The sequence below is a fragment of the Mesorhizobium sp. 113-3-9 genome (assembly GCF_016756515.1).
Classification (GTDB): Bacteria; Pseudomonadota; Alphaproteobacteria; order Rhizobiales; family Rhizobiaceae; genus Mesorhizobium.
In genome coordinates, this window is sequence record NZ_AP023246.1 from 1,188,749 (window position 1) to 1,243,363 (window position 54,615).

The window sequence follows — 54,615 nt, forward strand, 5'->3', positions numbered from 1 at the left end:
GTTTCGGGGTCGCCGAACTTCATCCGGGCGAGGAGATTGCCGATCTCATGCGGCGCGCGGATGAAGCGCTCTATCAGGCGAAGAATGCCGGTCGCGACTGCGTACGCATTTCCGCCGGGCCGGCGGATGCACGGGTGTCAGCCGCGTCGGAAGCCAACGCTAGCGGCAGGGGCTGAGTTCGGGCATTTCGCCGTCGGACAGCCCGTACATGTAGCTGCGGCCTTTGACGAAGACCGGCGGCCGGTAGCAATCGCTGTAGCCTGATATCTCGTCGGATTCGTTCTGGTAGATCACCTTGGGCTGGCCGGCACTGGTGTAGTCGGACAGCTGCTTGGCCAGCCTGCCTTCACCGACGAGGATGCGCTTGTAGCCGGCGGCGCTGTCGATGACGAGATTACCGAAGGAATCGGCGTAGACGCGGTCCTGATGACGGGTCCCGGCGAGCGCCGGTACAGCCAGGCCGGCAACCGAAGCCGCCATGATGATCGCCGCAAGGCGCGATCTGCCAGAGTTCGAACGCATGGCGTCCTCCGTGTTCGAGGTTGATAGGACGCATGTCGTTGCCCAAAACCGCCGACGCACTTTGGATCGACATGCACAGCCTCCTCGAATCAGAAATTAACCTTTTCTTAACCTTTGTTAAGAGGCCGGCGCGTTTGGCGGCGATGTCTCGATAAACATGGTTAATATCCGTCTGGGCAAAAACCCGGCGGCCATCATTCGGCCATGCTTGGCCGCACCATCGCGGCCGGCATCGAATGGATCTGAGGGTAACGCCGGGGCAACCTTGATCTTGGCGCGGCATCGTGGCTAGTCTGCCGCGCGGGAGGACAGCATATGGCGTTACGCCGAACGGTTTGGGTGTCCGTTTTCCCGTTGCTCGGTATCGTTGCCGCCTGCGTGCCGCAGGATGGCGCGCCGAAGGCGGCCAATACCGTCCCGCCCCCGCCGGCTCAGCAGTCCGTCGCGGCCGCGGCGCCCCCGGCGCCCGCGACCAAGATCACCACCGATCTGACCGCGCCGCGATCCGGCATCGGCACGGCCACCTACAGATGCGGCAATAACGGCATGATCACCATCCAGAACCTCGGCTCGTCGTTGCATGTGGTCGGGCCCGACGGCGCGACCGAGGAGTTTGCGGCGTCGCCCGCCAACCAGTCCAGCCGCTACCAGGAGGCCGCGACGCATGACGCAATCGTGATCGACGGGCGTGAGGCGCTGGTGATGAAAAGGGGCTCCACGCCACAGACCTGCAAGCGATGAGGCCCGCGTAAACCGCGGCGGCCTATCGCACTGCAGCGAACGCTGTGCCGGCTTCTAATCGATTGAGGCGAAAGGCCGCCGGTTTGTCAGACTAAATGACGTTTCCAAAACGATTTTCTGGCTTTGACGCGGTGCAAAAAGAGCATTAGAAACCGGCTGTCCGAAGTCGCAACCGAAAGCGGTAATGCCGCATTTCCACCTGGGGCTCCAGAGACGCCGAACTGGGGGAGCCATGAGCAAATCACCAGCCACCCGCGAATTCGCCCGGCGTGAACGGCCACTTTCGCCGCACCTGAGCGTGTACCGGCCGCCGATCACCATGACGATGTCGATCATCCATCGCATCACCGGTGGCGCGCTTTATTTCGGCACGCTGCTGGTCGCGGCCTGGCTTATGGCGGCGGCAAGCTCGCAACCGGTTTTCGACTGGGTCAACTGGGCTTTCGGCACCTGGCTCGGCCGGCTCATCCTATTCGGCTACACCTGGGCGCTGATGCATCACATGCTGGGCGGCGTGCGCCACCTGGTCTGGGATACCGGCGCCGGCCTCGAAAAGCACACGGCCTCCAGGATCGCCTGGGCAACGCTTGCGGGTTCGATCCTGCTCACATTGCTGATCTGGGTCGCCGGCTATATGGCGCGAGGAGCCTGACCATGAGTAGTGGCAAGACCGACATGCGCACGCCGCTGGCGAAAGTCCGCGGCCTCGGCTCCGCCCGTGAGGGCACTGGCCATTTCTGGCGCCAGCGCCTCACGGCCATCGCCAACATTCCGCTGACACTGTTCTTCGTCGGGTTCCTCATCGCGCTCAACGGCGCCGGCTATGCGGAGGTGCGCGCGGCGCTTGCCAATCCGTTCGTCGCCCTGGTGCTGGCCCTGGTGCTGGTCTCCGGCCTTATCCATATGCGGCTCGGCATGCAGGTGATCATCGAGGACTACGTGCATGGCGAAGGCATGAAGCTGGCGCTCATCGCGCTCAATACATTTTTCACTGTAGCGGTTGGCGTCGCCTCGATCTTCGCCCTGCTCAAGCTGGCATTCGGAGGCTGAGTTGGCCAAGGACGCGAAATCAGCCAACACGGCAGGCTATACCTTTGTCGACCACAAGTTCGACGTGGTGGTGGTCGGGGCCGGCGGTGCCGGCCTGCGCGCCACGCTCGGCATGGCCGAGCAGGGCCTGCGCACCGCTTGCATCACCAAGGTGTTCCCAACCCGCTCGCACACGGTGGCGGCGCAAGGCGGCATTGCCGCCTCGCTGTCCAATATGGGGCCTGATTCCTGGCAGTGGCACATGTACGACACCGTCAAGGGGTCGGACTGGCTCGGCGATGTCGATGCCATGGAATATCTGGTGCGCGAAGCACCGGCGGCGGTCTACGAACTCGAGCACTATGGCGTGCCGTTCTCGCGCACCGAAGAGGGCAAGATCTACCAGCGGCCGTTCGGCGGCCACATGATGAACTACGGCGAAGGCCCGCCGGTGCAGCGCACCTGCGCCGCCGCCGACCGCACCGGCCACGCCATCCTGCACACGCTTTACGGCCAGTCGCTGAAGAACAACGCGCAGTTCTTCATCGAGTATTTCGCGCTCGACCTGATCATGGAGCCGGACGGTACCTGCACCGGCGTCGTCGCCTGGAATCTCGATGACGGCACCATCCACCGCTTCTCGGCCAAGATGGTGGTGCTGGCGACCGGCGGCTACGGCCGCGCCTATTTCTCGGCCACCTCGGCCCACACCTGCACCGGGGACGGCGGCGGCATGGCATCGCGGGCCGGCTTCCCGCTGCAGGACATGGAATTCGTGCAGTTCCATCCGACCGGCATCTATGGCGCCGGCTGCCTGATCACCGAAGGCGCGCGCGGCGAGGGCGGCTATCTCGTCAATTCCGAAGGCGAGCGCTTCATGGAGCGCTACGCGCCGTCGGCCAAGGACCTTGCCTCGCGCGACGTCGTCTCGCGCTGCATGACGCTGGAGATACGCGAGGGTCGTGGCGTCGGCAAGAAGAAGGATCACATCTTCCTGCATCTCGACCATCTCGATCCGGCCGTGCTGCATGAGCGGCTGCCCGGCATCTCGGAATCGGCCAAGATCTTCGCCGGCGTCGACCTGACCAAGGAGCCGATCCCGGTGCTGCCGACGGTGCACTACAATATGGGCGGCGTGCCGACCAATTACTGGGGCGAGGTGCTGAACCCGACAACGCGCAGCCCCGACAAGGTGTCGCCCGGGCTGATGGCGGTCGGCGAAGCTGGTTGCGCCTCGGTGCACGGTGCCAACCGGCTGGGCTCCAACTCGCTGATCGACCTGGTGGTGTTCGGCCGCGCCGCGGCGATCCGCGCCGGCCAGGTCATCGACCGCAAGGCGGCGATCCCTTCGCCCAACGCAGCCTCGGTCGAGAAGATCATGGATCGCTTCGACGGGCTGCGCCATGCCAATGGCTCGACGCCGACGGCGGTGCTGCGCGAGAAGATGCAGAAGGCGATGCAGGAAGACGCTGCCGTGTTCCGCACGCAGGAATCGCTGGAGAACGGCTGCAAGCGCATTTCGGAAATCTGGGGCGAGCTCAAGGACGTCAAGGTCTTCGACCGCTCGATGATCTGGAATTCCGACCTGGTCGAGACACTGGAACTGGAGAACCTGATGGCCAATGCCATCACCACGGTCTACAGCGCCGAGGCGCGCAAGGAGAGCCGCGGCGCGCATGCGCGGGAAGACTTTTCCGCGCGCGACGATGCCACCTGGCGCAAGCACACGCTGGCCAAGCTGAGCGAAGACGGCAAGGTGACGCTCAGCTACCGGCCGGTGCACACCGAGCCGCTGCTGGCCGAAAAGGACGGCGGCATCAACCTCGCCAAGATCGCGCCCAAGGCCAGGGTGTACTGACGATGGCGCTGGCGGCGACGGGATATTCCGGCACGCCTCTTCCGGCCAAGCTCGGCCTGAAGGACGGCATGACCGCGGCCTTTATCGCGCTGCCGCCGGAACTCGACGGCCTGACGGACGCCGTCGCCTTTGCCGGAGTCGATCGGCTGGCCGATTGGTCCGGCATTTCCGGCGTTGCTCTCAAATACGACGCTGTCCACGCCTTCACCAGGCAGCGCGCCGAGATCGAGAATCGCTTGGGCGATGTCGAGGCGGCGATCAAGCGTGACGGCATGGTCTGGGTGTCCTGGCCGAAAAAGGCATCAAAAGTGCCGACCGATGTCACCGAAGGTGTCGTGCGCACTGAAGCGCTGAAGCGCGACCTTGTCGACGTCAAGGTCGCCGCAGTGAATGAAATCTGGTCCGGGCTGAAGCTCGTCATCCGAAAGGACCTGAGGTAATGGTCGAACTCACGCTCCCCAAGAACTCGAAGATCCAGCAGGGCAAGACCTGGCCGAAGCCGGAGGGCGCCACCAACCTGCGGGAATACCGCATCTACCGCTGGTCGCCGGACGATGACGAGAACCCGCGCATCGACACCTATTTCGTCGACATGGACGATTGCGGGCCGATGGTGCTCGACGCGCTGCTCTGGATCAAGAACAAGATCGATCCGACGCTGACATTGCGCCGCTCCTGCCGCGAAGGCATTTGCGGCTCCTGCGCCATGAACATCGACGGCTCCAATACGCTCGCCTGCACCAAGGGCTGCGACGACATTTCCGGCGCCGTAAAAGTCTACCCGCTGCCGCATATGCAGGTGGTCAAGGACTTGGTGCCCGACCTCACCAATTTCTACGCCCAGCACGCCTCGATCGAGCCGTGGCTGAAGACGGTGTCGCCGCAGCCGGCCAAGGAGTGGCTGCAGAGCCACGAGGACCGCGAGAAACTCGACGGGCTCTACGAATGCATCCTGTGCGCCTGCTGCTCGACCTCGTGCCCGAGCTACTGGTGGAACGGCGACCGCTATCTCGGCCCGGCGACGCTGCTGCAGGCCTATCGCTGGCTGATCGACAGCCGCGACGAGGCCAAGGGCGAGCGGCTCGACAATCTCGAAGACCCGTTCCGGCTCTATCGCTGCCACACCATCATGAACTGCGCGCAGACCTGCCCCAAGGGCCTCAACCCGGCCAAGGCGATCGCCGAGATCAAGAAGATGATGGTCGAGCGGCGCGTCTGACACCGACTATCTTGCCGTCCTAGGGGCGGGCTGCCGTGTCGGCAAGGTCGGATCGTCCGGTCGCCGGCAGTGTTCCCGTTGCCAGCCAATTGTCGGGGCCTTGCATTCGTCCATCGTGACATACAATATCCATACATCTGGATCACGAGGCGAAGACAATGGACGACAATCAGGCTTCATGGATGCCGGCCATCCGCAAGGGCGATGGGCCGGTCTATCTCGCCATTGCCGATGCCCTGTCGGCCGATATCGCCTCGGGCCGGCTGGCCGGCGGTTTCAGACTGCCGCCGCAACGCGCGCTGGCGGATGCGCTGGGCATCGATTTCACCACAGTCAGCCGCGCCTATGCCGAGGCGCGCAAGCGCGGTCTGATCGACGGGCGGGTCGGGCAGGGCACCTATGTCCGGGCTCGGCGACCGGCCGAGGGGCGAGGTGCCTCGACCGGCCTTGTCGACATGAGCATGAACCTGCCCCCCCGGTTCGAGGATGCCGGGCTGGTCGCACGGATGTGGGATGGAATTGCCGATCTGCGGGCGGGTGACGGGCTGGGCCTGCTTCTGCGCTACCAGGAGGCCGGGGGAACCGCGCGTGACCGCGCCGCTGGCGCGCGCTGGCTTTCACCGAGGCTCGGCGCCATTCCGGCGGAGCGGCTTCTGGTCTGCCCGGGAGCACAGGGCGCGCTGCTGGCGCTGGCCGGCGTTCTCGCCGGACCCGGCGAGACGATCTGCGTCGAGGCCCTGACCTATCCCGGCTTCCGGTCGCTGGCCGCGCATCTCAGGATCAATCTCGTCGGCGTGCCGATCGACGAGCATGGGCTCATTCCCGAAGCATTCGAGGCGGTGTGCGCGGAACATCGGCCAAAAGCCCTCTATTGCACGCCGACCCTGCACAATCCGACCACCGCGACCCTGCCTCTCGGCCGTCGCGAGGCCCTCATCGAGATTGCCCGCCGCCATCAGGTGCCCATTATCGAGGACGATGCCTATGGCGCCTTGCCGGCCGACCCCATGCCGCCGCTGGCCGCGCTTGCGCCGGATCTCGTCTATCATGTCGCGGGCCTGGCGAAATGCCTGTCCCCAGCCTTGCGGATTGCCTATCTCGTGCTGCCGGACGGCCGCTCTGCCGCTAGGGTGGCGGGCGCCATAAGGGCGACCGCCTCCATGGCCTCCCCCCTGACGGCCGCGATCGCGACGCGCTGGATCGAGGAGGGAACCGCGGACGCGGTGCTTGCCGCGATCCGCGAGGAGTCGCGTCGCCGGCAGGCGATCGCCGCCGCCATCCTGCCGCCCGGCTTCGGACAGGCCGACCCGCAGGGTTTCCACGCATGGCTGCGGCTGACCGGTCCCTGGACGCGGGGCGAATTCACCGCGCGCCTGCGCTCGGCCGGCATCGGCGTGGTGGCGAGCGATGCCTTCGCCATCGCGTCGCCGCCCGAGGCTGTCCGCCTGGGACTTGGCGCGGCCGCGAACGAAGACGATCTGCGTGACAGCCTGCGGGTCGTTGCGGACCTTCTGTCGCAGTCACCGGCCATATCGTCGATGGTGGTTTGATCTTGTAGGGATTGCTCTTGACAATGTATGCATACATACCACATACATTGTGCAATCAATAACGCTGTGGAGACCAGCAAGTTCATGCCGTCACACGCGGGCGAGTGACCGCGAAGGGGCAGGGGTCTCCATGCACGCGCCGCAGACAAGGGCAAAACAAAATGGTTCAGGATCGCGAATGGCCTCCCCTCTCACCGATTGAGACGGGCATAAGAGGACGGTGTCCGCGCTGTGGCGAGGGACATCTGTTCGAGGGCTTCCTGAAGCTGCGCAAGGGCTGCGAGGTCTGCGGGCTCGACTATTCGTTCGCCGACCCCGCCGATGGCCCGGCTTTCTTCGTGATCTGCTTCGCATGCGTGCCGAGCGTGGTGCTGGCGCTCTGGATCGAGGTGCGCTTCGAAGCACCCTACTGGGTGCATCTGTTCACCACCTTGCCATTCATGCTTCTGACCTGCATCCCGCCGCTGCGGCCGCTGAAGGGATGGCTGGTGGCCAGCCAGTATTTCTACAAGGCGGAGGAGGGCCGGATGGTAACGCCGCTGATCCCGCCAGCATCCGCCGTGGGGGCCGGTTCGGCCGCGACCTTGCCTGGCGACGACAGGCGGTGACGACAGCAACCGCGAAAATGACGGTTGAACGGCGCATCCGGTGGCGGCTATAGGCATTGGATGAAATGGCCGCTGCCCGCTGATTTTTCGCCCGAGGCCGCCGCGGCGATCCGCGTGCGGCTCGATCTGGTGCGGACCCAAGGCGTGACGATCCTGTTCGCCATCGAAAGCGGCAGCCGCGCCTGGGGCTTCCCCTCGCCTGACAGCGACTACGACTGCCGCTTCGTCTACATCCGGCCGATAACAGATCACCTCGTGCTGCAACAGCCGCGCGACGTGATCGAGTTTCCGATCGAAGGCGAGATCGATGCCGGTAGCTGGGATCTGCGCAAGGCCTTGCTTCTGGCGCTCGGCGGCAACGCGGTCATCGTCGAATGGGCAAAGTCACCAATCGTCTATGAGGAAGTCGCCGGATTCCGCGCGCGCCTTCTCGGCCTGCTGGGCGAGATCGTCGATCCAGGAAAGGTATCGCATCACTATCTCGGCCTGGCGCGTTCGCATGTCGCCAAGATCGGCAGTTTTTCCGGCGAGGTGAAGCTGAAGAAGCTGTTCTATCTGATCCGCCCGCTGGTTGCCCTGGATTGGATGGAACAGCGCGACTTTGCCAGCCTGCCGCCGATGAATCTCGGCCAATGCCTGGATCAGACGGACGTGCCGGCGCCGGCAGCAGAGGAAATCCGCGGCCTGATCGAGCGGAAAAGCCAGACGCGGGAGATGGGGTCCGGTCTCATCCCGACCGCAATCGCGCACTATCTCGAAGCGCGCTATGGTCACCACGAAATGAACCTTGCGGCGACGGTCAGGGATGAGACCCGCCAGGCGCGCAAATATGCGCTTGCAACCGAATTTTACCGCCGGGAGGCTGAACAACTTTCATGAGCGAAGACCTTCCTATCCTCAATCCCGTCGAAGCGCGCGTGCTCGGTTGCCTGATCGAGAAGAAGGAGCTGACGCCTGATGTCTACCCGCTGACGCTCAACGCAGCACTTGCCGCCGCCAACCAGAAGACGGCGCGCGAGCCAGTGATGGCGCTGGAGCAGACAGAGGTGCACCGGGCATTGAAGCTGCTCGAGCAGAAGGGGCTTGTGCGGCAGATGTTCGGCTCGCGCGTCGAGCGCTATGAACATCAGATGGCACAGCGCTTCTCGCTGACCACGCCGCAGAGCGCGTTGCTCGGCCTGCTCTTGCTGCGCGGACCGCAGACGGCGCACGAGCTTCTGGCCCGAGCCGAGCGCATGGCGCGGTTTTCGTCGATCGAAGACCTGCGCGGTGAACTCGATATGCTGATCGGCCGCCGGCCGCCGCTGATCCAGGAAATACCGCGCGGGCCGGGCCAGCGCGAGGACCGTTACGTGCATCTTCTCGCCGGCCCGGTGGACGTCGCGGTGCTATCGGCGCAGCGCAGCGCGCCGGCCCTGCCTCACTCCGACCTGGAAGCGAGGCTGGAGGCTCTGGAGCAGGAAGTCGCCGCACTTCGCGCCAGGCTTGACGCGCTGGGCGGTTGAAGCCGCGAGGCTGCGTGCCCGCGTCGAGCCGCTGGCCGGCGGAGAAGCGTATTGCGCGCGCTCGTTGCCGGCCTCATGGCCGACGCTCCCCGGTGCGCGGCGGCCGCTTCAGGTCGCGGTGGTCGGCAACGGTTCCGCCGAGAGCGATGGACAGCAGATAGACGCGTGGATTGAAGCCCGCCGAAGCGAGACCCGACAGGGTCTTGAACAGCTGCAAATGATACATCGAACCCCCTTGTGGTTGTTTCGGTTTGCGCCCTCCGGGTCGGAAGCGCGCCGCAAACTAGGTCCGGGGAATGAGGCCAGCTTGGACGCAGCGGCCCTAAAAACGGCCCAGACGGCCCTGTATTGACGTTTTCGGGGTCACGGCGCATATGCGCGCTCTGGCATGGGGGGGCCGATGACGGCGATGATGGGGTCAACCGCCTCGTTTCGACTGATTACCGACATGGTTCCCGAGCGGGACCGTATCGAGGTCATGCGCGAGGTCTATGGCCGCACGGTGCTCAAGGTCGACCTCGATCCGCTCGGTCCCACCCAGGTCGACATGAAGGTGCGCGCCCTGCCGGGTCTCGGCATCGCCACCGGCACCTCCTCGGAATTCCGCGTCCATCACTCGACATCGCTGATCGAAAGCGACGATCTCATCCTGCTGGCGGCTCTCGATGGCGCGAGCGTCATGAAGCATCGCGGCCGCGAGGAGGCGGTCGGCAACGGCCAGGCGCTGATGATGAGCGGTGAAGAGGTCGGCCTCAACGTCATCCAGCCCGGCGGCTTTCGCTTCGTCAATATGAGCTTTTCGCTGAGAGAACTTTCACCGCTGATCGGCGATCCGGCGCGAGCCCTGATGCAGCCCCTGGCGACCGGCGGCGGGGCGATGCGGCTGCTGCTCGACTATGTGCAGTCGCTCCAGGATGCCGGCGACGCGCTGTCGCCGGAGACCTGGCATCTGGCGACCGCGCATATGTTCGATCTCGTGGCGCTGGCCATGGGAGCGACCCGGGAGGCGGCCGAAATCGCGCGCGGGCGAGGCGTGCGCGTGGCGCGGCTGCGCGCCATCAAGGCCGATATTGTGGCCCATGGAGGGCATGGCGGCCTGTCGGCCGAAGACATCGCCCGCCGTCACCGCCTTTCAGCCCGTTATATCCGGAAGCTGTTCGAGGGTGAGGGGACGTCGTTATCGGACTTCATGCTCGGCCAGCGCCTGTTGCGCGCGCATCGCATGCTGTCAGATCCGCGCCACTCAGGCCGCAGCATCACCGCGATCGCCTTCGAGGCCGGCTTCAACGACCTGTCCTATTTCAACCGGGCGTTCCGGCGCCGCTACGATGCAACGCCGTCCGATGTGCGGGCGGCGGCGTTGAAGGGTTGATCCTCAAACGCGAAACGCCAGCCTGACGCAATTCCCAAGGGAAAGCGCTGCGCGCCTTCCCGGGAAAACCGTTTCACACCTTTCCAGGAATTGCCCCTAGCCAAGCCTGGCGTCGAGCGACACTTTTATAGCGCCGAGAGCCTTGGAGACAGGGCATTCGGCCTTGGCCTTCTCGGCCAATTCCTTGAATTTCGCCGCATCGATGCCGGGCACCTTGCCGACGAGCGTGATCGCGCTGCCGGTGATGCCGGTGCCGGGGACCAGGGTCACCACGGCCTTGGCGTCGAGTTCGGCGGCGGGCGTGCCGTTCTCGGCCAGGAAATGCGAAAGCTGCATGGCGTAGCAGCCGGCGTGGGCAGCCGCGATCAGCTCTTCCGGATTGGTGCCGGATTTGCCGCTCTCATCCTCGAAGCGCGCCTTGAACGAATAGGGCGTTCCTTTCAAGGTTCCGCTCTGGCTGTCGAGCGTGCCCTTGCCTTCTTTCAGATTGCCTTTCCAGACGGCGGTTGCGGTGCGGTCCATGAAGTCCTCCTTGGCCTCGATTGCGCCGGCCCGGCGCCGGCGTTCCAGCCAACTATAGCGCGGGCGCGGGGGAAGGCCACCGCGCGATCGCAACGGAAACCGCGACATTGGTGTCGCGCCGAGATTTTTCCTGAAAAAAAGCGCGTGCGAAAATGTCGACTTCCATCCAGCCCGGCCGTCCTGGGGGCGGCCATGGGATTTGTGGCCGGATGGAGGTTCACATGGACAATCTGTTTTTCGCGTTGTGGAAGGGGCCAGGCCATAAGGCTGGGCGACAGGAAGATTTATGGCTCGATCCGCCGGCGGCCGGCTTCGGCAGGCTGCTGGCGGCTGTTGCCGTCATCGGCGTCGCGGCATGCCTTCTCGACCACATCGCCGCGGTCGACGGCACGGCTGACACGCTCGTCGCCGCATCCTATGGTTCCTCGCGGCACGGGAGCGCGCAATGAAATATGTCTGTCTGGTCTATGGTGAGGAAAAAGACCTTCATGCGTTGACCGTGGAGCGCGGAGCCAAGCTCGACGCCGATTCGCTGGCCTATGACAGGTCCTTGGATCAACAGGGCAAGCTGATCATCGCGCAGGCGCTGCAGTCGGTGAAGACCTCGAAGTCGGTGCGACGGCGCAAGGGCAAGCGCCTTGTCACCGACGGCCCTTTCGCCGAAACCAAGGAGCAGTTGCTTGGCTTCGTCATGATCGAGGCGGACACTCTCGAGGAAGCGCTGGACATCGCCGCCGATATTCCGCTGGCCGAACTCGGCACGATCGAGGTCAGGGCGATCTATGACATACCCGGGTCATAGGCGGCGCTTGGCCTTGGCGGTCGGGCCCGCAAATCGGCTTGTCCGGTCGCCCAGGCTACGCCAGCCGCAAATTGTTTTTCTTCGCCAGCGGCAACTCTTGCGTGTTGAAGCAACGCGGCGGTTCTCTTATCGTCCGTCGGATTCCTGGGGGGATTTCGACATGCCGTTCCTGATTGCTGTCATTGGCGTGCTCGGGGCGGCGGCGTTCTGGTGGTACCGGATGAAGGCCATGAACGACGCCGCGCGCGAGGTCGCCGATGTCGTCGGGCGCGTGCAAGGCAACATCAGGCGCAAGAAGCTGCGCAACCAGGCGGCCCTGTCGCCGCTGACGGCAATCGACGATCCGGTGGTGGCCGCCGCGACGCTGATCACATCGATCGTCTCCGAGAGTGGGCCTGTCCTGCCGCGGCGCGAGGCCGTCATCCGAGCGGTCATTTCCGAGATCGCCGACAAGAAGAAGACCGACGAGGCGGTGATCTACGCCAAGTGGGCGGCCTCACAGATCGACGACACCACTGTCGTCATCGACAAGCTGGCGCCGTTCCTGCGCGAGCGCCTCGACGTATCTGAACGAAACGACCTGCTGCAGATGGTGAACCGTGCGGCCCAAGGCGGCGAGAAGCGCCTTGAGATCGCCGACCAGCGCATGCTGAGGCTGCGGCAGAAGCTGGGTTTTGAAGTGAATTGAGATCGCCGGCCCGACGATTGGCGCCAAACATCCGCTGCGTCGTCATCCTATGGCGGAGCAAGGAGCGAAGCGACGCGGCGCAGACCATAGGATCCATGCCGGGACTCGGAAGCGCCGCCACGGTGCAGAATTCTGCTCCGCCGCACCCTACGACCAAGGTCGCGGCATGGATCCTCGGGTCTTCGCGACGGAGCTTCGCTCCTGCTTCGCCCGTGGATGACGAAGTCGGGTGCTGGCGAGAGGCTCAGATCGCCTCGCCCTTCAGCAGCCTCGGCGTACTGGCCGACAGTCCCGAGGCCTGCCGGATGAAAAACTCCTTCAGGCGCGGCATGCGCTCGACGAGGCCGAGGCCGATGTCGCGGACGGTGCGCAGTGGGGTGATGTCGTTGGAAAACAGCCGGTTCAGCACATCCGTGGTGACGCCCATCTGCACCGTGTCGAAACGGCGCCACTGCTGGTAGCGCTCCAGCACGTCGAGCGCGCCGATGTCCTGTCCGAGCCGGTCGGCCTCGACGATCACCTCGGCAAGTGCCGCCACATCCTTGAAGCCGAGATTGAGGCCCTGTCCGGCGATCGGGTGGATGCCGTGGGCGGCGTCGCCGGCAAGGGCTACGCGCGGCGCGACGAAGGCGCGCGCAATGCTGAGGCCGAGCGGCCAGGCGCGCGGCTTGTCGGCGACACGGATCTCGCCGAGCTTCAGGCCAAAGCGCTGTTCGAGCTCATGCTCGAAGACGAGATCGTCGCCTTCCACGAGCGCCTTGGCATCTTCCGTGCGTTCTACCCAGACGATCGACGAACGGTTGGTGCCGTCCTCGTCGGGTTTCAGCGGCAGCGTGGCAAAGGGTCCGGCGGGCAGGAAATGTTCTTCGGCGCGGCCATTGTGAGGCCGCTCATGCGCCACCGTGCAGACGATGCCGGACTGGCCGTATTCCCATTTCACTGTCTTGATGCCGGCCATGTCACGCAGCTTCGAATTGACACCGTCGGCAGCGACAAGCAGCCGCGCCGTCAGCGTCGCACCGTCGGCCAGATGGACCGTGATGCCGGCACCGCTGGTCTCAAAACCCTGCACCGCGACGCCTTCGATAATGTCGATGCCGAGCTTCTCGGCCCTGGCGCGCAAGGCCCCGTTCATCGCCTTGTTGGCGACCATGTGCGCGAAGGGCTCGCCCGGCGCCACTTCGCCGCCGAAGGTCAGGAAGACGGGGCGCACCGGATCGGAACTGCGCGAATCGGTGATGATCATTTCGGTGATGGCCTGCGCCTGCGGGGCGATCTCGGCCCAGACGCCGAGCTGGTCGAGCATGCGGCAGGCTGCGGCGGCGATGGCCGATGCGCGGCCATCGCGTTGCCAGACGCCGGCCGGCGCGGCATCGACCAACGCCACGGCAAGACCCGGCCGCGCCTGCTTCAGCGAGACGGCTGCGGCCAGTCCGACATAGCCGGCGCCGGCAACGAGAACATCGAGCCCGGATCTGATCTTGGCGTCCGCCTTGCGTTCCATTGTCCTGGCTCCTTGCGCACCGACCGGGCTTGCGCCCTTGACGGCTCGTCCTTCCTGTCGGAAACCGCCATAGCAATTTTGCGGCGAGGTCACAAAAATGACGGCGGCCATGGACGAGCTTCTGCGCATTCTCGACCTCGAGAGGTTGGAACACAATCTGTATCGTGGTCGCAGCCCCCAGGTGGAGTGGCAGCGCGTGTTCGGCGGCCAGACCATCGCCCAGGCGCTGGTGGCGGCGCAGCGCACGGTCGAGCCGGACCGTTTCGTGCATTCGCTGCACGGCTATTTCATGCGGCCGGGCGATATCAAGGTGCCGATCGTCTACGAGGTCGACCGCATCCGCGACGGCGGCTCCTTCACCACGCGACGCGTGCTGGCGATCCAGCACGGACAGGCGATCTTTTCGCTGGAAGCCTCGTTCCAGGTCGATGAAAAGGGGCTCGAGCATCAATTCGCGCTGCCCGATGACGTGCCGCCTCCGGAGGGCCTGCAGACCCAGCGGCAGCTGCTCGAAAAGGCCGAACGTGTGCCGGAGGCGGTGCGCCGTTTCTGGGCGCGTGAGCGGCCGCTGGAGCTCAGGCCGGTCAATCTCCAGCACTATGAGAGCCGCGACAAGCTGCCGCCCCGGCAGAATGTCTGGATCCGTCTTGCCGGGCCGGTTCCCGACGACCGCGCGCTGCAATCGGTGCTGCTCGCCTATCTCTCCGACATGACGCTGCTCGACACCTCGACCTTCGCGCATGGGCGCGGCCTGTTCGATCCCGATATCCAGGCGGCGAGCCTCGACCATACCATGTGGTTCCACCGGCCGCATTCGCTCGACGGCTGGCTGCTCTATGCGCAGGACAGCCCTTCGAGTTCGGGATCGCGCGGCTTCAGCCGCGGCACCCTCTATGCCCGCGACGGCACGCTGATCGCCTCGATGGCCCAGGAAGGCCTGATCCGGCTCAAGCGTTGAGCATTGCGAGTCTTGTTTGAGCAGGATGACTGGACAAACGAAAACCGTTTGTCCGAGAAAACCGGGCTCCTCCCTTTCGCGCCATGCTCAAAGCCGGCAAAATAGGCAAAACAGAAAAATTGCACAAATTTTGAGCATGTGGCGCGCCGTAGGGACCGGCGCCCGCTGACCTCGGTCACTCCATTCCCTTTGTTTACAATAGGTTAACACGCTGCTTCGGCACTTGGCACGGAGCTTGAATCCTTGGGGGCACTCTCCGGCTCCTTGGGATCGGTGAAGTCGTGCAAACGCGGGGGACCGCAACAGCAAAGGGTGAAACCTTATGAAAATCGTGATGGCAATCATCAAGCCGTTCAAGCTGGACGAGGTACGCGAAGCGCTTACCGCCGTCGGCATCCAAGGCCTGACCGTCACCGAAGTCAAAGGCTACGGGCGTCAGAAGGGGCATACGGAAATCTATCGCGGAGCGGAATACGCGGTCAGTTTCCTGCCGAAGATCAAGATCGAGGTCGCGGTCAGTGCCGACACGGTCGACAAGGCCGTCGAAGCCATCACCGCCGCGGCCAAGACCGGCCAGATCGGCGACGGCAAGATCTTCGTTTTCGGCATCGACCAGGCGGTGCGTATCCGCACCGGCGAAACAGACACCGACGCGCTCTAAGCGGCGAACACGTATTCCAATGGAGAGTTCAATGAATATTTCTTCCACCTTGAAGACGACGGGACGGGCGGCCCTTCTGGGCTCGCTTGCTCTCGCAGCATTGGGCAGCGTCGCCGCCTTCGCGCAGGAAGCCGCTCCGGCCGCTGCCGCCGCCGCACCGGCCGCCGCCCCCACACCGGTGCTCGATACCGGCAATACCGCCTGGATGCTGACCTCGACGGCGCTGGTGCTGATGATGACCATCCCGGGCCTGGCGCTGTTCTACGGCGGCATGGTGCGCAAGAAGAACGTGCTCGCCACCATCATGCAGAGCTTTGCCATCACCTGCCTGGTGACGATCCTGTGGTTCATGTTCGGCTACTCGCTGGCCTTCTCCGACGGCGGCGGCATGAATGCCTATCTCGGCGGCTTCTCGAAATTCTTCCATCACGGCATCACCACCTCGACGCTGTGGGCGCCGGGAGTCGCGAACATTCCTGAATTCGTCTTCTCGATGTTCCAGATGACCTTCGCCATCATCACGCCCGCCCTCATCGCCGGCGCCTTCGCCGAGCGCATGAAGTTCTCGGCGCTGCTGATCTTCATGGCGCTGTGGCTGCTGGTCGTCTATGCGCCGATCGCGCATTGGGTCTGGGGTGGCGGCTTCCTTGGCGCGGCCGGCGTGCTCGACTTCGCCGGCGGCACGGTCGTCCACATCAATGCCGGTGTCGCCGGTCTCGTCTGCGCGCTGGTTCTGGGCAAGCGCGAAGGCTATGGCACCACCAACATGGCGCCGCATAACCTGGTCTATTCGGTGATCGGCGCTTCGCTGCTGTGGGTCGGCTGGTTCGGCTTCAACGCCGGTTCTGAACTGGCGGCCGACGGTCTTGCCGGTGCCGCCATGCTCAACACCCAGGTCGCCACCGCGGCGGCCGCCCTTGCCTGGATGTTCGCCGAATGGATTGTCGCCAAGAAGCCTTCGGTGCTCGGCATCATCTCGGGTGCCGTCGCCGGCCTGGTCGCGGTGACGCCGGCTTCCGGCTTCGTCAACCCGACCGGCGCCTTCATCGTCGGCATCGCTGCAGGCGTGGTCTGCTACATCTCGGCGGTCAAGGTGAAGCACATGTTCGGCTATGACGACTCGCTCGATGCCTTCGGCGTCCATGGCGTCGGCGGTGTGGTTGGTGCGTTGCTGACCGGCCTGCTCGCCGATCCGGCGATCAACAGCCTGTCGTCGGGTGCGTCCGTCGGCAAGCAGCTCTACGGCATCGTCTTCACCATCCTGTGGACGGCAATCGCCACCTTCGTGATCCTCTACATCGTCAAGGCGCTGGTCGGCCTGCGTCCGACGACCCAGGAAGAGGTCGAAGGCCTCGACATCTCCCAGCATGGCGAAGTGGTGCCGTAAGGCCAGCCTCGCCAAGGGGCCGGCGGATCCTCCTCCCGCCGGCCCCATATTTCACGCAACTTCCACCTGAAGACCACGGTTCGGTTTTCACCGGAGTTGCTCCAGAGATCCCGTCGTGACGTTCTCGAAAGAGGCTCACGCATTGAGGCCCGAAGCAATTCGGGCCTCTTTTTTTGGAAAATCGTACGCTTCGAAAAGATGAAGGAGGAATCGTTTTTCGGAATGATCACGTTCGCGTGATCGACCAAAGGGAAGAAACATAGGGCTTCCCGGCTCCGTACTGGGGTTAGCGAGCGCCGTTCCGACGCTCGCTAACCAACAGGGAAGGAACCAACTGATGAACATTAAGAACATCTTCCTGGGAGCGCTGGCTCTGTCGATGCTCAGCGGTGTTGCACTTGCTGGCGCGCTCGACGAGCCTGACAACATGGCGCCGTTCTTCACCGATTCCGGCATGAAGACCATGAAGTCGGAAGCGGACTTCAAGGCAGCCTGGGCCTCGACGGCCAAGGACAAGCAGGACACGATGATGAAGGAGTGCCAGGACGCGGCGATGAGCAAGCCTCATGCCGAATTCTGCGCCAACCTGATGATGTACGCCGGTCACAAATGATCGCGCGGGATCGGGTCCGGAAGGCCCCGATCGCTTCGATGTTTCAAGACAAGAATGGCGGGCTTCGCGGCCCGCCATTCCTGTCCGCGGGGCGGCATCGGTAAAAAGCCATGGTTAATGCGGCCTTAACCTTCCCACGGCTAGTCTGACCTCCGAATCTGCCGGAGTGCGTCATGCGCTCTGGCCAGGCAATCTGACGGGGAAGAGCATGCGTTCAGGGGCTTCAGCACCGCTCGCGCTGGCCGATACGGGGCACGGCATCCAGGCTTTCGCGCGGCGCCAGGTCGGCCGGCTGGTCGGTGCCGGCATGTTCCTGGCGGTGGCCTTCGGGATTGCCAGCCTCGCCACCTGGAACGTTGCCGATCCAAGCTTCTCGCACGCCACCAACAACACCGTCACCAACGCCATGGGCTATGCCGGCGCGGTGTTCTCCGATCTTGCCATGCAGTTCTTCGGCCTTGCCGCGGTTGCCGCGCTGGTCCCGGCTGTGATCTGGGGGTACCTCCTGTTTTCGGCGCGTGGTGTCGACAGGCTGCCCAAGCGCGGGCTGTTCTGGTTCAGCTTCGCGCTGCTTGCCGCCGCCATCGCCGGCTGCATCGTTCCACCCAAGACCTGGCCGCTGCCCACCGGCCTCGGCGGCGTGTTCGGCGACATGGTGCTCAAGATTCCCGGCATCCTCATCGGCGGCTACCCGACGGGACTGATCGCCAGCGTGCTCGCCGTTCTGCTCGCGGCACCCGCGCTCTGGCTGTTCGCCTATGGCTCGGCGCTGATCGGGCGCAAGAACGGCTTCGCCGTGATGGAAGAACCGGCCGCGGACCCGCGCGAGGACGATCTTCTGTTCGACAATGACGAGGATGAAGGCGACGAGGGCATATTGGCGCTCGGCGCCATCACGCATTGGTGGCTTTCGTTGCGCGCCTGGAAGCATCGCCGCGCGGTACGCCGCAGGCAGGAGCGGGAGGAGTATGAGCCGGAGATGGAGCAGCGCTCCACCGCATGGCGCCGCGCCGCCGAACGGGTCGAATCGGCCGAATTCGCGGAGCAGCGCATGAGCCCGGATGGTCGCGCCCGCGTCGAGCCGGAATTCTTTGCCGCCATGGTCAATGACCGCAGCGTTTCCGTCGATCCGGACGATGACGATGTCTTCGATGCCGGTTTCGACAATGGCGACGAGGATGTCGATCTCGACGACGAGCCGGTCAAGCGTCGCGCCACGCCGAATGCCAAGGTGCAGAACTTCCGCTCCGATGCGGCGACCCGTGTCGCGGCTCCGGCGGCGCGCCCCGTGCCCGGCGCGCGCGTCCAGCGTGAGGCGCAGACCTCGCTGATCGGCTCGGACACGTTCGAGATGCCGTCGCTGCATTTCCTGTCCGAACCGAAGAACGTGGCGAAGGACCCGAGCCTGTCGAAAGACGCGCTGGAGCAGAACGCGCGCCTGCTCGAAGGCGTGCTGGAGGATTTCGGCGTCAAGGGCGAGATCATCGCCGTACGCCCCGGTCCGGTGGTCACCCTCTATGAGCTGGAACCCGCGCCCGGCATCAAATCGTCTCGCGTCATCGGCCTTTCCGACGACATCGCCCGCTCGATGAGCGCGATCGCCTGCCGCGTCGCCGTGGTGCCCGGCCGCAACGCCATCGGCATCGAATTGCCGAATGCCAAGCGCGAGACGGTGTACCTGCGCGAGATCATGGCCAGCCGCGACTTCGAGACGACCAAGGCCAAGCTGGCGCTGGCGCTGGGCAAGACCATCAATGGCGAGGCCGTCATCGTCGACATCGCCAAGATGCCGCACGTGCTGGTCGCCGGCACCACCGGCTCGGGCAAGTCGGTCGCCATCAATACCATGATCCTGTCGCTGCTCTACCGGCTGACGCCGCAGGAATGCCGGCTGATCATGATCGATCCGAAGATGCTCGAACTTTCCGTCTATGACGGCATCCCGCATCTTTTGACGCCCGTCGTCACCGATCCGAAAAAAGCGGTGGTGGCGCTGAAATGGACCGTGCGGGAGATGGAGGACCGCTACCGCAAGATGTCCAAGGTCGGCGTGCGCAACATCGACGGTTTCAACGCCCGCGTTCAGCAGGCCGAGAAAAAAGGCGAAAAGATATCGCGCACGGTGCAGACCGGCTTCGATCGTCAGACCGGCGAGGCGATCTACGAGACCGAGAATCTCGACCTCGAGCCGATGCCCTACATCGTCGTCATCATCGACGAAATGGCGGACCTGATGATGGTCGCCGGCAAGGACATCGAAGGCGCCGTGCAGCGCCTGGCACAGATGGCGCGTGCCGCCGGCATCCATGTCATCATGGCGACGCAACGTCCGTCGGTCGACGTCATCACCGGCACCATCAAGGCCAACTTCCCGACCCGCATCTCCTTCCAGGTGACGTCGAAGATCGACAGCCGCACCATTCTGGGCGAGCAGGGCGCCGAGCAGCTGCTCGGCATGGGCGACATGCTCTACATGGCCGGTGGCGGCCGCATCCAGCGCGTGCACGGTCCTTTCGTCTCCGACGACGAGGTGGAGAAGATCGTCGGGCACCTGAAGCTGCAGGGCGTGCCCGAATATCTCGACGCCATCACCGAGGATGACGACGAGGACGACGACGAGCCGTCAGGCAAGGGTGGTTCCGGCGGTGGTGGCGGCGGCAATTTCGAGGATTCCGACGACCCCTACGACCAGGCGGTGGCCGTGGTGCTGCGCGACGGCAAGGCATCCACCAGCTACATCCAGCGCCGTCTCGGCATCGGCTACAACCGCGCCGCCTCGATCATCGAGAAGATGGAAAAGGAAGGCATTGTCGGCCCGGCCAACCATGCGGGAAAACGCGAAATCCTGGTGCCGACCGAAGAGGACAAGTTCTGACGGGAAGCCGGCCGCAACCTTGAACCTTGCGGCGCGTTGAAGCGAGGATGCGCCGCCAAACTTCAGCCCAACTGGGGGTTCAGGACAGCGACAGACACAGAATCATCAAGCGAGTGACCGACATGAAGAACGATCTTTCCGCACTCAGCGATTTTGCCCCGACCCGTCGTCAGCTGCTCGGTCTCGGCCTTGCCTTTGCGGGTGCCGCCGCCATCAATGTGGTGCCCGGGTTCCAGTTGCTGGCCTCGGCGCAGGCGGCCGTGCCCACGGCCGCGCAGAAAATCGCCGACCATTTTTCCGCGGTCAAATCGATGAGCGGCGAATTCGTCCAGTTCGGCCCCAAGGGCGAGCAGACCGGCGGCAAGTTCTTCCTCGAGCGGCCGGGCAAGATCCGCTTCAACTATGACGGAGCGTCGAATTTCCGGGTGATTTCCGACGGCAAGTCGGTGGTCATCCTCAACAAGAAGCTGAACACGTCGGATCTCTATCCGCTGTCGAAGACGCCGCTGAAGCTGCTGCTCGACGACCGCATCGACCTCTCCGGCGATCGGGTCAAGAGCGTCAAGGAAGAAGACGATCTCACCACCATCAAGCTCGCCGACAAGTCGGTGTTCGGTAATGCGATGATCACCATGATGTTCGATCCGAAGACCTACGATCTGCGCCAGTGGACGATCACCGACGCCCAAGGCAAGGACACCACGGTGATGATCTTCAATACCAAGGAAGGCGTCAGCTTCGCCGCCGACACCTTTGCCATCGACTATACGGCCAACCGCGAGCTGAACACCAAGACTCGCTGATCGCCAACTCGGCAGGCCCCTGCTTTCGTCATCCCAGGGTCTCCGCGACGGCGCTGCGCGCCTGCTTCGCCCAGGGCTGACGAAGTTGGGGCGGCCTTTGACCGATCTCAAAAGGTTCGCAACACGCTTCGGCTTGTCTTTGTGGCGCCCGGCTGGCAGTTTCCGGACTGACTCCCTCAAAAGGCGTCTTCTCCGCCAGGATTCATCGGTCCTGGCTGGAAGTACGCTGTCCCGGATTGCCAATGCCCTTTTCGATCGCCACCTGGAACATCAACTCCGTGCGCCTGCGCATGCCGATCGTCGAACGCCTGCTCGATGAGTACGCCCCCGATGTGCTGTGCCTGCAAGAGACCAAGGTTCCGGACGAACTGTTTCCGGAAAAGGCATTCCGCAAGCTCGGCTACGGGCACATCGCCTTCCATGGCCAGAAGGGCTATCACGGCGTCGCCACCGTGGCGCGGCGCCCGATCGAGGTGGTCGAAAAGCGCCGTTTCTGCGAGATCGAGGACAGCCGGCATTTGTCGGTGACGGTGCGCGCCGGCGGCAAGACGATCCTGCTGCACAATTTCTACGTTCCGGCGGGCGGCGACGAGCCGGATCCCGAAATCAACAAGAAATTCAAGCACAAGCTCGATTTCGTCGCGGAGATGAACGCCATCCGCGCCGAGCACAACGAGGTGTCCGCTTCGGTGCTGGTCGGCGACCTCAACATCGCCCCGCTCGAGCACGACGTCTGGTCGCACAAGCAATTGCTCAATGTGGTCAGCCATACGCCGGTCGAGACCGAAAACTTCGAGGCGATGCGCCTGGCCGGCAACTGGGTCGACCTGATGCGGCTCAACGTGCCATCGGACCAGAAGCTCTACACCTGGTGGAGTTATCGCGCGCAGGACTGGGAAGCGTCGAACCGGGGCCGGCGGCTCGACCATGTCTGGTCGTCGCCCAACCTGGTGCCGGATTTCGCCGGCTACGAAATCCTGAGGGCGGCACGCGGCTGGGACCGCCCCTCGGACCATGTGCCCGTCATTGCGCGGTTCGATCTGGACTAGGTGTGCCGAAGCTCCTGCTTCGTCCCAGGATGACGAAGAGTGGAGGGCGGCTCCAGCTAAATGTCGAAGGATAGTTCCTGGCTGCGACCGATGATTGCCGGCATCTCACCCTGAAAACCGTGACGCCAGTTCCTCGATACGGCGGATCATGGCCTGGAATTCCTCGGAGATGCGCTGGTGCAGTTTCACCGCGACTTCGGGATATTCCTCCAGGATGCGGCGGAACATCTTGCGGCTGAGGCGGATCACCTCCGAGTCGATTTCGGCCGACGCGCTGGTCAGCCGGTTGGTGTCGGCGATCAATGCCAGTTCGCTGAGCATCGTGCCGGGGCCGGCCTCGCCGATCGGGATGCGTTGGCCATTCTGCTCGCGATAGAGCACGATGCGCCCGCTGACCACGATATAGGCCGAATCGGCCTCGTCATCCTCGCGGTAGAGCTTGTGGTCGGCCCGCACTACGGTGGTCTCGGCGCCGAAGGCGAGCAGGCGCAGTTGTTCCTGCGTGAAACCCTCGAAGAGCCTCACGGCGGACAGGATGCGGATGTCGTCATCCAACGCCATCTCTAGCTGCGTCCCCGAACGGTCAGTCCAATCCTCCTTCACGAGCCGATCCCGAATACCCTCCAACAGGATCGCACCCGAAAGCGGTCCCGCCCAGACCGCTCTATTCCTTTAGTTTTTCGCAATTCCGGACGGAAAACCGCCCACACTTTTCCTGGAATTGCTCATTGGATAATGAAATGTTTAAGGAACCAGCTTGTAGCCGCCGCTTTCTGTCACAAGAATTTCCGCATTGGAAGGATCGCGCTCGATCTTCTGGCGCAGACGATAGACATGGGTTTCCAGCGTGTGCGTGGTGACGCCGGAATTGTAGCCCCAGACCTCCTCGAGCAGCACGTCGCGCGTCACCACCTTCTGGTCGGCACGATAGAGATATTTGATGATCGAGGCTTCCTTCTCCGTCAGCCGCACCTTGCCGCCACGGGGATCGATGAGCAGCTTCTGGCTGGGCTTGAAGGTGTAGGGACCGACCGAGAAGGTGGCGTCCTCGCTCTGCTCGTGCTGGCGCAACTGGGCGCGGATGCGCGCCAGCAGCACCGCGAAGCGGAAAGGCTTCGTCACATAGTCGTTGGCGCCGGCCTCGAGACCAAGAATCGTGTCCGAATCGGTGTCGTGGCCGGTCAGCATGATGATGGGCGCCTTGTAGCCGCCCTTGCGCAGGATCTTGACGGCCTCGCGGCCATCCATGTCGGGCAGGCCGACATCCATGATAAGCAGGTCGATGAGGCCGCCGCGTGCCGCCGCGACGCCTTTTGCCGCAGTCGCTTCCTGCAGCACGTCGAATTCCTCGTAGAGGGCGAGTTGCTCGACCAGCGTGCCGCGCAGGTCGTCATCGTCGTCGACGATCAGGATGGTGCGTGAAGTCATGGATCAATCCGTTGTTTTGAAAATGAAATTCAGTTGACCGCTGCGTATTTATGCGGAAGCTGGCCGACACAATAGCCGATCACAGTGATTTGTTCCGTGGCACGATCATACAAGAAAAAACGCGATCGCAATGCAGCCGCCTCAATTTTGGTAAAACGGCTGCGCGTGCTGACCGTGCGGGCAAGGCCCGGCCATCCCAGCCAGGGCCTGCTGCAGGCCGGCAATGCGGTGTTTGCCTGTGCGCTGGGGCATGGCGGCATCTCGGCCGACAAGCGCGAGGGCGACGGCGCCACGCCGCTCGGCTCGATGCGAATCCTGTCGGGTTATTTCCGGGGAGATCAGTTCGCCGGCGGCCGCCGGACGCGTCTGGCGATGACGCCGATCGGGCCCGATCTCGGCTGGTGCGAAGTGCCTGACGACCGCAACTACAACCGTCCGGTCAGAATCCCCTACCGTGCCAGCCACGAACGCATGCGGCGCGACGACGATCTCTATGACGCCTGCCTGGTGCTCGACTGGAACATCGCGCCACGCCGCAGGGGGCGCGGCAGCGCCATCTTCTTCCACCTGGCGCGTCCCGGTTTCACGCCGACGCTAGGCTGCGTCGCGGTGAGCGCACGCACGATGGCGCGGCTGCTGCCGCTGCTGTCGGCCCGGACGGTGGTGAGGGTGGTGAGGTAGGAAAGGGCAGTAGGGCAGTAGGGCAGTAGGGCAGTAGGGCAGTAGGGCAGTAGGGCAGTAGGGCAGTAGGGCAGTAGGGTGTGACTTCCGATGCTGCCTTGGCTTCCCCCTACTGCCGTACTGCCTTACTCTCCCATTCACCTCCGTCTCGGCTGCTGCCAGCCGATGTCGAGCAGACCCAGCCGGCCGATCTCGCGGTCCATGGCGCGGGCGATGTCCGTGCGCCCGGCGCCGATGTCGCGCAACTGGCGATCGGAGAGGTCCTCGACGTTCTGGTGCGGAAGGTTGACCGCGACCCTGGCCTGACGCAGCCAGTCGCGGATCGCCGACAGCCGTGCCGACCGGGCGGTATAAGCGGGGTGAAGAGCGATGTGAGACATGGTGTGATCCGTTCTTCCGGACTTCAAATCCGGTTTGATGGTGTTTCAGTGCCCGCATCATGCCGGATTGAAATCTTGGAAGGAAACGAGTAGTTTTTTCTCAATCATCAAGTTTTATTTGAGGATTGAAGTGCCATGGAACGCTTTCCCCGGGTCGCGCGCTGATGGCAACCCTGCTGCCGGGAACGCGGGCGTTGAGGACGCTGGAGGCGGCTGCGCGTCACCTCAATTTCACCCGCGCCGCCGACGAGCTTGGGCTGACGCCGGCCGCGGTCAGCCACCAGATCAAGGAAATCGAGGATCAGCTCGGCATCGTGCTTTTCACGCGCACCAGCCGCACCATCCGTCTGACGGAGGCGGGCACGGTGCTGTTCGAGGCCGCGACCGACACGCTCGACCTGCTTGGTCGGGCGGTCATGCGGGCGCGCAAGATGGCACGCGGGACGGAGTTCCTGAAGGTCACGCTGGATGCCCAGTTCGCGGCGAAATGGCTGATGCGGCGCGTCGAGGATTTCCGCAAGCAAAGGCCGGGGATCGAGCTCAGGTTCGACATCGCCTACGGGCTGCGTGATTTCGACCTGGATGATGTCGATGTCGGCATCCGCTTCGGCGCCGGCAAGTATCCGGGGCTTTGCGCGCACCGCCTGTTCGACAACATCATCATTCCGGTGTGCAGCCCAGGCCTGCTGGCGTCCGGGCCACCGCTGCGCGAACCGCGCGACCTCTTCCTCCACACGCTCGCCCATATCGAATGGGCGCGGCAGGGCGTGACATGGCCGAACTGGCGCATGTGGATGGCGGCGGCCGGTGTCGACGATTTCGACGACAGCCGCACCGTTGTCTTCGGCACCTCCACGGATGCGGTCCAGGCGGCGCTCGACGGCAACGCCGTCGCACTCGCCGATTTCGCCATGGTGGCGAACGACCTTTCCGAAGGCCGGCTGGTGCAGCCCTTCGCGCTCAGCATCAAGGTCGCGCCCGAATACGCCTACTTCCTGGTCTATCCTCAGGCGATGGTCGACGACCCCCGCATCGTCGCTTTCCGTGAATGGATCCTGGAGGAAGTGGCCAGGACGCGAACGATGGACAAGGCATAGATCATCACGGCCAATTCAGCTCACGACCTGGCGTTGTGGCCGAAGATCATGCGGGTGTATTTCTTCCACTTCCATTTCAGGCTTTTGTACAAACGCGGGTATCTCTTCGCGGAAATGGAGGTTTGAAACGCTCCATTCTCGCTCCCCTGTTCGACAATCGGCCGTTCGAACCACAGCATTTCAATGCCAAGCTTCTCGTCCATCTGTTCGACCTGGTGGTCGATCGACGTGTATATCTTGTTCTGGGCGATCCAGGCGCAACGGGCCTCGGCGACCGGACGGGTGATGAGGTAGGAATCGGTGCATCTGGCATGCAGTGCCGGGTAGAGCCTTTGACCCCTCCGCAGTTCCCAGCTCGGCGTGTAGTAGTTGCTGCCATTGCCGAGATAGATGACGGCCTTGCGCTTGGGGCTGCCGAGCTCAACCAGTCCCTGCCGGAACTTGGCGACGAAGTCGCGGGCGAGGAACACGTCGTCCTCGAACACCAGGCAATAAGGCTGGTCGGTCTCGAGGAAATCGCGCCAGATGCCGACATGCTTCAGCGCCAGCGAGACGGCCGGCGGGTGGGTAAAGGCGGGCGCGATCAACTCGTCGCGAATCTCCTGAGTGATATCCGGACGGTCCCAGTCCGTGTAAAAATAGACCGGCACGCCGCGCCGCTCGAACTCGCGGACAATGTGGCGGCGCCGGTCGTCATAGCCCTGTTTGACGTGGCAGACCCGGGTGAACACCAGGTCGCGCGGGAAACCGGACTCGTCTGCCATCGTCAACCCACTCTCAGCTTGCCGCGGCGCCGAACCAGCCGATCACCGTGCCGATGATCAACAGCACACCCAGCCAGTGGCCGCCATCGATGAGGGTCAGGTCCCAGCCGAAATTCTCGTAGCGATGGTTGACCGACAGCGTTGTCGCGACGAAACCCAGCCAGAGCACGAAGCCGAAGACAAGCCCGGCAAGCAGTGTCGGCTCACCGCCGGTCACCGCGCCGACGACCAGGGCCATGATATAGGCCATGACCAGTTCGGCGATGAAGCTGATGACGAAAGGCAGCGGCGATTTCTTCATTGTCGCCGGATCGAGCCTGGCCGCCTTCAGCCACGGCTTGCTCAGGGCCATGTACCAGGCGGCGCCGAACAGCCAGGCCAAGATGGCGGCGGCGATCACCGCCAGCCAGTTCACCGCCGAAAAATCCATGAGCTTGCCCCTCCGATGCGGATTTTATGGAAACGCCTGTTCGGCGGTGGCGTCAAGCAAAGCGCCAGACGGTGGTGCACTTGACCAGGGAATCCTCCAATGCTCGCGTGACGGCGACCTCATGGACCGCAAGCGGTTCCAGCCCTGATCTTGGCAGGTACGACCGGCCGGGATCGCCGACGAGGATCTCGGCACCACGCGCCTTGAGCGTTGCAAACCATGGCATGAGGCGGTCGGCGAAGGATTTGTCGTAGAAAACGTCACCGGCGAGGATCACGTCCCAGCCCGCATCGGTGCCGATGCAGTCCGTGCCGAGGAAATCGATGCCGACGCCATTGGCCTCGCCGTTGAGGCGTATGGCGGTGGCGCAGAACGGATCGATGTCGGCGGCGGTCACTTCGGCGGCACCCGCCCTGGCGGCGGCGATCCCAACAAGGCCGGAACCCGAGGCGAAGTCGAGCACGCGCTTGCCCCGCACCGTGTCGGGATTGTCCAGGATATAGCGGGCGAGGCCCTGGCCGCCGGCCCAGGCAAAGGCCCAGAAGGGTGGCGGCAGGCCGATCTCGACCAGTTCGTCCTCGGTGCGCTGCCAAAGATCGTGCGCTTCATCGGCAAGATGAAGCAGAATCTCAGCCACATGCGGCGGCGCCATCAGCGCCGTGTTGTCGAGGATGAATTGCCTGGCGCCGTGCGGGGTGAGTGCCGTCACGGAGCAGGCGTCAGGCCGCCCATGCGGCAGACTTCCTTCCATTCGGCCGGGGTGACCGGCTGCACGGAAAGCCGTCCAAGCCGCACCAGCGCCATATCGGCAAGCTTCGCGTTGGCCTTGATCTCCGCCAGCGTCGGCGGGTTTGGCACATCCTTGAAAGCGCGGACATCGACGCATTCCCAGCGCGGATCATCCGACGTGGTGTCGGGATGGGCGAGCGCGCAGACCTCGGCGATGCCGACCACGTTCAGCCCCTCGTTGGAATGGTAGAAGAAGCCGAGATCGCCGATCTGCATGGCCTTCATGTTGTTGCGGGCGGCGTAATTGCGTACGCCATCCCACTGCGTGCCGGCCTTGCCCTTGGCCTTCAGCATCTCGAAGGAGAACTTGAACGGCTCCGATTTGAACAGCCAGTAGTTCATTTCTTCTCCTCCTTGCGGTCCTGCTGCGAGCGACCGGGATTAACTAGCCGCCGGCTTGTTGAACGTCCAGTTCCACGGACGGATTTCGACGCTTTCGAACAGTCCGGCTTTGGCATAAGGGTCGGCGGCCGACAGGGCTTGCGCCCCTGCCAGATCCGGCGCCTCGACGACCACGAGGCTGCCATTGGGCTTGCCGTCGGCATCGAGGAACGGACCGGCAAAGGCCAGTTTCTTGTCGCCATTCAGCCCTTCGAGAAAGGCGACATGCTCGGGCCGCGTGTCGAGGCGCACCTGCAGGCTTCCCGGCTTGTCCTTGCAAATCAAAGCAAACAGCATGGTTTTTCTCCTGGTCTTGGGATTGAGGCTAGGGGGATTGAAATTTGGGGGATCAATCGTTGGTTTCGGTCTTGAGCGGCCGGGTCATCAAGGCCGTCACAGCCTGGCGGATGGTGATGGTGCCGTCCAGTATGGCAGCGACGGCGGCGATGATCGGAGCGTCGATGCCGCGTTCGGCGGCGATGCGAGCGGCGATCGCCGCCGTCGGCACGCCTTCGGCCAGCGGCAGCCCGGAAAGCGCCTTGCCTTGCCCGAGCGCAAGCCCGTAGGCGAAATTGCGCGATTGCGCCGACGAGCAGGTCAAAAGCAGGTCGCCAAGGCCGGAAAGCCCCATCAGGGTCTCTGGCCGGGCGCCGAAGGCGGCGCCGATGCGGCGCAGTTCGACGAAGCCACGCGTCACCATCGCGGCCTGGGCGCTGGCGCCGAGCCCGGCGCCGGTGACGGCACCCGCGGCGATGGCAAAGACATTCTTCAGGGCGCCGCCGATCTCGACGCCGATCAGGTCGTCGCTCGAATAGCAGCGCAGGTTCTCCGCGGAAAAGCGGGCAGCGAGGTCGGCCGCCAGGGCCTCGTCGCCGGCGGCCACCACCACCGCTGTCGGCAGGCCTCGGGCGACATCGGTGGCGAAGCTCGGGCCTGACAAGGCGGCGACGGGATTTCGCGGCAGGATCTCGGTGACAATCGCCGACAGCAAGGCGCCGGTGTCGCGCTCGATGCCCTTGGCGCAGAGAACGAGCGGGATGCCGTCCGGAATATGGTCCTTCGCGGCCGCCAGCGTCGCCCGCAAGGACTGCGCCGGGGTCACCGCCAACACGCAATCGGCACCGGCGAGCGCCATCCTGATGTCCGATGTCGCTTCGATGGCGGGCGCAATCGCGATGCCGGGCAGGTAGCGCGGGTTCTGGCCCCGGCCGATCGCGGCCACGGTTTCCGGGTCGCGCGCGAAGAGCCGCACCGCGTGTCCGGCGCGCAGCATGGCCAGCGCCAGTGCCGTGCCCCAGGCGCCGCCGCCCAGCACAGCGACACGCCAGCCGCTTTTGCCTGGATTGTTCTTGGCTTCAGCCGTCATGCCTTGGCTCCGCGCCGGCCGGAGCCGACCATCGGCGCCGAGATGCTGTCCAGCGGCCAGCGCGAACGCGGCACGAAATCGAAGCCGTTCTCCTGCGCCATGCCTTTGCGCAGGCGTTCGATGCCGGCCCAGGCGATCATCGCCGCATTGTCGGTGCAAAGTTTTAGCGGCGGCGCGACGAAGGTGAAACCGGCCTGGGCGCAGAGCCGCTCCAGCGTCGCCTTGATCGTGCGGTTGGCGGCGACGCCGCCGGCGACGACCAGCGCCGGGGTTTTCGTCCCGGGAAATGTTTCGCTGAACCGTGCCAACGCGCGCGACACGCGGTCGGCGAGCGCATCGGCGACCGCCGCCTGGAACGAGGCGCAGATGTCGGCGATATCCTGGTCGCTCAGCGGCTCGATCGCCGTCGCGGCCTGGCGCACGGCGGTCTTCAGGCCGGAGAAGGAGAAATCGGGCTGCGCCGATCCTTTCATCGGCCTGGGAAAGGCAAAGCGCGTGGCGTCGCCGCTCTGTGCCGCCTTCTCGACATTCGGGCCGCCGGGATAGGGCAGGCCGAGCATCTTGGCGGTCTTGTCGAAAGCCTCGCCGAGCGCGTCATCGATGGTGGTGGCCCAGCGCTGGTAGTCGCCGACGCCGCGCACGGCCAGGATCTGCGTGTGGCCGCCGGAGACGAGCAGCAGCAAATAGGGAAACTCGAGCCCGTCGGTCAGCCGTGCCGTCAAGGCATGGCCTTCCAGGTGGTTGATGGCGAGCAACGGCTTGCCCGCCGCCGCGGCGATCGCCTTGGCCGTCATCAGCCCTACGATGAGGCCGCCAACCAGGCCGGGGCCGGCGGTGGCGGCGATGGCATCGATGTCGCCAAGGGCCGTGCCCGAATCGGCAAGGGCCGCCTCGATGATGCCGTCCAGCGCCTCGACATGGGCGCGCGCGGCAATCTCGGGCACGACGCCGCCGAAGGCGGCATGCTCCTCGATCTGGGAAAGCACGACGTTAGACAGGATTTTCGGCGCGGCGTCGCCTTCGAGCGCCACGACACTGGCGGCTGTCTCGTCGCAACTCGTCTCAATGCCCAGAACACGGATCAATTCGTCGCTATCCCAAGAGATTGTTTATCGGGCCTTTCCCCGTTAGGAGAAAGCCCGAAAAGGCCTCGGTTATTCCAGCCGCATTTCCGCGACGCCAGGTGGCTCCACTTGGCTGCAAAATGCTCTGGCCGGGGGTTATCACGGACCGCGCGCCATGCAAACAACCTTGAAAATCGGAACACGCGGCAGCCCGCTGGCGCTAGCCCAGGCGCATGAAACGCAGGCGCGGCTGATGGCCGCGCATAAAATGCCGGCGGAAGCCTTCGAGGTCGTCGTCATTTCGACGAGCGGCGACCGCATCCAGGACCGTCCCCTGTCGGAGGCCGGCGGCAAGGGCCTGTTCACCAAGGAGATCGAGGAAGCGCTGCTCGCCAGCGCGATCGACATCGCCGTGCATTCGTCCAAGGACATGCCGACGCAATTGCCCGACGGCCTGGAGCTCTCCGCCTTCCTGCCGCGCGAGGATGCGCGCGACGCCTTTGTCGGCAAGGCGGTGAAGACAATCGCCGAACTGCCGCGCGGGGCCAAGGTGGGCTCTTCGTCGCTGAGGCGGCAGGCGCTGATCCGCCGCATGCGGCCGGATCTCGATGTAGTGATGTTCCGCGGCAATGTGCAGACGCGGCTGCGCAAGCTGGACGAAGGCGTCGCGGCCGGAACCATCCTCGCCTATGCCGGGCTGAAGCGGCTGGGGCTCGAACATGTTGCCACCGATTTGATGCCGCTCGAGATCTTCCCGCCGGCGCCCGGCCAAGGCGCGATCGGCATCGAGACGCGCATCGGCGATCGCGCTGCCGAGAGGATGCTGGTGGCGATCCACGATGTGCCGACCGGACAGGCACTCGCCTGCGAACGCGCTTTCCTGGCGGCGCTCGACGGCTCCTGCCGCACGCCGATCGCCGGCTATGCGGCGATCGAGGCCGGAAAGCTTTCTTTCACAGGCCTGATCATCTCGCCCGACGGCACGCAGTCGCACACGGTCGAACTGCAAGGGGCAGCACAGGATGCCGCCCGCATCGGCGATGAGGCCGCGCGGACGGTGCGGGCCAAGGCCGGCGAAAAGTTCTTCGACGGCTGGGTCTGAACATGCTTCGCGTCCTGGTGACCAGACCGGAACCGGGCGCCTCGCGCACGGCCCGGCGGCTTCAGGACACAGGCTTTCAGCCGGTTCTCCTGCCCCTGACTGAAACGGCGGCTTTGCCTGTCGATGCCGGGCTGATTCCAGATGACGCTGCCGCCGTTGCCGTCACCAGCGCCAATGCCTTGCGTCATGCCCCGAAGGACGTGATCGCGGCGCTTGCCGCCCTGCCTTGCCACGCCGTGGGGGCCAGGACCGCCGAAGCGGCGCGCAAGATGGGGTTCTCGTCGGTCGTTGAAGGCGCCGGCGATGCCGAGGCGCTTGCCGATAGCCTTGCGGCCGCGTTCCCCGGCAAGGCAATCGTTTATCCCTGCGGCCATGTGCGGTTTCCGGTGTTCGAGCAGAGGCTCGAAGCGGCTGGAGTCCTGGTCCACGCCGTGGAGACGTATGACACGCTTCCGGTGCGGCATTCGGATGACACCATCCTTGCGCTTCTGTCCGGCCGACCGGTCGATGCGGTGCTGCTCTATTCGGCCAAGGCGGCCGCCGCGATGCAGGGCCTGGCCACACGGCCTGCCTTGCAAGGGGCTTTTGAAAACACACGCTTTTTCGCTCTTTCCGCGCGTATCGCCGCTGCCTTCGACGACAGTGGCGGCAAGGCAATCCGCGTCGCCGAAGAGCCCGATGAGGGAGCCCTGCTGGCACTTTTGCCGCCGCCCCGCTGACCCGCGTCATCACACCGCCCCTTTTCACCGCTTGGTGATGTGCTAGACCCTTTGTGAACCATCACGCGCCGCCAGGCGTTGAGACGAAGCGAATTTTGCGGAGCCAGGCATGGTCAAGACGCCGAAGATGCGACACTCGAAAAGCCGCCGCGAGCCGGTGACCATCGATCTCGAACCCGGCGCCGTCTCCCGTATCGTCGACGAGGATGCCGCGAAGCCGTCAGCGACAAGCGAAGAAGCCCAGGCCGCGGAAGGGTCTGAAGCAGAGATTCCCGAAGAGCCGGTGCATGCCGACCAGATCGACCTTGAACCCTGGGAACACGCCGATGCCGCCGGGCAGGCCGGGACAGAGCCGCCCGTGGAGGCCAAAGCCACTGGGCCGGAGCTGCCCTATCCCGGTTCGGATGCGCCATCCAACGGCGCCAAGGCCTCGGACTATAATTTCGAGGACGCGTCGGCAAAGCGCGCCGACGACAGCAAGGCAAGAACCGAGACGCGGGGCGAAAAAATGGCGCCGACTCCTCCTCCGGCAAAGCGTAGCGGCGTCAACGGTATTGCCGCCGGCCTTATCGGCGGCGTCATCGCGCTGGTCGGCGCCGGCGGCCTGCAGTTTGCAGGCCTGCTCGGCGCGCCCGGTTCCGGCGCCAGTGTTTCGCTGGATGGCGTCAATGGCGAGATCGCCTCGCTGAAGAGCGAAATCGCCGGCCTGAAGGAAACCGGTGGCAACAATGACGCGGCGGCCAAGATGGTTGGGCTTTCCTCGGGTCTGGAGCAGGTAAAGGCCGATGTCGCGGCACTGAAATCGGCAGTCGAACAGGGTGGCGCGGGCGACAGTGCCGGGCTTGCCGCGCTTGGCGACAAGGTCAAGCAGATCGAAACCGCGCTCGCCGCTCTCGGCAAGGCCGGCAGCGCCGCACCGGTCGATCTCGGCCCGCTCAATGAAAAACTGGCCGGTCTCGACGCGCTGGTGAAATCGTCCGGCGAGGCGGCGAAGGCTCAGGACGGCCGGCTGACCGCGCTGGAGCAATCGGTGTCGCAGCTTTCCGACAAGGTCGAGGCGGCGGCGGGACAGCCCAAGATCGCGCTCGCCATTGCCGCGTCGGCCTTGAAGTCGGCGCTCGAACGCGGTGCGCCGTTCTCGGCGGAACTCGATACGCTGGCCGCGATCTCTCCCAACGCGCCTGAACTCGCGACCTTGCGGCCCTATGCCGAGAAGGGCGTTCCGACCCGCACCGAAATCGCCTCGCAGATGGATGCCGCCGCCAATGCCATGGTCGCCGCCGCCACGCCGGTCGACCAGAATGCCGGCTTCCTGCAGAACCTGATGTCGAGCGCCCAATCGCTGGTCAAGGTCCGCCCGATCGGCGCTGTCGAGGGTGTGGGTGCACCCGAAACCGTGGCGCGCATGGAAGTAGCGGTCACCCAGGGCGACTATGCCAAGGCGCTCAGCGAGTATAATTCGCTGCCTGAGGCCGCGAAGGCCGCCGGCGCCGAGTTTGCCGGCAAACTGAAGGCGCGCATCGAGGTCGAAACCCAGGTCGACGCCCTGATCTCCGGCGCGATGAAGGCATGAGGGCAAAACGATGATCCGCCTGCTCGCCTTCCTCATCGTCGTCTTCGCGCTCGGGCTGGGCTTTGCCTGGCTGGCCGACCGGCCGGGCGACATGGTCGTCACCTTCAACGGCTACCAGTACCAGGTCAGCCTGATGGTGGCGGCGGTAGCAATCGTGGCCGTCGTCGCCGCGGTGATGATCCTGTGGTGGCTGGTCAGGTCGCTGTGGAACAGCCCCTATACCATCTCGCGCTATTTCCGCGTGCGCCGCCGCGACCGCGGCTACCAGGCGCTGTCGACAGGCATGATCGCCGCCGGCGCCGGCGATGGCGCGCTGGCCCGCAAGAAGACCAAGGAAGCGGCCAAACTGATCCGTTCCGACCAGGAGCCGCTGATCCATCTGCTCGAGGCGCAGGCGTCGCTGCTCGAAGGCGACCATGAAGGCGCGCGGCAGAAATTCGAGAGCATGCTCGACGATCCCGAAATGCGGCTGCTCGGCCTGCGCGGGCTTTATCTCGAAGCCGAACGGCTGGGCGACCGCAATGCCGCCCGCCACTATGCAGGCCGTGCCGCCGCCGTTGCGCCGCAACTTGCCTGGGCGGCCGAATCCACGCTTGAGGAGTTGACGGCGCGCGGTGACTGGGACGGTGCCTTGAAACTGGTCGACGCGCAGAAGTCGACGCGGCAGATCGAACGCGACGCCGCCAGCCGCCGTCGCGCCGTGCTGTTGACCGCCAAGGCGCAATCGCTCGCCGAGAGCGATCCCGCCGCCGCCAGGACAGCGGCGCTTGAGGCGAACAAGCTCAGGCCGGATTTCGCGCCGGCAGCCGTTGCCGCCGCGGCAGCGCTCTTCAAGCAGAACGATGTGCGAAAAGGCTCCAAGATCCTGGAGACGGCGTGGAGGGCCGAGCCGCATCCCGAGATCGCCGAGCTCTACACCCATGCTCGTCCGGGTGACGCCGTGCTCGACCGCCTCAACAGGGCCAGGAAGCTGCAGGAAATGAAGAAGAACCACGCCGAATCGTCGATGACGGTGGCGCGTGCGGCGCTCGACGCGCAGGATTTCTCGACCGCCCGCAGCGAAGCCGAGGCCGCGATCCGCATGGACCGCCGCGAGGGCGCCTATCTGCTTCTGGCCGATATCGAGGAGGCCGAGACCGGCGACCAGGGCAAGGTTCGGCAATTGCTTTCCAAGGCTTTGCGGGCACCGCGCGATCCGGCCTGGGTGGCCGACGGTGTCGTGTCGGAGCGCTGGGCGCCGGTGTCGCCGATCACCGGACGGCTTGACGCCTTTGAGTGGCGCGCGCCGATGGAGCGGCTTGGCCAGTTGATCGACAGCCGTGACGATGCGCCTGACGCCGCCGTGCCGGTCATCGAAGCGCTGGCGAAGCCGGCCAGTGAAAAGCCGATCGACGTGATCGATCATGCCGCCCCGGCCAACGAGGCGAGGGGCAAGGAAACCGAAAACCGGGAAGACGATGTTACCCCGGTCACGGCGGCGGCGTTCGCGGCGGTGCCGGCCGATGCCGAGGCCGTGGAGCCGGCGGAAGAACTGACGCGCCTGCCGGACGATCCCGGCGTCGATCCGGACGACGAGGCGGAGAAGGCGCCGCGCCGCTTCCGGCTGTTTTGATTTTGGCCTTCGGGTGATTGACTTGGCCTTTGGGCCGTTTGGGAATGGATTGATGTTCGAACGCGTTCTGTCGTTTCTCAGGGACTTGCCGGCCGGTGCCGGCGCGCATGCCAGCACGGACGATCCTCGTGTTGCCGCCTCGGCGCTGCTCTACCATGTGATGAACGCCGACGGCGTGCGCCAGGACGTCGAATGGGAGCGGTTCAAGGCGGTGCTGGCGGAAAGCTATTCGATCAGCGGCGCCGAACTCGAAGCGCTCGCCGCCGCCGGCGAACGCGCCGACAACGAGGCGATCGACCTCTATGCCTTCACCAGCGTGCTCAAGCGCCATCTCGACGCCGAGGGGCGCAAGGCATTCATCGGCCTGATGTGGGAGATCGTCTATGCGGATGGCGAGTTGCACGAGCTCGAGGACAATACGGTCTGGCGTGTCGCCGAGCTAATCGGCGTCGAGCGCCATGACCGGGTCGAGGCGCGCCGCAAGGCGGCGGCGCATGCGCCGGGCGCGCGTGGAACCTCCAGCGACGAATAGACGGGATCTCGCCTGCAGATGCCGCACGGAACGCCTTCGAAGCCAAAAATCCTGATCGTCCTGCATCAGGAGAATTCAAGCCCCGGACGCGTCGGCCACATGCTCATCGAAGAGGGTTTCGAGCTCGACATCCGCCGGCCGCCGCTGGGCGACACCTTGCCGGAAACGCTGGATGGCCATGCCGGCACGGTGGTGTTCGGCGGGCCGATGAGCGCCAATGACGAGGACGAATTCGTCCGCCGCGAGACCAACTGGCTGGAGATTCCGCTCAAGGAGAACCGGCCATGTCTCGGCATCTGCCTCGGCGCGCAGATGCTGGTCAACCATCTCGGCGGCAAGGTCGAGGGGCATGGCGAAGGGCTGGTCGAGATCGGCTGGTATCCGCTCAAGGCGACCGAGGCCGGCAAGAAGCTGATGCATTGGCCCGACATGGTCTACCAGTTCCACCGCGAGGGCTTTTCGCTGCCGAGGGACGCGACGCTGCTGGCGACGGCCGATACCTACCCCAACCAGGCGTTCCGTTACGGCGACAATGCCTGGGGCATCCAGTTCCATGGCGAACTGACAAGGGTGATGATGCAGCGCTGGGTGGTGCGCGGCGCGCATCGCTTCGAACTGCCCGGCGCCCAGCCCGGCCGCGACCATCTCGGCGGCCGGCTGATCTGGGACATGCATCTGAAGCGCTGGCTGGACGAGTTTTTGCGGATGGTGTTTGGGAGACCTGCTGAGGGATAGGGTCAACTCTCGGTTACTCTGAGCGGCCGGGATTGAACCGAAGACGACTACGCTTGCCCAGGCGTGGACGACCGCTTTGCGCCCTCATGTCGATCCTTTCGCCGTTCGTGACCGGGTCCTGATAGCGATCATTCGCCGTGAACTGCTTAAGTGCTGTTATAGCGGGGCGTCTTTAACCTAGAACCGGACGCCGAACAGTCCCCCAGCTTCATCGTCCGTAAGACGGGGGTCTATGATAAACGGTTCTGGATCAAAAATTGGCTCTCCGGTGGCGGTTTCCTCGGTCTTGATTTTGTCGAGGTCGTCGGAGTTCATCGCGACGATATACTGTATGCCAATTTCGCGGGATTTCTGCTCGGCAAAGCTGAGCGCAAGACCGATTTGGCGTCCGTCCACACCGTCAAAGATATGGCTGTCGTGGATCAGAAAGCCTGGCGAGCGGTCGTGTCGCTTTGCCGCTTGGGCAAGCATCCAATCGAAACAGAACACCTGCATGTGGCTTTTGCCACCGCTCTTCTTTCCGACGATATCCGTGTCAATTTCGAGACCGCCTACACCCTTAGAGCGCCCGATGATCAAATTACCAGGTTCGTCGTAGAGACATCTAGAAACGTCGGCAAAGGCTTGGACAGCGAATTTTCGGACGTCCTCGCGCTCCAACACGTCGCGTCCGATTAGTTCCACCTGCTCGCCAATTTGCCGCTTAAGACGAGCCTGATCCTCAATCACATCACGAAGACGCGGGATTTGTTGGTTGAGGTCCGCCATCTCTCTTTCAAGGGCGGTCAGTTCGGACTGCATCAACGTCATTCGATCAATTGCGATGCCCGAGCGCAGGATCGCCATTTTCTCCTTAAGAGCCTTCTGCAGGCGGTCAATTTGAGTTCGCCGGTCCTTTATGCGCTGTAGTGCCCGAGTCTTCTCGTCGTTCAGCTGCGCGCGTCGATTTTCCGCGAGCTTTCTATGGAATTCGGTCACTTCGTCGAACCGACGCTTGACATGGTCGGCGAAGAAAATACCGACCTGCTCGTACATTGTTTTCACATCAGCAAGTTTCGCTTCTTCAACCTCTTGCAAAGCCAGATTGATATTCTCATTAAGGTCGAGGTCCCGCAGATTTGCTTCGTTCAAGTCTCGGATGTCAGCGGCAATTGCATTGGCAACCTGCTGATGGTCTCGATAGCCGTCAACGACTTCCATCGAGGCGATCTCGCCGCGCTTTCTTTCCACCTCAACCTCAAGAATGTCGAGGCGAGATTGCATCTTGTTCAGATCGAGCGCGCCATTGGAAAAGTAACCTTCGCGGATCATTCCAACAAGGTTGTCGGCCTTCTTCTTTTCTTCTTTGAGGAGCTGGAGTTTTTGCACTAGGCGCCAGTCGAAGCCGAGAAGGTAAGCGAGATTGACCTGGCTATCCCAGGCGCTTTGGTCAGATGAGTTTAGGGTTGGGCTATTAAAGGCCCCGTTTCTCGCCTTTCGTACAAAAAATGCGAACAATGCGCCGAACTTGGGCGAATATATGCTTCCCGCGTCCTCGTCAGTTAACCCGAACCACTGCCGCGCTAGCCTTGACCGAAGCTCTTTAAAATCGATTGAGGCGCCGTCAAGGAAGGCCTCATCTTTATCCTTGCCAGGATTTGTCCTCCGTTCGATTGTAAATTGGTGCTTGGCTTCGCGAAACCTCGCTCCGAATGTTCGGCCCACCAAGATTTCTTTGTGAAAATCGTCGTCAGGGTTCTTTCGATCCTGCACTAGCAAGTGGATCAGCTCGACCATGCTGGTCTTCCCGGTACCATTGCGAGTGTCGCGTGCACTTGAGGCCTTATGCCTCTCAGCCAGCAGGATGCTCATCCCCGGTTTAAATGTCAGGGTTCTGAAACTCGGTAGGTTGCTGTAGATTTCAGTGATCATTGGTTGAGCTTCTTGAGGACGCCCGCCTCTAGGCGAACCGCACCGACTGCATATAGGAAGTCAACCGCTAGCAGAAACCAGTCGAATTCGATCGTCGTCATTTCATACTCTGAACGGCGCGCCTGGATGTCATAAAACAGTGTAGAGACGGTCTTTGGGCGATCCAGTTCCGCCAACACTTCTGCGCCCACCCCTAAAAGTGCATTTTCAATCTTGATGTGCTTCGTGGGCAAAAGCATCAGGACACCGGCACGTTTTCGAAAACGTCGCAGGAATCAAAGAAATAGGTTATGATGACATGCGAGGCTGCGACTTCTTCCGACGTCGCGGTGTTTCGAACATAATCGCACAACTTGAAAAAAATATCGTCAGGATCGTATCCAAGGTCGACGAGCTGAAGATATTTTTCACGCATAGCAGACTGGATGACGCTAACCGCCGCCGGATTGCTTTGACCGTCTAGGAACCGGCCCACTACGTCCACATTGCTCCGGGCCCTGCGGATATCGAATTTCGATGCCTCGCTAAGCCGATTGAATTCCAGCTTAGCCCTATCCGGTATTTCGCCAAACTCCGTTGAACCGAATTGCTTCCCACGTTCGGTGATGATCCGCTTTAGGAGAGGGCGAATGTGTTCCATCTGCACCCCTTCGATATTCAGGGCGGCCTTTGGATAAAGGTGGATCAGTTGCTGCAGAGATAGTTTGTCATGCAACTCGTCTTTCAGGAATCGCCGCGAGCCTGAGAGGAATTTGATGCTCGGATAGGCTTTCCGTAGCTCTTCGATCTTGTCGCTTGCCGAGGTTGGCAACCCACCATCGTTGTTATGAACGAAGTGCCAAACTCTCATCGTTGGCCAAAACTCGACCACCTCCGGGAATGAATCTGCCATCCTTGTCGCAGCATTACTCGCAAATTTTGCAGGCGACTCAGGCGCATAGCACTGGAATATAGTTTCAGTGGAGAGACGTCGACCGTCACTCTTTTTGTCGCCTTTCGGTCCGCCTGCCTTAATGAGTTCGAAGTCCCCGCCATAGACGCATGCAGCCATAGTGGCGAACCATTGTTCGAAGCCGGTCTGATTGAGAGAATTGAAATTGAGGTCGAAGAAGAGGTCGAAGTCAGATTTGTTTTTCATTCTATGACCTGGCCAGAAAATATGTTTCTCGCCCGGAATGTGCTCATATTGGCTGTAATTTGTGAAGTGATCACTCTGGCTATGTGGTGGAAAAGGCCGCGAAATTTTACAGAATAGCGAGAAATCCCTGCCGTCGAGGGACGCAGTGTTCGCTATCTTTGCCAAAAGAAGTTGCTATGAGATAAAGAATGATAGTTGTAAGACTATTTCCCAGTCCAGCTGATGGTAGATAGTCCGCTCTCGGCCCCGTCACGCTGACAGCTGGTGTGCCGGAAACGACAGCTTTCAAGCAGTTGTCGGTGACCGCGAACGTCCGCAATGGAATCGGTTGCCGAACGGTAGCTTTCGTTTGTGCAGGCTCGAAACCAGACTGTCAGGAAACGGCCCCATCTCAGCCGTCGTCGGCGCAGCCTGATTAGCCTGAGCGTCGGGTCCAGCGGCTTGGCTCCGGTACTCAATCAATTCCGCCCGTTCAGATGCCGCACCTTTCGCAGCGCCGGGAACAGATAAGCCCAAAGCCCCGCCACTGCGATGGCGCCGACGCCGCCGATCACGACCGCCGGCACGGTGCCGATCAGCGCCGCCATGGTGCCGGCGCGGAATTCGCCGACTTCGTTGGAGGCGCCGACGAAGACCTGGTTGACGGCGTTGACGCGGCCGCGCACCGCGTCCGGCGTCCACAACTGGATCAGCGTCTCCCTGATGTAGACGCTGAACATGTCGGTGGCGCCGAGGAGGGCCAACGCGACGATTGACAGCCAGGTGACGGTGGACAGGCCAAACAATACGGTGCAGGCGCCGAATGCCGCGACGAAGCCGAGCATGATCTTGCCGGCATTGTCGCGAAGCGGGTGCCCGGCGAGCCACACCGCGACGCAGATGGCGCCGATGCCGGGCGCCGAGCGCAACAGGCCGAGGCCCCATGGGCCGAGTTCAAGAATATCGCGCGCATAGACCGGCAGCAGCGCCGAGGCGCCGGACAGGAGCACGGCGAAGAGGTCGAGCGAGATGGCGCCGAGCACGATCTTCTCGCTCCAGATGTAGCGGAAGCCGGCAAACAGCGTCTCCATCGTAGGCTTGTCGGTGGCGGTCTGCTGGGCGGGCTTGGGAATGGTGAAGATCAGCAGACCGGCCACCAGCATCAGCACGGAGGCGACGGCGTATGCGGCTTCGGCCGAGACGCCATAGAGCAGGCCGCCGGCGACAGGGCCGACGATCGTCGCCGTCTGCCAGGCGGACGAGTTCCACGCAATCGCGTTGCCGAAATCCTCCGGCGGCACCAGATTGGCGAACAGCGACGACGAGGCCGGCCCGTAGAAGGCGCGCGCCATGCCGAACAGCGCCAGAATGACGAAAATCGGCAGCGGACTGACGAGGCCGTGCAGCGTGAAGTACAGGAGCACGAGCGCGCAGCTTGCCTCGACCACCGTTGCCAGAGCCATGATCAGGCGGCGGCCGAAGCGGTCGGCGACGACACCCGTGACAAGCACCAAAAGCAGCGACGGCAGGAACTGGACGATGCCGACAATGCCAAGGTCGAAGGGATCGCGCGTCAAATCATAGATCTGCCAGCCGACGGCGACGGACACGATCATGGTCGCGAAAGTGGTGAGAAAGCGTGCCGTCCAGTAGCTGAGGAAGGCTTTGTGCCGGAAGGCGGCGTAGCGCTGCTCCGGCGAAGTTTGTACGGATGTCATGGAATGAGGCCCCGTTGCGATTGCACCGGCTGGCGGGGCACTTCCCGAATGGGCGCTGTTCCGGCCAATGAAACTTAGTAAAGTTCGGCGCGCATATGCGGTAAAATCGGTGCAGGATCAAGGGACCTTGCACCTTTTCCTTCGACTGCACGAGGAAGTTACTGCCGCAGCGCCGCCGAAATGGCTTCGAGCCCGCCTTTCAACTCGGCTTCCGTCGGCCAGCCGAAGCCGACGCGGAAGAAGCGCTTTTCCATTTCGAACCAGTGGCCGGGACCGACATAGGTGCCGTGGTTTTCCAGCAGGTTCCCATAGAAGCGGTCGAGGTCGAAGCCGGGTTCGACATTGAGGCGCGGGAAGCCGACGACACCGCCCTCGGGCCGCACCCAGTCGACCAGCGGCTCGCGGTCGATCCAGGCCTGGACGATATCGCGGCGCTTGGCCATCTCGGGCAGCAGCGCGCCCAGGAACGTATCCCGGCGCTCCAGCATGCCGCGCGCAATGCCTTCGTCGATGACGCTGCCGCAGATGCCGATCTGCTCCTTGGCGGCGAGGAATGTCTCCTGAAGGGCGGCATCCCTGGTGATCAGCCAGCCGATGCGGATGCCGGGAATGCCGAAGGCCTTGGACAGCGACGAGACGCTGATCGCCTTCTTGCTCAGCGAGGCCGCCGACGGCAGGCGCCTGCCATACGAGAGATCGCGATAGGTTTCGTCGACCAGCAAATGGCAGTTATTGGCCTCGGCGAGCGCCACCAGCGCGTCGAGATCGGCACGTGACATCATCGTGCCGGTCGGGTTGTGCGGGCAAGTGACACTGATCAGTTTCGTGTTCGGCCGGATCGCCGCCTTGATGGCCTCGACATCGATGGCAAATCCGTTCTCGAAGGCGAGGTCGACAAAGCTGATGGCGCAGCCGATCGCCCTCGGGGTTTCGATGTTGGTGGCGTAGTTGGGCCTGATCACGACGAGATGGTCGCTCGCCGACAAGAGCGAGGTCGAGATGATGAACAGCGCCCCGGCGGCACCGGCGGTGACCAGCACATCATCGGGCGAAATGCCGGTATCCTGCGCCGCGACCAGCGCGCGCAAGTCCTTGTCGCCGCGATGCTCGCCGTAGAACAGCGTCAGGTCCGGCAGCGACAGGCCAATGTCGGAAAGCTTCTGATCGGCGATCGAGCTTTCGGAGAGATTGTAGCGAATACGGTCGTAGCCGTATTCCTCCGGCGCTTCCTTCTCGATCACCATCCTGGTGTAGTTCATGGCTTCGCTTCCCCCGAAAAACCTGTCCGGTTCATCCAAGCCACAAAAACGTGAAGCCTGCCAAGGCGAATTCGCCGGCAGGCTTCTGTTCCAGTCGTCCTATCGATTGGCTCAGGACTGATCTTCTCAGGCCGAGACCTTGGCCTTCCGGCCCTTGGCCTTGACGGGCACCACCTCGACGGCCTTGCGGCCGAGGCCGATCGACTTCGCCAGTTCCGAGCGCGAGGCCGCATAGTTGGGCGCAACCATCGGATAGTCCGCCGGCAAGCCCCATTTGGCGCGATAGGCGTCCGGCGTCAGGCCGAAATGCACGCCGAGATGACGCTTCAGCGATTTGAACTTCTTGCCGTCCTCGAGGCAGATGATGAAATCCGGCGTCACCGACTTCTTCGGGTTGACAGCGGGAACCAGCGGGGCCGCCACTGGCACGGCCGGCTTGCCGAGCCCGCCGATCGAGGTGGCGACGCTGGCGATGAGGTCGGCAAGGCCGGAGACGGGCAGGCGATTCTTCTCGACGTAAGCGGACACGATGTGGGCGGTCAGCTCGAGAAGGTCGATGTCTTTGCGAGCGTCGTTGCTATCGTCGGTCAATGTATCCTCCGTCTGTGGCGCACGGCCTCGAAAATCAGAATCGCTTTCGACAGGACGAGGCACAAAATCAAAAATGCTGAAGCGTCTTGAGCGTATCCACTGGAGCACGCCGGGCAGTGCGGCGAAACTCCTAGTCGGCAAATCTGCGTAACGCAATGATTTAGCGCGCCGTCACACGTTATTTTGAACAACTATACTAAACTGTAATAATATCAGACGATCAAGGCCTTGTCTCGCCACAGACGAAATCCACCTTCGAAGGCGCGTGTGTTGTCTCCGCGCCTGGACTCGGCCGGCAACTCGTCGAGCTTGTCGACATTGCCGCCGCCAATGATGACATAGTCTGGCTGCAGAGCGGCGCGCAGCCGGTTGACGACGTCGAAGACGTATTTGCGCCACTTCTTCTTGCCGTACTTTTCCAGGCCGCGCTCGCCGACATAGTCCTCGAAGCTCCGGCCTTTTCTGTAGGGAAGATGGGCGAGCTCCATCGGCTGGCCGACATTGTCGAAGACCATCGCCGCGCCGAGGCCGGTACCGAGGCCCAGGAACAGCATGCGCCCGCCTTCATAGCTGCCAATGGCCTGCATCAGCGCATCATTGACCACCTTGACCGGCTTGCCGAACTGCGCCGCGAAATCGAAGCCGGCCCAACCCTTGCCGAGATTCATCGGGTCGAGCACCGGCTTGTTGCGACGCACCGGGCCCGGATAGCCCATCGATATGACGTCGTAGGACAGGCCCTCGGCGAGCTTCTTCACCTTGTCGATCATCTGCTGCGGCGTCAGGTCCGGGCCGGAATCGTCCCGGCGCTCCGTGCCGCCGGCACTGGTCAGGATCTTGACGTGCGAGCCGCCAATGTCGATCGCCAGCACGATCTGCTCGGGGCCGGTTGCTGCTCGCTTCACCGCCTTGGCCATCGGGTCGCCTCCGCTCATGCCACCGGATCGATCCAGCCATTGGGCGGCCCGAAGCCGGCCATGGCGTCTGCCGGCCCCCATGTTTTCGGCTCGTAGAGATGCGGCGGCGTGGTGTCGCCAAGCACCGGCCCGACGATGCGCCAGGCGAGCTCGGCCGCGTCCTGGCGGGTGAAGAGCTGGCCGTTGCCGTTCATGGCGTCGCCGATCAGGCGCTCGTAGGGCGGCATGTCGGCCTTGCTGTCGTCGAGCGCCGTCAGTTCCACCTGCTCGCCGACCATGTCGTCGCCGGACGCCTTGCGTTGGGCGCCGATGGCGATCACCACCTGCGGGTCGATGCGGAAACGCACATAATTCTGGTCGGCGGGCTTGATCGGGTCGAAGACATCGAGCGGCGGCCGCTTCAGCCGCACCACCACCTCGGTGACATGCACCGGCATGTTCTTGCCGGCACGGATGAAGAACGGCACGTCCTGCCAGCGCCAGGTGTCGACGAAGAAGCGCACCGCCGCGAAGGTCTCGACCGGCGAGTTCGGCTTGACGCCGGGCTCGGCGAGGTAGCCGGTGAACTGGCCGCGCACGACATCGTCCCTGGTCAGCGTGCGGATCGCGCGCAGCACCTGCACCTTCTCGTCGATCAGGTCGTCGGCGGAGCGCCCGACCGGAGGTTCCATGGCCAGCAGCAGGAGGATGTTGAGCAGGTGGTTCTCGATTACGTCCCGGATACAGCCGACATCGTCATAGAATTTACCGCGGCCCTCGACGCCGAAATCCTCGGCCATGGTGATCTGCACGCTCTCGACGAAGTTGCGGTTCCAGATCGGCTCGAGAAAGGAATTGGCGAAACGGAAATAGAGCAGGTTCTGGATCGCTTCCTTGCCGAGATAGTGGTCGATGCGGAAGATCGACTGTTCGTCGAACACCAGGTGCAGCACGCGGTTCAGCCAGCGCGCCGATTGCAGATCGTGGCCGAAGGGTTTTTCCACCATCAGCCGCGCGCCATGCGCGGTGCCGGACTGCTCCAGGCCCTGCACGACGGTCTCGAACATGGTCGGCGGTACCGCCATGTAGTGCAGCGGCCGCTGGGCGCTGCCAAGCGCGGTCTTCAGCTTCTCGAACGTGGCCGGGTCGCGATAGTCGCCGCTGACATAGCGCAGCAGCGAGGCGAATTTGGCGAACACCTTCTCGTCGATCTTGCCCAACGCATTGACGATGCCGTCGCGGGCGCGATCCTGAAGCTGCTTCAAATCCCAGGCGTCGAAGGCGACGCCGATCACCGGTTCGGTGAGCGTGCCCTTGGCGACCATCTGGTAAAGTGCCGGAAATATTTTCTTGTGGGCGAGGTCGCCGGTCGCTCCGAAGAGCACCAGCGTGTCGGACCGTTCCTGGCTCATGCGTGTGTCTCCCCCTGCGGCGTCACTGGCCAGCCTTTGGCTTCTCGACATGGCCGCCGAAGGCATAACGCATGGCGGACAGCAGCTTGTCGGCGAATTCGGATTCACCTTGCGAGGAGAAGCGGTCGAACAAGGCCGAGGACAGCACCGGCGCCGGGACGCCGGTATCGATCGCCGCCTTCAGCGTCCAGCGGCCTTCGCCCGAATCCGAAACGCGGCCTCCGAAATTCGCCAGGCCAGGATCGCTCTTCAGCGCGCCGGCGGTGAGATCGAGCAGCCAGGAACCGATGACGCTGCCGTGGCGCCAGACCTCGGCCACCTGGGGAAGGTCGATGTCGAACTGATAATATTGCGGGTTCTCCAGCGGGCTGGTCTCGGCGTCCGCCGTCCGTTGCCGCTTGCCGGCATTGGCCGACTTCAGGATGTTCATGCCTTCGGCGTAGGCGGCCATGACGCCATATTCGATGCCGTTATGCACCATCTTGACGAAGTGGCCGGCGCCGCTCGGTCCGCAATGCAGGTAGCCGAAGGGCGCGGTCCCGGCCGCCTTGTCGGGAGCGGGCGAGCCGGCATCGGCGCCCGGCGCCAGCGTGGCGAAGATGGAATCGAGGTGCTGCACCGCCACGACCGGGCCGCCGATCATCAGGCAGTAGCCACGCTCCAGGCCCCAGACACCGCCGCTGGTGCCGACATCGACAAGATGGATACCCTTGGTGGCCAGTTTCGCGGCCTGGTCGACGGCGTCGTGATAATAGGAATTGCCGCCGTCTATGACGATGTCGCCGGGCTCCATCAGCGCCGCGACCTGATCGATGATCTTGCCGGTGATCGCCGCCGGCAGCATAAGCCAGACACAGCGCGGCTTGGCGAGCTTGCCGACGAATTCCGTCAGGGATGCCGCCCCCAGGGCGCCGTCGCTCACCAGGGCCGTGACGCTGGCAGGGTTGATGTCGTAGACGACGCATTCATGGCCGTCGCGCATCAGGCGGCGGACCATGTTGGCGCCCATCCGGCCCAGTCCCATCATTCCGATCTGCATGGTTTCGTCCCGATTGTTTGAGGAAAGAACAAATCTATCGGCGCCGCTGCCTTAATCATGATGCGTCAATGCCGACGCTGAAGTCGACATTCTCCCAACGCATCGCATCGGGCCAGAAAAAAGTGAAGACGAGGGTGTCTCCCGGCTCCAGTCCGGCGACCGGCAGATCGACCAGATGAACGCCGAAAGCGTTCTCGCTGGTCTTGTGGTCCTGGATCGTCAGCCATTTGTCGCTGCTCCAATGGACAACGCCCGGCGCCGAAAGCTCGACGCGCAAAACCTTGCCGGCCGGGATGGTGCGGATCTTGTTGTTGAAGCGCCATGTCCTGAGCGGCGAGCCTGTCTTGCCCTTGATGTAGCGCTCGACGCCTTGCGGTGGCATGTCGAAGACCGCGCCGTCGCGCAACGAGCGCAACAGCTTGATGTGCTCGGCATGTGCCCAGACCAGCGGCATGGCACTGCCGGACGGTTTGCCGAGCCACAGCTCGCGCTCAGGGTTATCATCGGCATCCCAGACCTGCTCCGGCAGCAATCCGCCGATCCCCGCCGAGCGCTCGAAAGTCTCGAGGAGCTGCGCGGCTTTCTCCTTGCGCCCGGCGGCAAGCTCGTAATGCGCCCGCTCGCCGGTGAGCAGCGGCCAGGCGCGTCCCTGGCCGGTGCCGTCGAAAGGCGTGCCATCCTCGTGCTCGCCATAGCCGTCACTGGTGTAGCGGTACCAGACCGGGCCTTGCGGTAGATCGCAACGCAAAAGCGCATCGACGGCCTTGACCGTATCGACAATGCGCGGATCGTCGGCCGCCCTGAGGCCAAAGCGAACCAGGGCCAGGGCGTCGGGACTGACTATGGCTTCCGCCGGTTTGTCGGTGTCGGTCGGGGGACGGTTCTTGATCGGCACGAAGCCGTCCTTCGGCGTAGCGGCGCCCGCATCGTCCGGCGGCGCGATACGGACATAATAGCCTCTGACGCCTGCGTCGATGGAGAGCTGGGTGCCCGTGACGTAGGTCCAGCGTTCGACCTGATCGTTCCAGCAATCAGCGGTTTCGCGCAGGTAGTTTGCCGGCTCACTCTTTCCGGCGATATCCAGCATATCGGCGGCGGCAAGCAGCGCGGCGATCTCGACGGCCAGCGTGAACGGGCTGTATCCGGCGTCCTCCTCCCAGCGGTCCTCGCCGGTGACGGGGCCATTGCGCACGACATACGAGGCGGCGGTTTCGATCATGGCCATGAAATCGGCGAGCCTGGCACGCGGCAGATAGTCCGCGCGGCGCAAGGCGTCGGCCAGAAGCAGCGGAAAGGCGCATTCGTCCATCTGGATTCCGTGCCAGTAGGCGGTGCCGTCCGACCAGACATTCTGCGGCCAGTGACCGTCCGGCTGCTGGATCGAGCGCAGATAGGCCAGGATCTGCAGCGCCTGCTTGCCGTCGCCGGCGGCAAGGAAACCTCCAGCGGTCTCGACCAGATCGCGCGGCCAGACCAGATGATAGCCGCCGAGATCGTCGTCGCCCTTGTTGAAGCCCCATGGGATCGACAGGCTGGCAACGGCGGCGCCGGGTCTCGCGACCGAGAGATGCGTGGCCAGAACCGCGGTGCTCACACGATAGGTGTTCAGCCCTGAGGCGGTGTGGCGGTCGAGCTTCTCAAGCCCGGTCTGAAATGTCCGCCAGTTCCCGACATAGGTTTCGGCGGCGGCGTCGAAACCCTGCTTGAGACTGGCCAGCGCCAGGTCCGCGGCTGCTTCCGGCGAAGCGCCGAAGCCAAGCGCCAGCAAGGCCGTGGTCTTGCCAGCGGAAAAGCCGATCTCGCCGGTCAGGGCGACATTGCCGTCTTCCGCCCGCTGGCAGGAGGGCTCGAGAGCACCGCCATTCTGCAATTGCTGCCATCCGTCGGAGAAACCGACATAGCCGGCCGAACAGCCATGCCAGGGCAGTGAGCAGGCCAGCGCCAGGGAGACGCCGCGCCCCGTGGCGAAGAGCATGCGCTGGCCCTTGTGTTCGCCAACCCAGGCGGTATTACCCATCCCGGCATTGACGAGGTGCGGCGCAAGCAGCGCGTAGACATGGTAGTCGGCCGCCGGACCTTTCAGCGGTACGAATGCAATCTCCTGCAGCAGGACAGGCCGTTTCGGATCCGTAATGATGCGCTTTTCGATACGGTAGGCGCCGTCCGTCGCGGTGTTGGTCAGCCTGTAGCCCGGCACGCCGTCCTCGAACGGCGCGATGGCGTGCGCGGCGTCGCGCTTCTCTTCCGAGAAATAGCCGCCCGGGCCGGTGACGATCAGCTCCATGTCGCGCGTGCAGGCGCTGTCGAGACGCGGATAGTAGATCTCGTTCAAGATGCCGTGACTGATGGTGAACCAGAGCGGGCTCTTGGCTGAAAACGCGGTGCCGACGCCACTCTTGGCGCTTGATGTCCAGCGCGCCGGTATTCCGGGCGCGCCTTTGGCAACGGTCGGCGTTACTGCCATCAAATGGCCTCCTGTCGTGCTCCTAGACCATGGGCCGGCGGCTTTTTCAATCATCGCACCGCAAGTTGATCGAAGGCATGCCAAGCTTTGCAGTTGACAGCTTGCGGTTCGTCTGCATTTGTCTGACAATAGATAAAAAACAGGGACTGCGCGTAACGATCATCAGGCAAAACTAGCAACTTCGGGAGGAAATCATATGAAGAAACTGCTCGTTCTGGGTGCGCTGGCGGCTATGTTGGCCTCGGGCACCGCACTTGCCGACACCAGCGGCAAGAAGATCGCATTCTCCAACAATTACGCCGGCAATTCGTGGCGGCAGGCCATGCTCGACAGCTACGGCATCGTCACCAAGAAGGCGGTCGACGACAAGGTCGTCGGCGCGGCCGACATCTTCACCACCGCCGACAAGGAAGTGCCGACGCAGGCAGCCCAGGTGCAGAACCTGATCCTGCAGGGCTATGACGCCATCGTCATCAACGCCGCCTCGCCGGATGCGCTCAACGGCGCCATCAAGCAGGCCTGCGACGCCGGCATCGTCGTCGTCTCCTTCGACGGCATCGTCACCGAACCCTGCGCCTATCGCGTGGTCGTCGACTTCAAGGACATGGGCAAGCAGGAAATCGAGCAGATGGCCAAGTTCCAGCCCAAGGGCGGGAACCTGCTGGAGATCCGCGGCCTTGCCGGCACGTCCATCGACGATGCCATCCATGCCGGTATCCTCGAAGGCGTCGCCGCCCATCCCGAATTCAAGATCGTCGGTTCGGTGACCGGCGACTGGGACCAGACGACGGCGCAGAAAGCGGTCGCGACCATCCTGCCCTCGCTGCCCGATGTCGTCGGCATCGTCGACCAGGGCGGTGACGGCTATGGCGCGGCCCAGGCATTCGCCGCCGCCAACAAGCCGCGCCCGACCATCATCATGGGCAACCGCCAGGACGAGTTGAAGTGGTGGAAGGAACAGAAGGACAAGGACGGCTACCAGACCTGGTCGGCCTCGATCGCGCCCGGCGTGTCCTCGCTTGCCTTCTGGGTGGCGCAACAGGTGCTCGACGGCCGCAAGGACATTCCGCACGATCTCCTGGTGCCGTATCTGGCCTTCACCCAGGACGATTTCGAGGCAGCCCTGCCGAAGATCAAGGAAGGCGGCGTCGCCACCCACGAATACAGCCAGGCAGATGCAATGGCGGCCATCAAAGCCAACATCAAGTGAGCATCGCGGCAGCGTTGCCGTCCGTATCGCCGAGCGGGTACCGTTGAGCATGCCTGAAGGGAACGCTGACATCATCAGACTGAACGGCGCCGAAAAACATTTCGGCGCCGTTCGCGCGCTGGGCGGGGTCGATTTTCATGTCGGGCCTGGCGAGTGCGTCGGTCTGGTCGGCCACAATGGCGCCGGCAAATCGACGCTGATGCACATGGTGGCGGGGACGATGGCGCCCGACAGCGGCAAGATCGGCGTGCATGGCGGCATCGAGGAAAACTACTCGGTGTCGCGTGCGCAAAAGCTCGGCATACGCTGCGTGTTCCAGGAACTGTCACTGTGCCCCAATCTCAGCGTCGCCGAGAACACGCGCATCAACCATGCCTCGCTCTCCGGCTTCGGCTGGCGGCGCAAGGCGGCCGCGCTGATCACCGCCAAGCTGGACGAGATCTTCCCGGACCATGGCATCTCGGCCTGGGATATTGTCGGCGACCTCTCGATCGGTCGGCGCCAGATGGTCGAGGTGGCGCGCGCCTTCACGGTCACGCAGGACCGGCTCGACCTCGTCATCCTCGACGAGCCGACATCGTCGCTCGACGCGCATACATCAGGCCAGTTGCTGGCCTTCGTGCGCCGCTTCGTCGCCGGCGGCAAGAGCTGCATCCTGATCTCGCATGTGTTGGGCGAGGTGCTGAAAAACGCCGACCGCATCGTGGTGATGCGCGACGGCAAGGTGGTGGCGTCGGATGCGGCTGATATCTTCGACCGCGACCGGCTGGTGACGGTGATGGGCGGAGCGGAAGCACGCCGCAAGATCGCGGCGCAAGCCGCTGCCGCGAAGCCTGGGGCGGGTCCGCTGCGGGTGCGGGCACGGCCCGCCGCGCAGCAGGATGGCGCCGACCTTGAGGCGCGGGCCGGCGAGATCATCGGCCTTGCCGGATTGGCCGGTCATGGCCAGACCGACCTGCTGCTGGCGATCTTCAGCGGAGCCTCGCGTGCCAGGACAGGGATCGAGGTGACCGCCCCAGTGGCGCTTGTCGCGGGCGACCGTCAGTCGGACGGCATCTTCCCGCAATGGTCGATCGCGCAAAACATCGGCATCCGCTCGCTGGCGCGCCTGCGCAAGGGGTTGTTGATCTCGCCACAGCGCGAGGCTGAACTTGCCGAGGTCTGGCAGAAGAGGATCGGCATCCGCACGCCAGACATGAACAACAACATCTTCTCGCTGTCGGGCGGCAACCAGCAGAAGGCATTGTTTGCCCGCGCGCTCGGCTCCGATGCCCAGATCGTGCTGATGGACGACCCGATGCGCGGCGTCGACATCGGCACCAAGCTCGAAGTGTACGACCTCGTGCGCGAGGAGGCTGGCCGTGGCCGCACCTTCCTCTGGTACACGACCGAAACCGAAGAGCTCGACAATTGCGACCATGTCTATGTCTTCAAGAACGGTCGCATCGTCGCCAACCTTACGCGCGACGAACTGACGGAGGAGAAGATCATCCAGTCCTCGTTCGGCGATGCGGCCTGAGATGACGGCAGCATCCATCGACAATGGCTTCAAAGGGGCGGCGGCGCGCAATGCGGCGGCGCGTGCCCGCCTGCTGCGTGGCTTGCTGCCGGCGCTGTCGCTGGCGCTGGTGCTGCTCGCCATTGCCTGGCTCAATCCACGTGCGATCAGCTATTTCGGCTTCAGCCTGATGCTGAACCTGGCGATCCCGATCGCGCTGGCGACGATCGCGCAGATGTTCGTCATATCAGGCAATGAGCTCGACCTGTCGATCGGCACCTTCGTCGGGTTCGTCGGCTGTGTCACCGCGACCTGGCTGAAGGACGCGCCGCTCATCGGCGTCGCCATCCTGCTCGGCTCGATCGGCATCTATGCGCTGCTCGGCGCGCTGATCCATCTGCGCAATCTGCCGTCGATCGTGGTGACGCTCGGCATGAGCTTCGTCTGGCAGGGATTGGCCATTCTCGTCCTGCCCAAGCCCGGCGGCAAGGCGCCGGACTGGCTGCTGGCGATCATGTCGTTCAAGCCGCCATTCATTCCCTTCCCGATCATCGCGGCGCTGCTGATCGGTCTCATTGTCCATTTTGGCCTGATGCGCACCTCCTATGGCGCGATCCTGCGCGGTTCCGGCGGCAATCCGGCAGCGCTTCGACGTGCCGGCTGGTCGTTGCTTAAAACCAAGGTCATGCTGTTCGCGATGGCCGGCCTGTTCGGCGTGCTGTCCGGCATGGCGCTGATCGGCATCACCACTTCGGCCGACGCCAATATCGGCAATGGCTACACGCTGCTGGCGATCGCCGGCGTCATCCTCGGCGGCGGCGAATTCGTCGGCGGCCGGGTGTCGCCGATCGGCGCGGTGATCGGCGCGCTGACACTGGCGCTGGCGGCCTCGCCGCTGCTCACCTTCATGCACATTCCACCCGACTGGCAGGTGGCCGCCAACGGCGCCATCCTGATCATCGTGCTGGCGGCGCGGGTGCTGATCAGCCGCAGGGAGAGGTGAGCGATGGCATTGGTGAAATCGCTGGCCGCCAAACCCTGGATCTGGTCGTTCGTCGGCGCGCTTGTCGTGTGGCTGGCGACGATCGCCTTCACCGGCGGCTATGGCGCCGGCGGCATGGTGACGGCGGCGCTCTCGCTCGCCGTTTTCACCGTCATCGTCGGCGTCGGCCAGATGTTCGTCATCACGCTCGGGCCCGGCAATGTCGACCTGTCGCTGCCGGCCAATATCGGGCTCGCCAGCGCCGTTGCCATGAAGGTGATGGCCGGCAGCGATTCCATGATACTGGTCGGGCTGCTTGCCGCGCTCGCCTGCGGCGCGGCGATCGGCGCGGTCAACTACCTGCTGATCTGGGCGCTGCGCATTCCGCCGATCATCGCCACCTTGTCGGCGAGCTTCATCATCCAGTCGATCGACATCAGCTATGGGCGCGGGCTGCAGATCAAGCCGCCGCCCGGCTTCGCCGATTTCACCAATTGGCAGATCCTGGGCATTCCCGTGCTGGCGATCCTGACCGTGCTGTTCACCATCGGGGCGGCCATCGCCTTGCAGCGCATGATCTATGGCCGCTCGGTGCTGGCGATCGGCCAGAACATCCGCGCCGCGTGGCTCGCCGGCGTCAATGTCGGCCGCATCCGCTTCCTCACCTATACGCTGTCTGGGGCGCTCGGCGGCATCGACGGTGCGCTGCTCGCCGGTTATTTCCGTGGCGCCAATGTCGATATCGGCAATGAATACCTGCTGGCCTCGATCGCCGTGGTGGTCATCGGCGGCACGTCGGTCGCGGGCGGCAAGGCCAATGTGCCTGGTGTGTGGGGCGCGGCGCTGTTTCTGGTGTTGCTACTCACCATGCTCAACACGTTCGGCGTCAGCGCCGGCGTGCGGCTGCTGCTGACGGGGCTCATCATCGTCGGGGTGATTACGGCTGCTGGTGGCGAGAAGGCAGTGCGCTGAGTCGTCCCGTTACGCACTGCCCTCGAGGTGCCGCGCCAGCATCAGCCTCAGCTCCTCCAGCACGCCATCGCGCAACCGCTTTTCGCCGACCAGCGCCAGCGGGATGCGCATCAGCTGCGGCACGATGACGGCGAGCCGCTCGGCCTGGCCGGCTGGAAGCGGTGGCTCGGCTTGCGCGAACAGCGCAGCGATCTGGTCGCGCCGGCGTGCCCGCATCTTGCGGCGCCAGCCATCGTCGCCGGGCAGGTCGAGCAAGGCGGAATAGACCGGGTGCGTGGCGACGAAACGGCCCAGCACCTCGAACAGTGCGTCGGCGATCGCTGCCGGCGCCAAGCCCCTGGCCTGTTCCTGCAAGGCGTCAAGCTGAGTGGACAGGGTTTCCGCGTTCTCGGCCAGAATGGCCTGCGCCAACGCTTCCTTGGTCGGGAAGAAAAGGTAGAGCGTGCCGATGGCGGCACCGGCGCGGGCGGCGATCTCGGTCATCGTCGTGGCGTCGAAACCCTTCTCAACGAACAGCGCCGCCGCGCTCGCCATGAGTGCCGCGACCCGTTCGCGCCCTCTTTTTTGCTGCGGTGCACGCGGATTCGTCGCCGACACTCTTGCTTTTTCCGAGGCCATCCTCATATT

Annotated in this window: 59 protein-coding genes (1 of these 59 running past the window's edge); 34 read left to right on the forward strand and 25 right to left on the reverse strand. The window is 63.8% G+C overall.

Annotation, left to right across the window (positions count from 1 at the left end; genetic code table 11):
• Positions 1 to 176 carry the 3' portion of a GGDEF domain-containing protein gene (locus MesoLj_RS05680; protein ID WP_202325370.1) on the forward strand. It extends 1,039 nt beyond the left edge of the window, so the window shows 176 of its 1,215 coding nt (coding positions 1,040-1,215); the start codon falls outside the window, past its left edge; its stop codon occupies positions 174 to 176.
• Here the strand turns inward: MesoLj_RS05680 and MesoLj_RS05685 are convergent.
• Positions 160 to 522, reverse strand: a complete 363-nt coding sequence (locus tag MesoLj_RS05685; protein WP_172347913.1) for a hypothetical protein — start codon at positions 520 to 522, stop codon at positions 160 to 162. The two genes, MesoLj_RS05680 and MesoLj_RS05685, sit on opposite strands and share 17 nt — an antisense overlap.
• 315 nt (positions 523 to 837) lie before the next feature.
• Here MesoLj_RS05685 and MesoLj_RS05690 point away from each other — a divergent pair, with 315 nt between their 5' ends.
• The 10 genes from MesoLj_RS05690 to MesoLj_RS05735 all read left to right on the forward strand — a co-directional run bounded on the left by MesoLj_RS05690 (position 838) and on the right by MesoLj_RS05735 (position 9,032).
• On the forward strand, positions 838 to 1,263 hold the full coding sequence (locus MesoLj_RS05690) for a hypothetical protein (RefSeq protein ID WP_202325371.1): 426 nt from the start codon (positions 838 to 840) through the stop codon (positions 1,261 to 1,263).
• A 232-nt stretch (positions 1,264 to 1,495) separates the two neighbouring features.
• On the forward strand, positions 1,496 to 1,915 hold the full coding sequence (gene sdhC / locus MesoLj_RS05695) for a succinate dehydrogenase, cytochrome b556 subunit (RefSeq protein ID WP_202325372.1): 420 nt from the start codon (positions 1,496 to 1,498) through the stop codon (positions 1,913 to 1,915).
• 2 nt (positions 1,916 to 1,917) lie between these two features.
• Complete coding sequence (gene sdhD / locus MesoLj_RS05700) at positions 1,918 to 2,313, forward strand: succinate dehydrogenase, hydrophobic membrane anchor protein (RefSeq protein WP_140776064.1); 396 nt, start codon at positions 1,918 to 1,920, stop codon at positions 2,311 to 2,313.
• 1 nt (position 2,314) lies between these two features.
• Positions 2,315 to 4,150, forward strand: a complete 1,836-nt coding sequence (gene sdhA, locus MesoLj_RS05705; RefSeq protein WP_202325373.1) for a succinate dehydrogenase flavoprotein subunit — start codon at positions 2,315 to 2,317, stop codon at positions 4,148 to 4,150.
• Positions 4,151 to 4,152: 2 nt separating this feature from the next.
• Positions 4,153 to 4,590 carry a DUF3052 family protein gene (locus MesoLj_RS05710; RefSeq protein WP_202325374.1) on the forward strand — a complete coding sequence of 146 codons (438 nt, stop codon included), beginning with the start codon at positions 4,153 to 4,155 and terminating at the stop codon, positions 4,588 to 4,590.
• Complete coding sequence (locus MesoLj_RS05715; protein WP_010912301.1) at positions 4,590 to 5,369, forward strand: succinate dehydrogenase iron-sulfur subunit; 780 nt, start codon at positions 4,590 to 4,592, stop codon at positions 5,367 to 5,369. The genes MesoLj_RS05710 and MesoLj_RS05715 overlap by 1 nt, the downstream gene beginning before the upstream one ends.
• 158 nt (positions 5,370 to 5,527) lie before the next feature.
• Complete coding sequence (locus MesoLj_RS05720) at positions 5,528 to 6,919, forward strand: aminotransferase-like domain-containing protein (protein ID WP_202325375.1); 1,392 nt, start codon at positions 5,528 to 5,530, stop codon at positions 6,917 to 6,919.
• 161 nt (positions 6,920 to 7,080) lie between these two features.
• Positions 7,081 to 7,527, forward strand: a complete 447-nt coding sequence (locus MesoLj_RS05725) for a DUF983 domain-containing protein (RefSeq protein ID WP_202325376.1) — start codon at positions 7,081 to 7,083, stop codon at positions 7,525 to 7,527.
• A 24-nt stretch (positions 7,528 to 7,551) separates the two neighbouring features.
• The gene (locus MesoLj_RS05730; RefSeq protein WP_244735297.1) at positions 7,552 to 8,406 is read left to right on the forward strand and encodes a nucleotidyltransferase domain-containing protein; all 855 of its coding nucleotides are present in this window, start codon (positions 7,552 to 7,554) and stop codon (positions 8,404 to 8,406) included.
• Positions 8,403 to 9,032, forward strand: coding sequence for a YceH family protein (locus MesoLj_RS05735; protein ID WP_202325377.1), 630 nt, complete (start codon positions 8,403 to 8,405; stop codon positions 9,030 to 9,032). The genes MesoLj_RS05730 and MesoLj_RS05735 overlap by 4 nt, the downstream gene beginning before the upstream one ends.
• Positions 9,033 to 9,105: 73 nt before the next feature.
• On the opposite strand, the gene MesoLj_RS05740 is transcribed toward MesoLj_RS05735, so the two are convergent.
• Positions 9,106 to 9,258 (reverse strand): hypothetical protein, encoded by a 153-nt coding sequence (locus MesoLj_RS05740; protein ID WP_202325378.1) that lies wholly within the window; start codon positions 9,256 to 9,258, stop codon positions 9,106 to 9,108.
• Positions 9,259 to 9,432: 174 nt separating this feature from the next.
• Between MesoLj_RS05740 and MesoLj_RS05745 the strand changes: the two genes are divergently transcribed.
• Positions 9,433 to 10,404: a helix-turn-helix transcriptional regulator gene (locus tag MesoLj_RS05745; RefSeq protein ID WP_202325379.1), complete on the forward strand. Its 972-nt coding sequence runs from the start codon at positions 9,433 to 9,435 to the stop codon at positions 10,402 to 10,404.
• Between the two features lie 96 nt (positions 10,405 to 10,500).
• Here the strand turns inward: MesoLj_RS05745 and MesoLj_RS05750 are convergent, their stop codons facing one another.
• Complete coding sequence (locus tag MesoLj_RS05750; RefSeq protein WP_010912297.1) at positions 10,501 to 10,926, reverse strand: OsmC family protein; 426 nt, start codon at positions 10,924 to 10,926, stop codon at positions 10,501 to 10,503.
• A 221-nt stretch (positions 10,927 to 11,147) separates the two neighbouring features.
• On the opposite strand from MesoLj_RS05750, the gene MesoLj_RS05755 reads away from it, so the two are divergent.
• The 3 genes from MesoLj_RS05755 to MesoLj_RS05765 all read left to right on the forward strand — a co-directional run bounded on the left by MesoLj_RS05755 (position 11,148) and on the right by MesoLj_RS05765 (position 12,416).
• Positions 11,148 to 11,375 (forward strand): hypothetical protein, encoded by a 228-nt coding sequence (locus MesoLj_RS05755; protein WP_202325380.1) that lies wholly within the window; start codon positions 11,148 to 11,150, stop codon positions 11,373 to 11,375.
• Positions 11,372 to 11,728 carry a YciI family protein gene (locus tag MesoLj_RS05760; RefSeq protein ID WP_140776054.1) on the forward strand — a complete coding sequence of 119 codons (357 nt, stop codon included), beginning with the start codon at positions 11,372 to 11,374 and terminating at the stop codon, positions 11,726 to 11,728. The genes MesoLj_RS05755 and MesoLj_RS05760 overlap by 4 nt, the downstream gene beginning before the upstream one ends.
• 160 nt (positions 11,729 to 11,888) lie before the next feature.
• Positions 11,889 to 12,416 carry a hypothetical protein gene (locus MesoLj_RS05765; RefSeq protein ID WP_202325381.1) on the forward strand — a complete coding sequence of 176 codons (528 nt, stop codon included), beginning with the start codon at positions 11,889 to 11,891 and terminating at the stop codon, positions 12,414 to 12,416.
• Positions 12,417 to 12,660: 244 nt separating this feature from the next.
• Here the strand turns inward: MesoLj_RS05765 and MesoLj_RS05770 are convergent, their stop codons facing one another.
• Entirely contained in the window at positions 12,661 to 13,920 is a 1,260-nt protein-coding gene (locus tag MesoLj_RS05770; RefSeq protein ID WP_140776052.1) for a ubiquinone biosynthesis hydroxylase, read from the reverse strand.
• A 97-nt stretch (positions 13,921 to 14,017) separates the two neighbouring features.
• On the opposite strand from MesoLj_RS05770, the gene tesB reads away from it, so the two are divergent.
• From tesB to MesoLj_RS05805, 7 genes are all read left to right on the forward strand, one after another.
• On the forward strand, positions 14,018 to 14,878 hold the full coding sequence (tesB, locus tag MesoLj_RS05775; protein WP_140776051.1) for an acyl-CoA thioesterase II: 861 nt from the start codon (positions 14,018 to 14,020) through the stop codon (positions 14,876 to 14,878).
• 322 nt (positions 14,879 to 15,200) lie between these two features.
• On the forward strand, positions 15,201 to 15,539 hold the full coding sequence (locus tag MesoLj_RS05780; protein WP_010912291.1) for a P-II family nitrogen regulator: 339 nt from the start codon (positions 15,201 to 15,203) through the stop codon (positions 15,537 to 15,539).
• Between the two features lie 31 nt (positions 15,540 to 15,570).
• Positions 15,571 to 16,926 (forward strand): ammonium transporter, encoded by a 1,356-nt coding sequence (locus MesoLj_RS05785; protein WP_202325382.1) that lies wholly within the window; start codon positions 15,571 to 15,573, stop codon positions 16,924 to 16,926.
• Between the two features lie 337 nt (positions 16,927 to 17,263).
• A complete protein-coding gene (locus tag MesoLj_RS05790; RefSeq protein ID WP_140776050.1) occupies positions 17,264 to 17,539 on the forward strand; it encodes a hypothetical protein in 276 nt (91 codons plus the stop codon).
• 208 nt (positions 17,540 to 17,747) lie between these two features.
• On the forward strand, positions 17,748 to 20,414 hold the full coding sequence (locus MesoLj_RS05795) for an FtsK/SpoIIIE family DNA translocase (RefSeq protein WP_202325383.1): 2,667 nt from the start codon (positions 17,748 to 17,750) through the stop codon (positions 20,412 to 20,414).
• Between the two features lie 122 nt (positions 20,415 to 20,536).
• The gene (locus MesoLj_RS05800; RefSeq protein WP_172347927.1) at positions 20,537 to 21,217 is read left to right on the forward strand and encodes an outer-membrane lipoprotein carrier protein LolA; all 681 of its coding nucleotides are present in this window, start codon (positions 20,537 to 20,539) and stop codon (positions 21,215 to 21,217) included.
• 242 nt (positions 21,218 to 21,459) lie between these two features.
• Positions 21,460 to 22,266 (forward strand): exodeoxyribonuclease III, encoded by an 807-nt coding sequence (locus tag MesoLj_RS05805; RefSeq protein WP_056574724.1) that lies wholly within the window; start codon positions 21,460 to 21,462, stop codon positions 22,264 to 22,266.
• A gap of 105 nt (positions 22,267 to 22,371) precedes the next feature.
• On the opposite strand, the gene MesoLj_RS05810 is transcribed toward MesoLj_RS05805, so the two are convergent.
• Complete coding sequence (locus MesoLj_RS05810; protein ID WP_140776046.1) at positions 22,372 to 22,827, reverse strand: Crp/Fnr family transcriptional regulator; 456 nt, start codon at positions 22,825 to 22,827, stop codon at positions 22,372 to 22,374.
• Positions 22,828 to 23,010: 183 nt separating this feature from the next.
• Positions 23,011 to 23,694 carry a response regulator transcription factor gene (locus MesoLj_RS05815; protein ID WP_023737980.1) on the reverse strand — a complete coding sequence of 228 codons (684 nt, stop codon included), beginning with the start codon at positions 23,692 to 23,694 and terminating at the stop codon, positions 23,011 to 23,013.
• Between the two features lie 144 nt (positions 23,695 to 23,838).
• Between MesoLj_RS05815 and MesoLj_RS05820 the strand changes: the two genes are divergently transcribed.
• Entirely contained in the window at positions 23,839 to 24,375 is a 537-nt protein-coding gene (locus MesoLj_RS05820) for a L,D-transpeptidase family protein (RefSeq protein ID WP_181180136.1), read from the forward strand.
• A 137-nt stretch (positions 24,376 to 24,512) separates the two neighbouring features.
• Here MesoLj_RS05820 and MesoLj_RS05825 read toward each other — a convergent pair whose 3' ends face one another.
• On the reverse strand, positions 24,513 to 24,755 hold the full coding sequence (locus MesoLj_RS05825; RefSeq protein WP_202325384.1) for a hypothetical protein: 243 nt from the start codon (positions 24,753 to 24,755) through the stop codon (positions 24,513 to 24,515).
• Positions 24,756 to 24,919: 164 nt separating this feature from the next.
• Here MesoLj_RS05825 and gcvA point away from each other — a divergent pair, with 164 nt between their 5' ends.
• Entirely contained in the window at positions 24,920 to 25,852 is a 933-nt protein-coding gene (gene gcvA / locus MesoLj_RS05830; RefSeq protein ID WP_140776043.1) for a transcriptional regulator GcvA, read from the forward strand.
• Between the two features lie 20 nt (positions 25,853 to 25,872).
• Here gcvA and MesoLj_RS05835 read toward each other — a convergent pair whose 3' ends face one another.
• Genes MesoLj_RS05835 through tsaD form a run of 7 tightly spaced genes read right to left on the reverse strand, consistent with a single transcriptional unit; the run spans position 25,873 to position 30,664 of the window.
• The gene (locus MesoLj_RS05835; protein WP_202325385.1) at positions 25,873 to 26,616 is read right to left on the reverse strand and encodes a glycosyltransferase family 25 protein; all 744 of its coding nucleotides are present in this window, start codon (positions 26,614 to 26,616) and stop codon (positions 25,873 to 25,875) included.
• Between the two features lie 13 nt (positions 26,617 to 26,629).
• Positions 26,630 to 27,046, reverse strand: a complete 417-nt coding sequence (locus tag MesoLj_RS05840) for a DUF1761 domain-containing protein (RefSeq protein ID WP_202325386.1) — start codon at positions 27,044 to 27,046, stop codon at positions 26,630 to 26,632.
• Between the two features lie 52 nt (positions 27,047 to 27,098).
• Entirely contained in the window at positions 27,099 to 27,755 is a 657-nt protein-coding gene (locus MesoLj_RS05845; RefSeq protein WP_202325387.1) for a class I SAM-dependent methyltransferase, read from the reverse strand.
• Entirely contained in the window at positions 27,752 to 28,177 is a 426-nt protein-coding gene (locus tag MesoLj_RS05850; RefSeq protein ID WP_202325388.1) for an EVE domain-containing protein, read from the reverse strand. The genes MesoLj_RS05845 and MesoLj_RS05850 overlap by 4 nt, the downstream gene beginning before the upstream one ends.
• Positions 28,178 to 28,216: 39 nt before the next feature.
• Positions 28,217 to 28,513 carry a YciI-like protein gene (locus MesoLj_RS05855; RefSeq protein ID WP_140776038.1) on the reverse strand — a complete coding sequence of 99 codons (297 nt, stop codon included), beginning with the start codon at positions 28,511 to 28,513 and terminating at the stop codon, positions 28,217 to 28,219.
• A 52-nt stretch (positions 28,514 to 28,565) separates the two neighbouring features.
• A complete protein-coding gene (locus tag MesoLj_RS05860) occupies positions 28,566 to 29,582 on the reverse strand; it encodes an NAD(P)H-dependent glycerol-3-phosphate dehydrogenase (RefSeq protein WP_202325389.1) in 1,017 nt (338 codons plus the stop codon).
• Complete coding sequence (gene tsaD / locus MesoLj_RS05865) at positions 29,579 to 30,664, reverse strand: tRNA (adenosine(37)-N6)-threonylcarbamoyltransferase complex transferase subunit TsaD (RefSeq protein ID WP_202327182.1); 1,086 nt, start codon at positions 30,662 to 30,664, stop codon at positions 29,579 to 29,581. Before tsaD ends, MesoLj_RS05860 begins: the two co-directional genes overlap by 4 nt.
• 157 nt (positions 30,665 to 30,821) lie before the next feature.
• Between tsaD and hemC the strand changes: the two genes are divergently transcribed.
• The 6 genes from hemC (at position 30,822) to MesoLj_RS05895 (ending at position 36,919) form a co-directional block, all read left to right on the forward strand.
• Positions 30,822 to 31,748, forward strand: a complete 927-nt coding sequence (hemC, locus tag MesoLj_RS05870; RefSeq protein ID WP_202325390.1) for a hydroxymethylbilane synthase — start codon at positions 30,822 to 30,824, stop codon at positions 31,746 to 31,748.
• 2 nt (positions 31,749 to 31,750) lie between these two features.
• Positions 31,751 to 32,467: a uroporphyrinogen-III synthase gene (locus tag MesoLj_RS05875; protein WP_202325391.1), complete on the forward strand. Its 717-nt coding sequence runs from the start codon at positions 31,751 to 31,753 to the stop codon at positions 32,465 to 32,467.
• Positions 32,468 to 32,576: 109 nt separating this feature from the next.
• Positions 32,577 to 34,040: a COG4223 family protein gene (locus MesoLj_RS05880; RefSeq protein ID WP_202325392.1), complete on the forward strand. Its 1,464-nt coding sequence runs from the start codon at positions 32,577 to 32,579 to the stop codon at positions 34,038 to 34,040.
• Positions 34,041 to 34,050: 10 nt separating this feature from the next.
• Positions 34,051 to 35,652, forward strand: a complete 1,602-nt coding sequence (locus tag MesoLj_RS05885; protein WP_202325393.1) for a heme biosynthesis protein HemY — start codon at positions 34,051 to 34,053, stop codon at positions 35,650 to 35,652.
• A 52-nt stretch (positions 35,653 to 35,704) separates the two neighbouring features.
• Positions 35,705 to 36,184, forward strand: a complete 480-nt coding sequence (locus MesoLj_RS05890) for a tellurite resistance TerB family protein (RefSeq protein WP_056574771.1) — start codon at positions 35,705 to 35,707, stop codon at positions 36,182 to 36,184.
• 18 nt (positions 36,185 to 36,202) lie between these two features.
• Positions 36,203 to 36,919: a glutamine amidotransferase gene (locus MesoLj_RS05895; RefSeq protein WP_202325394.1), complete on the forward strand. Its 717-nt coding sequence runs from the start codon at positions 36,203 to 36,205 to the stop codon at positions 36,917 to 36,919.
• A 177-nt stretch (positions 36,920 to 37,096) separates the two neighbouring features.
• Here the strand turns inward: MesoLj_RS05895 and MesoLj_RS05900 are convergent, their stop codons facing one another.
• From MesoLj_RS05900 to MesoLj_RS05945, 10 genes are all read right to left on the reverse strand, one after another.
• The gene (locus tag MesoLj_RS05900) at positions 37,097 to 38,830 is read right to left on the reverse strand and encodes a DUF2326 domain-containing protein (protein ID WP_202325395.1); all 1,734 of its coding nucleotides are present in this window, start codon (positions 38,828 to 38,830) and stop codon (positions 37,097 to 37,099) included.
• Positions 38,827 to 39,069, reverse strand: a complete 243-nt coding sequence (locus MesoLj_RS05905) for an ABC-three component system middle component 6 (RefSeq protein ID WP_202325396.1) — start codon at positions 39,067 to 39,069, stop codon at positions 38,827 to 38,829. Before MesoLj_RS05905 ends, MesoLj_RS05900 begins: the two co-directional genes overlap by 4 nt.
• Positions 39,069 to 39,968: an ABC-three component system protein gene (locus tag MesoLj_RS05910; RefSeq protein WP_202325397.1), complete on the reverse strand. Its 900-nt coding sequence runs from the start codon at positions 39,966 to 39,968 to the stop codon at positions 39,069 to 39,071. Before MesoLj_RS05910 ends, MesoLj_RS05905 begins: the two co-directional genes overlap by 1 nt.
• A 458-nt stretch (positions 39,969 to 40,426) precedes the next feature.
• Positions 40,427 to 41,665 (reverse strand): MFS transporter, encoded by a 1,239-nt coding sequence (locus MesoLj_RS05915; RefSeq protein ID WP_202325398.1) that lies wholly within the window; start codon positions 41,663 to 41,665, stop codon positions 40,427 to 40,429.
• 158 nt (positions 41,666 to 41,823) lie between these two features.
• Positions 41,824 to 42,924 (reverse strand): aminotransferase class I/II-fold pyridoxal phosphate-dependent enzyme, encoded by a 1,101-nt coding sequence (locus tag MesoLj_RS05920; protein ID WP_202325399.1) that lies wholly within the window; start codon positions 42,922 to 42,924, stop codon positions 41,824 to 41,826.
• A gap of 126 nt (positions 42,925 to 43,050) precedes the next feature.
• The gene (locus MesoLj_RS05925) at positions 43,051 to 43,515 is read right to left on the reverse strand and encodes a MucR family transcriptional regulator (protein ID WP_056574785.1); all 465 of its coding nucleotides are present in this window, start codon (positions 43,513 to 43,515) and stop codon (positions 43,051 to 43,053) included.
• Between the two features lie 212 nt (positions 43,516 to 43,727).
• Positions 43,728 to 44,432 carry an ROK family protein gene (locus MesoLj_RS05930; protein ID WP_202327184.1) on the reverse strand — a complete coding sequence of 235 codons (705 nt, stop codon included), beginning with the start codon at positions 44,430 to 44,432 and terminating at the stop codon, positions 43,728 to 43,730.
• A 14-nt stretch (positions 44,433 to 44,446) separates the two neighbouring features.
• Positions 44,447 to 45,823 carry a glucose-6-phosphate dehydrogenase gene (gene zwf, locus MesoLj_RS05935; protein ID WP_140776026.1) on the reverse strand — a complete coding sequence of 459 codons (1,377 nt, stop codon included), beginning with the start codon at positions 45,821 to 45,823 and terminating at the stop codon, positions 44,447 to 44,449.
• Between the two features lie 22 nt (positions 45,824 to 45,845).
• The gene (gnd, locus tag MesoLj_RS05940; protein WP_202325400.1) at positions 45,846 to 46,862 is read right to left on the reverse strand and encodes a phosphogluconate dehydrogenase (NAD(+)-dependent, decarboxylating); all 1,017 of its coding nucleotides are present in this window, start codon (positions 46,860 to 46,862) and stop codon (positions 45,846 to 45,848) included.
• A 55-nt stretch (positions 46,863 to 46,917) separates the two neighbouring features.
• Positions 46,918 to 49,326 (reverse strand): glucan 1,4-alpha-glucosidase, encoded by a 2,409-nt coding sequence (locus tag MesoLj_RS05945; RefSeq protein ID WP_202325401.1) that lies wholly within the window; start codon positions 49,324 to 49,326, stop codon positions 46,918 to 46,920.
• 196 nt (positions 49,327 to 49,522) lie between these two features.
• On the opposite strand from MesoLj_RS05945, the gene MesoLj_RS05950 reads away from it, so the two are divergent.
• The 4 genes from MesoLj_RS05950 to MesoLj_RS05965 are packed head-to-tail and all read left to right on the forward strand — an operon-like array spanning position 49,523 to position 53,988.
• Complete coding sequence (locus MesoLj_RS05950; protein WP_140776023.1) at positions 49,523 to 50,536, forward strand: substrate-binding domain-containing protein; 1,014 nt, start codon at positions 49,523 to 49,525, stop codon at positions 50,534 to 50,536.
• Positions 50,537 to 50,585: 49 nt separating this feature from the next.
• Entirely contained in the window at positions 50,586 to 52,055 is a 1,470-nt protein-coding gene (locus MesoLj_RS05955; protein ID WP_202325402.1) for a sugar ABC transporter ATP-binding protein, read from the forward strand.
• A gap of 1 nt (position 52,056) precedes the next feature.
• Positions 52,057 to 53,037, forward strand: coding sequence for an ABC transporter permease (locus tag MesoLj_RS05960; protein ID WP_202325403.1), 981 nt, complete (start codon positions 52,057 to 52,059; stop codon positions 53,035 to 53,037).
• A gap of 3 nt (positions 53,038 to 53,040) precedes the next feature.
• Positions 53,041 to 53,988 (forward strand): ABC transporter permease, encoded by a 948-nt coding sequence (locus tag MesoLj_RS05965; protein WP_172347953.1) that lies wholly within the window; start codon positions 53,041 to 53,043, stop codon positions 53,986 to 53,988.
• 9 nt (positions 53,989 to 53,997) lie between these two features.
• On the opposite strand, the gene MesoLj_RS05970 is transcribed toward MesoLj_RS05965, so the two are convergent.
• A complete protein-coding gene (locus tag MesoLj_RS05970; RefSeq protein WP_202325404.1) occupies positions 53,998 to 54,606 on the reverse strand; it encodes a TetR/AcrR family transcriptional regulator in 609 nt (202 codons plus the stop codon).
• Positions 54,607 to 54,615 lie beyond the last annotated feature (9 nt).

Coding starts and splice junctions, on each gene's coding strand:
- MesoLj_RS05685 (WP_172347913.1), bottom strand. CDS start 522: ATGCGTTCGAACTCTGGCAGATCGCGCCTTGCGGCGATCATCATGGCG.
- MesoLj_RS05690 (WP_202325371.1), top strand. CDS start 838: ATGGCGTTACGCCGAACGGTTTGGGTGTCCGTTTTCCCGTTGCTCGGT.
- sdhC (WP_202325372.1), top strand. CDS start 1,496: ATGAGCAAATCACCAGCCACCCGCGAATTCGCCCGGCGTGAACGGCCA.
- sdhD (WP_140776064.1), top strand. CDS start 1,918: ATGAGTAGTGGCAAGACCGACATGCGCACGCCGCTGGCGAAAGTCCGC.
- MesoLj_RS05710 (WP_202325374.1), top strand. CDS start 4,153: ATGGCGCTGGCGGCGACGGGATATTCCGGCACGCCTCTTCCGGCCAAG.
- MesoLj_RS05715 (WP_010912301.1), top strand. CDS start 4,590: ATGGTCGAACTCACGCTCCCCAAGAACTCGAAGATCCAGCAGGGCAAG.
- MesoLj_RS05720 (WP_202325375.1), top strand. CDS start 5,528: ATGGACGACAATCAGGCTTCATGGATGCCGGCCATCCGCAAGGGCGAT.
- MesoLj_RS05725 (WP_202325376.1), top strand. CDS start 7,081: ATGGTTCAGGATCGCGAATGGCCTCCCCTCTCACCGATTGAGACGGGC.
- MesoLj_RS05735 (WP_202325377.1), top strand. CDS start 8,403: ATGAGCGAAGACCTTCCTATCCTCAATCCCGTCGAAGCGCGCGTGCTC.
- MesoLj_RS05740 (WP_202325378.1), bottom strand. CDS start 9,258: ATGTATCATTTGCAGCTGTTCAAGACCCTGTCGGGTCTCGCTTCGGCG.
- MesoLj_RS05745 (WP_202325379.1), top strand. CDS start 9,433: ATGACGGCGATGATGGGGTCAACCGCCTCGTTTCGACTGATTACCGAC.
- MesoLj_RS05750 (WP_010912297.1), bottom strand. CDS start 10,926: ATGGACCGCACCGCAACCGCCGTCTGGAAAGGCAATCTGAAAGAAGGC.
- MesoLj_RS05755 (WP_202325380.1), top strand. CDS start 11,148: ATGGACAATCTGTTTTTCGCGTTGTGGAAGGGGCCAGGCCATAAGGCT.
- MesoLj_RS05760 (WP_140776054.1), top strand. CDS start 11,372: ATGAAATATGTCTGTCTGGTCTATGGTGAGGAAAAAGACCTTCATGCG.
- MesoLj_RS05765 (WP_202325381.1), top strand. CDS start 11,889: ATGCCGTTCCTGATTGCTGTCATTGGCGTGCTCGGGGCGGCGGCGTTC.
- MesoLj_RS05770 (WP_140776052.1), bottom strand. CDS start 13,920: ATGGAACGCAAGGCGGACGCCAAGATCAGATCCGGGCTCGATGTTCTC.
- tesB (WP_140776051.1), top strand. CDS start 14,018: ATGACGGCGGCCATGGACGAGCTTCTGCGCATTCTCGACCTCGAGAGG.
- MesoLj_RS05780 (WP_010912291.1), top strand. CDS start 15,201: ATGAAAATCGTGATGGCAATCATCAAGCCGTTCAAGCTGGACGAGGTA.
- MesoLj_RS05785 (WP_202325382.1), top strand. CDS start 15,571: ATGAATATTTCTTCCACCTTGAAGACGACGGGACGGGCGGCCCTTCTG.
- MesoLj_RS05790 (WP_140776050.1), top strand. CDS start 17,264: ATGAACATTAAGAACATCTTCCTGGGAGCGCTGGCTCTGTCGATGCTC.
- MesoLj_RS05795 (WP_202325383.1), top strand. CDS start 17,748: ATGCGTTCAGGGGCTTCAGCACCGCTCGCGCTGGCCGATACGGGGCAC.
- MesoLj_RS05800 (WP_172347927.1), top strand. CDS start 20,537: ATGAAGAACGATCTTTCCGCACTCAGCGATTTTGCCCCGACCCGTCGT.
- MesoLj_RS05805 (WP_056574724.1), top strand. CDS start 21,460: ATGCCCTTTTCGATCGCCACCTGGAACATCAACTCCGTGCGCCTGCGC.
- MesoLj_RS05810 (WP_140776046.1), bottom strand. CDS start 22,827: ATGGCGTTGGATGACGACATCCGCATCCTGTCCGCCGTGAGGCTCTTC.
- MesoLj_RS05815 (WP_023737980.1), bottom strand. CDS start 23,694: ATGACTTCACGCACCATCCTGATCGTCGACGACGATGACGACCTGCGC.
- MesoLj_RS05825 (WP_202325384.1), bottom strand. CDS start 24,755: ATGTCTCACATCGCTCTTCACCCCGCTTATACCGCCCGGTCGGCACGG.
- gcvA (WP_140776043.1), top strand. CDS start 24,920: ATGGCAACCCTGCTGCCGGGAACGCGGGCGTTGAGGACGCTGGAGGCG.
- MesoLj_RS05835 (WP_202325385.1), bottom strand. CDS start 26,616: ATGGCAGACGAGTCCGGTTTCCCGCGCGACCTGGTGTTCACCCGGGTC.
- MesoLj_RS05840 (WP_202325386.1), bottom strand. CDS start 27,046: ATGGATTTTTCGGCGGTGAACTGGCTGGCGGTGATCGCCGCCGCCATC.
- MesoLj_RS05850 (WP_202325388.1), bottom strand. CDS start 28,177: ATGAACTACTGGCTGTTCAAATCGGAGCCGTTCAAGTTCTCCTTCGAG.
- MesoLj_RS05855 (WP_140776038.1), bottom strand. CDS start 28,513: ATGCTGTTTGCTTTGATTTGCAAGGACAAGCCGGGAAGCCTGCAGGTG.
- MesoLj_RS05860 (WP_202325389.1), bottom strand. CDS start 29,582: ATGACGGCTGAAGCCAAGAACAATCCAGGCAAAAGCGGCTGGCGTGTC.
- hemC (WP_202325390.1), top strand. CDS start 30,822: ATGCAAACAACCTTGAAAATCGGAACACGCGGCAGCCCGCTGGCGCTA.
- MesoLj_RS05875 (WP_202325391.1), top strand. CDS start 31,751: ATGCTTCGCGTCCTGGTGACCAGACCGGAACCGGGCGCCTCGCGCACG.
- MesoLj_RS05880 (WP_202325392.1), top strand. CDS start 32,577: ATGGTCAAGACGCCGAAGATGCGACACTCGAAAAGCCGCCGCGAGCCG.
- MesoLj_RS05885 (WP_202325393.1), top strand. CDS start 34,051: ATGATCCGCCTGCTCGCCTTCCTCATCGTCGTCTTCGCGCTCGGGCTG.
- MesoLj_RS05890 (WP_056574771.1), top strand. CDS start 35,705: ATGTTCGAACGCGTTCTGTCGTTTCTCAGGGACTTGCCGGCCGGTGCC.
- MesoLj_RS05895 (WP_202325394.1), top strand. CDS start 36,203: ATGCCGCACGGAACGCCTTCGAAGCCAAAAATCCTGATCGTCCTGCAT.
- MesoLj_RS05900 (WP_202325395.1), bottom strand. CDS start 38,830: ATGATCACTGAAATCTACAGCAACCTACCGAGTTTCAGAACCCTGACA.
- MesoLj_RS05905 (WP_202325396.1), bottom strand. CDS start 39,069: ATGCTTTTGCCCACGAAGCACATCAAGATTGAAAATGCACTTTTAGGG.
- MesoLj_RS05910 (WP_202325397.1), bottom strand. CDS start 39,968: ATGAAAAACAAATCTGACTTCGACCTCTTCTTCGACCTCAATTTCAAT.
- MesoLj_RS05915 (WP_202325398.1), bottom strand. CDS start 41,665: ATGACATCCGTACAAACTTCGCCGGAGCAGCGCTACGCCGCCTTCCGG.
- MesoLj_RS05920 (WP_202325399.1), bottom strand. CDS start 42,924: ATGAACTACACCAGGATGGTGATCGAGAAGGAAGCGCCGGAGGAATAC.
- MesoLj_RS05930 (WP_202327184.1), bottom strand. CDS start 44,432: ATGGCCAAGGCGGTGAAGCGAGCAGCAACCGGCCCCGAGCAGATCGTG.
- zwf (WP_140776026.1), bottom strand. CDS start 45,823: ATGAGCCAGGAACGGTCCGACACGCTGGTGCTCTTCGGAGCGACCGGC.
- gnd (WP_202325400.1), bottom strand. CDS start 46,862: ATGCAGATCGGAATGATGGGACTGGGCCGGATGGGCGCCAACATGGTC.
- MesoLj_RS05945 (WP_202325401.1), bottom strand. CDS start 49,326: ATGGCAGTAACGCCGACCGTTGCCAAAGGCGCGCCCGGAATACCGGCG.
- MesoLj_RS05950 (WP_140776023.1), top strand. CDS start 49,523: ATGAAGAAACTGCTCGTTCTGGGTGCGCTGGCGGCTATGTTGGCCTCG.
- MesoLj_RS05955 (WP_202325402.1), top strand. CDS start 50,586: ATGCCTGAAGGGAACGCTGACATCATCAGACTGAACGGCGCCGAAAAA.
- MesoLj_RS05960 (WP_202325403.1), top strand. CDS start 52,057: ATGACGGCAGCATCCATCGACAATGGCTTCAAAGGGGCGGCGGCGCGC.
- MesoLj_RS05965 (WP_172347953.1), top strand. CDS start 53,041: ATGGCATTGGTGAAATCGCTGGCCGCCAAACCCTGGATCTGGTCGTTC.
- MesoLj_RS05970 (WP_202325404.1), bottom strand. CDS start 54,606: ATGGCCTCGGAAAAAGCAAGAGTGTCGGCGACGAATCCGCGTGCACCG.